The 57,671-nt window shown below is 51.6% G+C and carries 49 protein-coding genes, 1 riboswitch and 1 other annotated feature (1 of these 51 only partly in view); of the genes, 29 read left to right on the forward strand and 20 right to left on the reverse strand.

All coding sequences use genetic code 11. From position 1 onward, the window contains the following. The first annotated feature begins 214 nt into the window (after nt 1-214). Nucleotides 215-895 carry a hypothetical protein gene (locus tag NST23_RS05600; protein WP_340963298.1) on the forward strand — a complete coding sequence of 227 codons (681 nt, stop codon included), beginning with the start codon at nt 215-217 and terminating at the stop codon, nt 893-895. A 165-nt stretch (nt 896-1,060) separates the two neighbouring features. Here NST23_RS05600 and nadD read toward each other — a convergent pair whose 3' ends face one another. The 5 genes from nadD to ppx form a co-directional block, all read right to left on the reverse strand. Then, nucleotides 1,061-1,699 carry a nicotinate-nucleotide adenylyltransferase gene (gene nadD, locus NST23_RS05605; RefSeq protein WP_063229672.1) on the reverse strand — a complete coding sequence of 213 codons (639 nt, stop codon included), beginning with the start codon at nt 1,697-1,699 and terminating at the stop codon, nt 1,061-1,063. Nucleotides 1,700-1,745: 46 nt separating this feature from the next. After that, nucleotides 1,746-2,291 (reverse strand): cysteine hydrolase family protein, encoded by a 546-nt coding sequence (locus tag NST23_RS05610; RefSeq protein WP_122962709.1) that lies wholly within the window; start codon nt 2,289-2,291, stop codon nt 1,746-1,748. Between the two features lie 36 nt (nt 2,292-2,327). Continuing rightward, entirely contained in the window at nt 2,328-3,110 is a 783-nt protein-coding gene (locus NST23_RS05615; RefSeq protein WP_122962710.1) for an NUDIX hydrolase, read from the reverse strand. 166 nt (nt 3,111-3,276) lie between these two features. Further along, complete coding sequence (locus NST23_RS05620; protein WP_445662487.1) at nt 3,277-5,427, reverse strand: RNA degradosome polyphosphate kinase; 2,151 nt, start codon at nt 5,425-5,427, stop codon at nt 3,277-3,279. 94 nt (nt 5,428-5,521) lie between these two features. Then, nucleotides 5,522-7,042 (reverse strand): exopolyphosphatase, encoded by a 1,521-nt coding sequence (ppx, locus tag NST23_RS05625; protein ID WP_340963302.1) that lies wholly within the window; start codon nt 7,040-7,042, stop codon nt 5,522-5,524. A gap of 165 nt (nt 7,043-7,207) precedes the next feature. After that, nucleotides 7,208-7,451 (forward strand) — a binding site (T-box leader). A gap of 76 nt (nt 7,452-7,527) precedes the next feature. Here ppx and NST23_RS05630 point away from each other — a divergent pair. Both NST23_RS05630 and NST23_RS05635 read left to right on the forward strand, forming a co-directional pair. Then, complete coding sequence (locus NST23_RS05630; RefSeq protein WP_122962713.1) at nt 7,528-8,028, forward strand: Lrp/AsnC family transcriptional regulator; 501 nt, start codon at nt 7,528-7,530, stop codon at nt 8,026-8,028. Beyond that, nucleotides 8,025-9,206, forward strand: coding sequence for an aminotransferase (locus tag NST23_RS05635; RefSeq protein WP_122962714.1), 1,182 nt, complete (start codon nt 8,025-8,027; stop codon nt 9,204-9,206). The genes NST23_RS05630 and NST23_RS05635 overlap by 4 nt, the downstream gene beginning before the upstream one ends. Nucleotides 9,207-9,318: 112 nt before the next feature. On the opposite strand, the gene NST23_RS05640 is transcribed toward NST23_RS05635, so the two are convergent. Both NST23_RS05640 and NST23_RS05645 read right to left on the reverse strand, forming a co-directional pair. Further along, on the reverse strand, nt 9,319-9,993 hold the full coding sequence (locus NST23_RS05640) for an LrgB family protein (protein ID WP_340963305.1): 675 nt from the start codon (nt 9,991-9,993) through the stop codon (nt 9,319-9,321). Then, nucleotides 9,990-10,361, reverse strand: a complete 372-nt coding sequence (locus NST23_RS05645; RefSeq protein ID WP_122962716.1) for a CidA/LrgA family protein — start codon at nt 10,359-10,361, stop codon at nt 9,990-9,992. The genes NST23_RS05640 and NST23_RS05645 overlap by 4 nt, the downstream gene beginning before the upstream one ends. 112 nt (nt 10,362-10,473) lie before the next feature. Here NST23_RS05645 and cidR point away from each other — a divergent pair, with 112 nt between their 5' ends. Further along, nucleotides 10,474-11,385, forward strand: coding sequence for a cidABC operon transcriptional activator CidR (cidR, locus tag NST23_RS05650; RefSeq protein ID WP_122962717.1), 912 nt, complete (start codon nt 10,474-10,476; stop codon nt 11,383-11,385). A 157-nt stretch (nt 11,386-11,542) separates the two neighbouring features. On the opposite strand, the gene NST23_RS05655 is transcribed toward cidR, so the two are convergent. From NST23_RS05655 to NST23_RS05670, 4 genes are all read right to left on the reverse strand, one after another. Continuing rightward, nucleotides 11,543-12,595 (reverse strand): TolC family protein, encoded by a 1,053-nt coding sequence (locus NST23_RS05655; RefSeq protein ID WP_122962718.1) that lies wholly within the window; start codon nt 12,593-12,595, stop codon nt 11,543-11,545. 348 nt (nt 12,596-12,943) lie between these two features. Beyond that, complete coding sequence (locus NST23_RS05660) at nt 12,944-13,996, reverse strand: TolC family protein (protein WP_242772485.1); 1,053 nt, start codon at nt 13,994-13,996, stop codon at nt 12,944-12,946. 197 nt (nt 13,997-14,193) lie between these two features. Next, nucleotides 14,194-15,636 carry an amino acid permease gene (locus NST23_RS05665; protein ID WP_122963244.1) on the reverse strand — a complete coding sequence of 481 codons (1,443 nt, stop codon included), beginning with the start codon at nt 15,634-15,636 and terminating at the stop codon, nt 14,194-14,196. Nucleotides 15,637-15,748: 112 nt separating this feature from the next. Further along, nucleotides 15,749-15,935: riboswitch (Lysine riboswitch) on the reverse strand. 117 nt (nt 15,936-16,052) lie between these two features. Beyond that, complete coding sequence (locus NST23_RS05670) at nt 16,053-16,547, reverse strand: DinB family protein (protein WP_340963308.1); 495 nt, start codon at nt 16,545-16,547, stop codon at nt 16,053-16,055. A gap of 157 nt (nt 16,548-16,704) precedes the next feature. Between NST23_RS05670 and NST23_RS05675 the strand changes: the two genes are divergently transcribed. After that, on the forward strand, nt 16,705-17,262 hold the full coding sequence (locus NST23_RS05675) for a CGNR zinc finger domain-containing protein (protein WP_340963312.1): 558 nt from the start codon (nt 16,705-16,707) through the stop codon (nt 17,260-17,262). 240 nt (nt 17,263-17,502) lie between these two features. Further along, the gene (locus tag NST23_RS05680) at nt 17,503-18,297 is read left to right on the forward strand and encodes an alpha/beta fold hydrolase (protein WP_217021847.1); all 795 of its coding nucleotides are present in this window, start codon (nt 17,503-17,505) and stop codon (nt 18,295-18,297) included. Here the strand turns inward: NST23_RS05680 and NST23_RS05685 are convergent. The 3 genes from NST23_RS05685 to NST23_RS05695 all read right to left on the reverse strand — a co-directional run bounded on the left by NST23_RS05685 (nt 18,226) and on the right by NST23_RS05695 (nt 19,719). After that, a complete protein-coding gene (locus NST23_RS05685) occupies nt 18,226-18,630 on the reverse strand; it encodes a hypothetical protein (RefSeq protein WP_122962723.1) in 405 nt (134 codons plus the stop codon). The two genes, NST23_RS05680 and NST23_RS05685, sit on opposite strands and share 72 nt — an antisense overlap. Before the next feature lie 50 nt (nt 18,631-18,680). Next, a complete protein-coding gene (locus tag NST23_RS05690) occupies nt 18,681-19,205 on the reverse strand; it encodes an ImmA/IrrE family metallo-endopeptidase (protein WP_063231495.1) in 525 nt (174 codons plus the stop codon). Nucleotides 19,206-19,272: 67 nt separating this feature from the next. Next, nucleotides 19,273-19,719, reverse strand: coding sequence for a helix-turn-helix domain-containing protein (locus NST23_RS05695; RefSeq protein ID WP_063231496.1), 447 nt, complete (start codon nt 19,717-19,719; stop codon nt 19,273-19,275). A 286-nt stretch (nt 19,720-20,005) separates the two neighbouring features. Between NST23_RS05695 and NST23_RS05700 the strand changes: the two genes are divergently transcribed. The 9 genes from NST23_RS05700 to NST23_RS05740 all read left to right on the forward strand — a co-directional run bounded on the left by NST23_RS05700 (nt 20,006) and on the right by NST23_RS05740 (nt 37,218). Beyond that, nucleotides 20,006-21,952, forward strand: a complete 1,947-nt coding sequence (locus NST23_RS05700) for a hypothetical protein (RefSeq protein ID WP_340963317.1) — start codon at nt 20,006-20,008, stop codon at nt 21,950-21,952. A gap of 13 nt (nt 21,953-21,965) precedes the next feature. Next, nucleotides 21,966-27,539, forward strand: a complete 5,574-nt coding sequence (locus tag NST23_RS05705; protein ID WP_340963320.1) for an RHS repeat domain-containing protein — start codon at nt 21,966-21,968, stop codon at nt 27,537-27,539. A gap of 27 nt (nt 27,540-27,566) precedes the next feature. Continuing rightward, nucleotides 27,567-27,974, forward strand: a complete 408-nt coding sequence (locus NST23_RS05710; RefSeq protein WP_122962726.1) for a hypothetical protein — start codon at nt 27,567-27,569, stop codon at nt 27,972-27,974. A gap of 360 nt (nt 27,975-28,334) precedes the next feature. Next, nucleotides 28,335-28,874, forward strand: a complete 540-nt coding sequence (locus NST23_RS05715; RefSeq protein WP_122962727.1) for an RNA 2'-phosphotransferase — start codon at nt 28,335-28,337, stop codon at nt 28,872-28,874. A 460-nt stretch (nt 28,875-29,334) separates the two neighbouring features. Beyond that, on the forward strand, nt 29,335-29,790 hold the full coding sequence (locus tag NST23_RS05720) for a GNAT family N-acetyltransferase (protein ID WP_242772454.1): 456 nt from the start codon (nt 29,335-29,337) through the stop codon (nt 29,788-29,790). A gap of 294 nt (nt 29,791-30,084) precedes the next feature. After that, a complete protein-coding gene (locus tag NST23_RS05725) occupies nt 30,085-30,504 on the forward strand; it encodes a hypothetical protein (protein WP_122962729.1) in 420 nt (139 codons plus the stop codon). Nucleotides 30,505-30,518: 14 nt separating this feature from the next. Next, nucleotides 30,519-35,489, forward strand: coding sequence for a DUF4132 domain-containing protein (locus NST23_RS05730; protein ID WP_340963323.1), 4,971 nt, complete (start codon nt 30,519-30,521; stop codon nt 35,487-35,489). Between the two features lie 542 nt (nt 35,490-36,031). Further along, complete coding sequence (locus NST23_RS05735) at nt 36,032-36,616, forward strand: matrixin family metalloprotease (protein WP_229049937.1); 585 nt, start codon at nt 36,032-36,034, stop codon at nt 36,614-36,616. Nucleotides 36,617-36,633: 17 nt separating this feature from the next. Continuing rightward, on the forward strand, nt 36,634-37,218 hold the full coding sequence (locus NST23_RS05740; protein WP_122962732.1) for a hypothetical protein: 585 nt from the start codon (nt 36,634-36,636) through the stop codon (nt 37,216-37,218). Between the two features lie 67 nt (nt 37,219-37,285). Here the strand turns inward: NST23_RS05740 and NST23_RS05745 are convergent, their stop codons facing one another. Next, nucleotides 37,286-38,053 (reverse strand): sulfite exporter TauE/SafE family protein, encoded by a 768-nt coding sequence (locus NST23_RS05745; protein ID WP_122962733.1) that lies wholly within the window; start codon nt 38,051-38,053, stop codon nt 37,286-37,288. Nucleotides 38,054-38,225: 172 nt separating this feature from the next. Here NST23_RS05745 and NST23_RS05750 point away from each other — a divergent pair, with 172 nt between their 5' ends. Next, nucleotides 38,226-38,690: a hypothetical protein gene (locus NST23_RS05750; protein ID WP_122962734.1), complete on the forward strand. Its 465-nt coding sequence runs from the start codon at nt 38,226-38,228 to the stop codon at nt 38,688-38,690. 103 nt (nt 38,691-38,793) lie between these two features. Here the strand turns inward: NST23_RS05750 and NST23_RS05755 are convergent, their stop codons facing one another. Then, nucleotides 38,794-39,231, reverse strand: a complete 438-nt coding sequence (locus NST23_RS05755) for a Dps family protein (protein ID WP_122962735.1) — start codon at nt 39,229-39,231, stop codon at nt 38,794-38,796. Between the two features lie 115 nt (nt 39,232-39,346). Here NST23_RS05755 and mobA point away from each other — a divergent pair, with 115 nt between their 5' ends. Then, complete coding sequence (gene mobA, locus NST23_RS05760; protein WP_217364953.1) at nt 39,347-39,970, forward strand: molybdenum cofactor guanylyltransferase; 624 nt, start codon at nt 39,347-39,349, stop codon at nt 39,968-39,970. A 37-nt stretch (nt 39,971-40,007) separates the two neighbouring features. Here the strand turns inward: mobA and fdhD are convergent, their stop codons facing one another. After that, entirely contained in the window at nt 40,008-40,805 is a 798-nt protein-coding gene (gene fdhD, locus NST23_RS05765) for a formate dehydrogenase accessory sulfurtransferase FdhD (protein WP_173596010.1), read from the reverse strand. A gap of 397 nt (nt 40,806-41,202) precedes the next feature. Here fdhD and NST23_RS05770 point away from each other — a divergent pair, with 397 nt between their 5' ends. The 5 genes from NST23_RS05770 to mobB all read left to right on the forward strand — a co-directional run bounded on the left by NST23_RS05770 (nt 41,203) and on the right by mobB (nt 47,266). Next, nucleotides 41,203-42,477, forward strand: coding sequence for an L-lactate MFS transporter (locus NST23_RS05770; protein WP_122962738.1), 1,275 nt, complete (start codon nt 41,203-41,205; stop codon nt 42,475-42,477). A gap of 52 nt (nt 42,478-42,529) precedes the next feature. Then, complete coding sequence (locus NST23_RS05775) at nt 42,530-42,895, forward strand: DUF2294 domain-containing protein (protein WP_122962739.1); 366 nt, start codon at nt 42,530-42,532, stop codon at nt 42,893-42,895. Nucleotides 42,896-43,087: 192 nt separating this feature from the next. Beyond that, a complete protein-coding gene (locus NST23_RS05780; RefSeq protein WP_122962740.1) occupies nt 43,088-45,436 on the forward strand; it encodes an FdhF/YdeP family oxidoreductase in 2,349 nt (782 codons plus the stop codon). Nucleotides 45,437-45,479: 43 nt separating this feature from the next. After that, nucleotides 45,480-46,739, forward strand: a complete 1,260-nt coding sequence (locus NST23_RS05785) for a molybdopterin molybdotransferase MoeA (protein WP_340963326.1) — start codon at nt 45,480-45,482, stop codon at nt 46,737-46,739. 2 nt (nt 46,740-46,741) lie between these two features. After that, nucleotides 46,742-47,266, forward strand: a complete 525-nt coding sequence (gene mobB, locus NST23_RS05790) for a molybdopterin-guanine dinucleotide biosynthesis protein B (RefSeq protein ID WP_122962742.1) — start codon at nt 46,742-46,744, stop codon at nt 47,264-47,266. A 33-nt stretch (nt 47,267-47,299) separates the two neighbouring features. Here mobB and NST23_RS05795 read toward each other — a convergent pair whose 3' ends face one another. Together NST23_RS05795 and NST23_RS05800 are read right to left on the reverse strand one after the other, a co-directional pair. Continuing rightward, nucleotides 47,300-47,842, reverse strand: a complete 543-nt coding sequence (locus NST23_RS05795; protein ID WP_122962743.1) for a histidine phosphatase family protein — start codon at nt 47,840-47,842, stop codon at nt 47,300-47,302. Between the two features lie 61 nt (nt 47,843-47,903). Further along, nucleotides 47,904-48,563, reverse strand: coding sequence for a suppressor of fused domain protein (locus NST23_RS05800; RefSeq protein ID WP_122962744.1), 660 nt, complete (start codon nt 48,561-48,563; stop codon nt 47,904-47,906). A 186-nt stretch (nt 48,564-48,749) separates the two neighbouring features. Between NST23_RS05800 and hmpA the strand changes: the two genes are divergently transcribed. Next, nucleotides 48,750-49,967, forward strand: a complete 1,218-nt coding sequence (gene hmpA, locus NST23_RS05805) for an NO-inducible flavohemoprotein (RefSeq protein WP_122962745.1) — start codon at nt 48,750-48,752, stop codon at nt 49,965-49,967. Between the two features lie 21 nt (nt 49,968-49,988). Here the strand turns inward: hmpA and NST23_RS05810 are convergent, their stop codons facing one another. After that, entirely contained in the window at nt 49,989-50,498 is a 510-nt protein-coding gene (locus NST23_RS05810; RefSeq protein ID WP_122962746.1) for a Crp/Fnr family transcriptional regulator, read from the reverse strand. A gap of 268 nt (nt 50,499-50,766) precedes the next feature. On the opposite strand from NST23_RS05810, the gene NST23_RS05815 reads away from it, so the two are divergent. The 6 genes from NST23_RS05815 to NST23_RS05840 all read left to right on the forward strand — a co-directional run. After that, nucleotides 50,767-51,708 (forward strand): MBL fold metallo-hydrolase, encoded by a 942-nt coding sequence (locus tag NST23_RS05815; protein WP_173596015.1) that lies wholly within the window; start codon nt 50,767-50,769, stop codon nt 51,706-51,708. A 139-nt stretch (nt 51,709-51,847) separates the two neighbouring features. Next, nucleotides 51,848-53,629: a M3 family oligoendopeptidase gene (locus NST23_RS05820; RefSeq protein ID WP_122962748.1), complete on the forward strand. Its 1,782-nt coding sequence runs from the start codon at nt 51,848-51,850 to the stop codon at nt 53,627-53,629. A gap of 221 nt (nt 53,630-53,850) precedes the next feature. Further along, the gene (locus NST23_RS05825) at nt 53,851-54,813 is read left to right on the forward strand and encodes a metal-dependent hydrolase (RefSeq protein ID WP_217021855.1); all 963 of its coding nucleotides are present in this window, start codon (nt 53,851-53,853) and stop codon (nt 54,811-54,813) included. Nucleotides 54,814-55,026: 213 nt separating this feature from the next. Further along, the gene (locus tag NST23_RS05830) at nt 55,027-55,959 is read left to right on the forward strand and encodes an ArsR/SmtB family transcription factor (RefSeq protein ID WP_229049838.1); all 933 of its coding nucleotides are present in this window, start codon (nt 55,027-55,029) and stop codon (nt 55,957-55,959) included. Beyond that, nucleotides 55,952-57,193 (forward strand): MDR family MFS transporter, encoded by a 1,242-nt coding sequence (locus NST23_RS05835; protein WP_173596018.1) that lies wholly within the window; start codon nt 55,952-55,954, stop codon nt 57,191-57,193. The genes NST23_RS05830 and NST23_RS05835 overlap by 8 nt, the downstream gene beginning before the upstream one ends. Nucleotides 57,194-57,647: 454 nt before the next feature. After that, nucleotides 57,648-57,671, forward strand: the beginning of a protein-coding gene (locus NST23_RS05840; protein ID WP_340965163.1) for a bis-aminopropyl spermidine synthase family protein. 1,164 nt of this gene lie beyond the right edge of the window; only the first 24 of its 1,188 coding nucleotides appear in the window; its start codon is at nt 57,648-57,650; its stop codon lies beyond the right edge, outside the window.

A 57,671-nucleotide genomic window follows, 5' to 3' on the forward strand; every position in this document is an offset into this window, starting at 1 on the left:
ACGAATCGGGCTTCTCTTTTTTCTTTTTGCCAAAGGGCTGTTCAACCTGCTTCGGGAGTGCTTTATGCAAGAGAGTAATGGTGATAAGTAAAGTAAGAATGTTCATATTGAGTCTCGAAAATGGTAATATTTTACTTGTAAAAGAGGAAGAGTGTTTCTCGGGTTAGGTAAGTTTTTTCTAAAGACTTTTACTTTAAGAAATAGGAGAGATTGAATGAACAGAGTAAATATCGCTTCCAAAAGCTTGCTTGTTATTGCTTGCCTTGTTTTGGGTGTAACAGGTTGTGCTTCTAATAACACAATTGCCGATAATCAAGGCGTGGAAAAAAAGGAGTTTACTGCTAGTGCCAATGTCAACACGACTACACAAGAAAGCACGAAAGATATATTGACACAAGCAAACGCTGAGTTGCTTGTTTCTCTCCTGGAAGACTACGCTCCTTCTGAGTTGGATGACAGTGTATTAGCCTCAAAAGAACCAGTTTATATTTGGGACTGGTTTAGGAAACTGCAAGTCTGGACAGACGATTTGACTCGTCTAGCAAATGGAAAGCCGAAAGCAGAGGGCGCTGTAAAAGATGTTATTACTTCAAGACTAAATAAATATTTTACACCAGAAGCATCTGAAAAAATATTTGACTCCTTCTTTAGAGCGGCTACTGATGGTTCGTATGAGACCTTTGAAAGAGAGCGATTTGAAAAAGGCCTGGAAGCGATTGACGAAAATTTAAAAGTGGACATTCAGAAAACCGATCAGAGCGTAATCGTCAAGTTTACCGGAATCGAGTATGACTATTTTCAGGCAGATGTTAAACAAAAGTATGACGTGAATGTACAATTCAAATTAGTGCAAAATGGAAACAAGTATTTGATTGATGATATTAAACATGACTAGGCTTTTAGAGGGCTGACAGGTGCTTTTGTTGTAATGGCTGTGACAGTATTCGCAGACGACAAAAAACGGAAATAGCTGACGTCAGGTGGATACTGACGTCAGCTTGTCGTTTGGCGTTTTCACTGTCCACAAAATGAAAGATTTACCTTTCTTGCTCGCCCTGTCTTACACCCGCTGCTCACGGTAAATGCCTTGCTCGTAAATGTACGCGAGGCACGCATCTGGCAGCAGGAAGCTCGGGTCGCCGCCTTTGCGGATTTCATCGCGGATGTAAGTCGAGCTGATGCCCATGTTGATGCCTTTGCTCATGATCAGAAAATGCTCGTCGTGGTTGCGCAGAAGCGCGTCTTCGGCAATCAGGTCGGCGGTCGGGTACCCTTCCCGCGACATGACGATGAACTGAAACTGCGAGACCAGCTTTTCGGCATTGCCCCAGTTCGACAGCCCTACCAGCAGGTCCGAGCCCATGATGAAAAACAGTTCGTCGTTCGGATATTTCTTTTGCAGATGGACCATCGTGTCGTACGTGTATGTTTCGCCAGGCAGGGCATCCATCTCCACCGTGGAAATTTCAAACAGCGGCTGCCCGAATTGGTTCGTCTTATGCTCGCAGGTGGCCAGCGCCAACTTCAACATGTGCAGGCGATGGACATCCTCCGTCTGCATTTTTTTGTCATGGCGTTTGGAGGAGCAAGGGACAAAAATGACTTTGTCCAGACGTCTTCTGTGCGCGACAGTAGCTGCCGTAAACAGATGGCTGTAAGTAATCGGATCAAAGCTGCTTCCGTATATGCCGATTCGCATGATCGTAACCTCCCGTGTGCATCTGGGTGTCCATGCCTGCCAGATGTTATTTTTTCACAACGGCCATGCCCAGTTGATGTTGAAAATGTCCCAAAGCCCACTCGTGTCCTACCGGATTGAAGCTGGCGACGGCGTCCTCGTGAATGACGACGCGAAAACCGTGGTAGAAACCTTCGATTGCCGTGTGCAAGACACAAATGTCGGTGCAGACGCCAACCAGATGAATTTCGCTAATGCCCCGCGCCCGCAGCTGCAAGGCCAGATCAGTGCCCTGGAAGGCGCTGTAGCGCGTTTTGTCCATCCAGTAGATGGTGTCCTCAAATTCCTCGTAGATGCCTTGGATGCTCCCGTACAAGTTCCTGCCGGACGTGCCGATGATGTTGTGCGGCGGATACAGCCCGGTTTCCGGATGGTACGGGTCCTGCTCCTTGTGAGCGTCCACCGCCATCACGACAAAATCACCTTCTGCGAGAAAATCGCGGATCAATTCGCCGATGCGTCCTTCAATAGCTTGCCCTGGTTCTTTGCAGGTCAGGGCACCGTCTGGCGCGACAAAGTCGTTGGTATAGTCGATCACAATCAAGGATTTCATGGCAAAAACCTCCTGAAGTGAATGTGGGTAAGCCTGTCAGTAAATCATGGCAGTCGGGATGAAGTCGGAAAAGCGGTACAGCTTGGCGGGAGAGTTGGAATACTCGGTCGAGTAAACAGGCTGGCCCGAATCATCTACTGCTGCTTCCAGAATGCCTTGCCTTCTCGTAGTGGCGAGCAGGCGGCGTTCAAAATTGCCCCGATCGTTCACTTTGAAGCTGGGCACGACTGTTTCGATGACCTGCAACAGCTCGCTCAGCGTAAACCGCTCAGGCAGGAACGCTTTGGCGATGTTCGTTTGCAGCATTTTTTCCCGCACGCGCTGCAAAGCGTCCGTCAAAATCTCGCGGTGATCGAATGCCAGGTTGAGAGCGAAAGCTTCTTCGATGGGAAATAATTGCGCATCGGAAGCGTCGTCGGCAGCCTGCGCATGTTTGAGCAAATCTTCGTGAACGAGGGAAACGTACGCGACGCTCGGAATCCAGCCGCGCGGGTCGCGACCTGGCTTGTAGTATGTTTTCAGCTGCTCAATGTGGACGTCGCGGTCGATGTTCGTCTCTTCCTTCAACTCGCGGTAGGCGCATTCATCCAGCGTCTCGCTTTCCTTGGAAAAGCCGCCGGGCAAAGCCCACTGCTCCCCGTAGGTGTCGCTTTTGCGCTTGATCAAAAGAACAGCCAGCTGCTTGTGCGGCAACGATTTGGTTTTGGTTGCACGCGGAACGGACAGGATGGTAAAGAGACAAATATCGGTCGGAAGCCCGTCTGGCGAGCGATGCTTCTTGGTGCGAAAAAAGAGGCGTTTGGCTGACAGGCGATGCATGCTCACGATCGCATCCTTTCTGTAATGTGCTGGTTGATCCTGTTATGTTTATATTATGATGTTGTTTTAACAATGTCAATATGACAATATGATATTTTTCCAATAACTGACGCTGGAACGAACGAACGCAAAAAACGCCTGAGCTGCTCATGCTCAGGCGCTTCGTTTATGAAAAAGGCGAGACGGTTTCCAACGGGGCGGTAATCGGTTTGAGTCGCTGTTGAAGCGACGGAGCGGACTGGCACGGCTGGCTGGACTGAACAGCTTCTTCCCAGAAAAACAGCTGGCTGTTCAGCGGCGAGAGGTTTTTGGGCTGCACGCGCACATACGTGCCGTCTGGCATGAGCACGTTGGCCTTGGCGTCATCCTGCAACATCGTAGCCAGGACGTGCATGATCCGCTCCTTCAGATCACGCTGCACCACGGGAAACAAAATCTCGACGCGGGCGATCATATTGCGAGTCATCCAGTCCGCGCTGGACAGGTACACTTTTGGATCGCCGCCATTGCAAAAGGCGTAAATGCGACTATGCTCCAAATATCTGCCGACGATGCTCGTGACCCGGATGTTTTCGCTGACGCCGGGAATGCCTGGACGCAGGCAGCAAATGCCGCGGACGATCAGATTGATTTTCACCCCGGCGCATGAGGCGCGGTACAGTGCTTCGATGATTTCTTTGTCGGTCAAAGCATTCATTTTGGCGGTAATATAAGCAGGCTTGTTCGCCAGGCAGTTTTGAATTTCGCCTTCGATCAGCGCCAGGAACGCTTCACGCAAGCCGACGGGAGCGGTGGCGATTTCCTCCCATTTTGGCGGGTGGGAATAGCCGGACAGATGGTTGAAAAAGTGGGTGGCATCTGCCCCGACCTGTTCACGGGAAGTAAACATGCCCATATCCGTGTACACGCCTGCGGTTTTGTCGTTGTAATTGCCCGTGCCAAGATGCACATACCGTCGCAGGCCATCGCCCTCGGAGCGGACGACCAGTGTGATTTTGCTATGAGTCTTTAGCCCTGCCAATCCGTAGATGACGTGGCATCCGGCGTTCTCCAGTTTTTTGGCCCAGACGATGTTGTTTTCCTCGTCGAAACGCGCTTTCAGCTCCAGCAGGACAGTGACTTGCTTGCCGTTGTCCGCAGCCTGGAGGAGAGCATTGACGATCGGGGAATCGCCGCTGACCCGGTACAGCGTCTGCTTGATTGCGAGCACCTTGGGGTCGTTCGCTGCCTGTTGGACGAACCGGATGACCGGCTCAAAAGATTCGTAAGGATGGTGCAGCAGCACGTCCCTTTTTTGGATGACCGCAAACAAATCCTCGTCCTGCTTCGCCAAATCAAGCGGCTGCTGCGGATCGAGCGGTTCAAAGCGCAAATGGTCGTAGCCTGCCAGCGCATGGAAGCGGAAGAAAAACGCAGGATCGAGCGGACCATCGAGGCAGTACACTTCTTTGTCAGTGAGATCGAGCCAGTCTTGCAGAGTGGCTTGCAAGTATGCGCTCATGGACGAAGAGACGGCCAGGCAGGAAGGCTCGCCCATCTTGCGTTTTTTCAGCGTTTGCTCGATCGCTTCCAGCAAGTCATCGGCTTCGTCCTCGTCAAAAGTCAAGTCGGCGTTGCGTGTAATGCGAAACGGACTGACCTCAACGATGTTGTAGCCGTGGAACAGGCTGTCCATATGCTCCGCGATGACGTCTTCTAACAAGATAAAATGATCCTCGCCATCGAGGGAAGGCAGCTCCAGAAAACGCGGCAAGACAGACGGCACCTGCACAACAGCAAACAGCGGGCCTTCGCTTTCTTCCTCCGTGTCTTCCAGCAAGACAGCCAGGTTCAAACTTTTGTTCAACAGCATGGGAAACGGATGGCTGGCATCTACGGCCATCGGAGTCAGCACCGGATACAGGTGATGATGGAAAAAGGCGCGCACGAATACGGCTTGCTCTTCGCTCAGCTGATTTGCCTGCAAAAAGCGGATTCCCGCCTTGTTCAGCTCCGGCGTAATCTGGTGTTTGAGGATCGAGTACATCCGTTCCATCACCAGATGAGTGCGATCCCACACAGCGAACAGCTGCTCGTTTGCCGTCATCCCGGATTTGTTGTCCGGCTTGGTGAAGCCGGCTTTGACCTGGTCCTTTAGACCTGCCACCCTGACCATGAAAAATTCGTCAAAATTGCTGCTGGCAATCGCGATGAACTTGAGCCGCTCCAAAAGCGGATTGTCTGGATTGGAAGCTTCAAAAAGCACGCGCTCGTTGAAAGCGATCCAGCTTAATTCCCGGTTGATATAATAATCTGGAATACTAAAATCCTTCATCATGAACCAACCTTTTTCGCATAGTAAAAGATAGATCATAACTGGCAAGGAATAGTATAGCAGTCTACTGTTAAGCGATTGTTAAGTTTTGTCGGGGCTACGCGTCCACGACGACTTTCAGCGGGATTTTCCAAGCTTTCGAGAGCTTGGACAGCGGCTCATCGAGCAAGGAATACTCGAGCAAATCCGGCTGTTTTCCCGTGCAGGACAAAACGAACTCGCCGCCTGTTGAAGCAAGGCGAACGGCGCTGATCGCCTGGGTCATCGAGCGATCCAGCACTCTGGAAAAAAGCAGCAAATGGCCCAGCTTCTCTACGAGACTTTTGTCCTGCTTGCCGAGCAAATCCGGATGACGGGCAATCTGGTTCTGCGCCAGCTTGTTTGTTTTATAGGACGCAATCATGGCGAGCAGCAGCCGTTCCCGATGGGTATAGCCTGCCATCAGCACGTTGGACAGCAGGTAGAAAGTATGCTCGGAAGCTTCGTAGACGTTGATCGTGCGTCCGGTGTCATGCAGGAGGGCGGCGTTTTCCAAAAGCTGTCGCTCGAACCCGCTGAACGAATGGAGCGCATGCTGTTGCAACTGGTCAAACAGCGACAAAGCCAGGTCGCGCACATGGCGCGAATGCGGCTGGTCAACCTGGTAGCGGTTCATGAACTGCAAGGCGCTGCGCTCCCGGACGATGGCGGTCGAGGCAGGCGGCTGTTCACCCCAGACGGTTTCGTACAACACCCCGTCACGCAGCCCTTTGTTGCTTACGAGCAGGCAATCACTTTGCGCGTAGTGAAGCAAGCTTTCAAAAGCCGCCATGCCCGCGAGAATGACATCGGCGCGGTCTTTGGATACGCCAGGGATTTGTCGGCGTTCTTCCAGCGGCAGCCTGCGCAGGGCGTTCAAAATGTTCGTTACCGCATCTGCCTGGATAGGGTAATGGTGCAGGCTGTCCATGCTGTAGTGAACCTGGCGCTGGTGAATTTTGCCCAGATTGCGCGCTGTGCCGCCGATAGCGATGACGGGACATTGGCGGTTGGCAAGCCAGGGACAAGTGGCAAGCGAATCGGCCAAAAAGGTGCGAAGCTGCGCAAATTCTTCCTCACTCGGAACCTCTTCGCGGAAAAATTGACTGGTCAATGTCACGATGCCGAATGGAAAGCTGTGGCTTTCGATCAGCTGGCGGTCGCGGAAGTAAGTAACCTCTGTGCTGCCGCCGCCGATGTCGATGGTGATTCCTTCGTCCACAGGCATGCTGTTCAAGACGGCGAGATAGCCGTATCGCGCCTCTTCCTTGCCGCTTAATACACGCATGGAAATGCCGCTTTCCCGCTCGATCGCCGCTGTCAGCTCCCGGCCGTTTTCCGCCTGGCGAACTGCTGCGGTGGCAACTCCGATGGCTTGGGTGACTTTTCGCGCGTCCAGCAGTTTCTTGAACTGGCGCATCGCTGTCAAAGTTTTGGCAACGCCTTCCTCGTCCAGTCTGCCCGCACGCAGGTGGTTGCTCAATCGCAAGCTGTATTTGATATTGTCTATCTCTGCTACCATTCCCGAATCGTCTTGCTCGTAAATGACCAATCTGGCTGTATTGGAGCCGAGATCGATGACGCCGATGCTTTTTTTCATGTGATTCCCCACTTACAATAGGCTTGGATTCTCGCCAAAATTTTCATGTTTGTTCTCATTATGCCATAGAAATCGGACTTTCCACCCATGAAGTTGTCAGTTGACAATAACGAAAAACCTTTTTATAATCTGAGACATTCAAGCAAACAACAATACGCACACAAATACATGGCTGTGAAAAGGAAAGTAAAAAAGGGATTTGACGACCAGAGAGCTGCCTGATTGCTGGGAGGGCGGCCGCGAACTCTTTTTGAAAGCCACCTTGGAGCCCTGCTTTTGAACGGTTCAGTAGAAAGCAGCGTTTTCCCCGCGTTACGGGGCGCATGTCTTTTTGACAAGACTGCACGAGTTTGCCTTTTGCGAGAGAGGCAAAAAAGCTGAGTGGTACCGCGATACCTTCGCCTCAGCAACCCGATTCATGAAAGCATGGATCAGGTTGCTGGGGCTTTTTGATTTTGGCCAAAAAGAGATAGGAGTGGTGGGGAATGGATCGCTTGAAGCAAAGGGAGCTGTTGCACCTTTTGGAAGAAGATAGCCGCATGAGCGCCGAGCAAATCGGCAAAATGCTGGCAGAGCCTACGGAGGTAATCGAACAGGCGATTGCCGAGCTGGAGGCAGAAAAGGTGATCGTGAAATATCCGGCGCTGGTCAACTGGGAGCGCGTGGAGGATCATCCTTACGTCAACGCCATGATCGACGTCAAAGTGACGCCCAAGCGCGATGTCGGATTTGACGAGGTAGCCGAACGCATTTGCCGCTTCCCTGAAGTGAAGGCCGTCTACTTGATGTCTGGCGCCAGCTACGATTTGTCGATCATTTTGGAAGGCAAGACGATGAAAGAGGTCGCTACCTTCGTATCGCAAAAGCTGTCAACGCTCGATTCTGTCGTATCGACAGCGACGCACTTTATTTTGAAACGCTACAAGCACGATGGCATTGAGCTGGAAGATCGTGACGAAGATCGCAGGATGGTGGTTACGCCGTGAGTACACAATTGACAGTCAAAAAAAATCGCTTGTCGTCTACAGTCGCATCTTTGAAGCCATCGGGCATCCGCCGCTTTTTCGATCTGGCGGCATCGATGGAAGGGGTCATCTCGCTCGGGGTTGGGGAGCCGGATTTCGTCACACCTTGGCGCATGCGCGAAGCTTCTATCTCCTCGCTGGAGCGCGGACACACTGCCTATACTTCCAATGCGGGCATGCTCCCGCTGCGCGTCGAGATTCAAAAGTATTTGGAGGAGCGCTTCTCGGTCAGCTATCATCCGGAGACGGAGATTCTCGTAACCGTAGGAGCGAGCGAAGCGATTGATATCGCCTTGCGTGCCATTCTCGATCCGGGTGATGAAGTTCTGGTAGTAGAACCGTGCTACGTCTCCTACGAGCCTGTCATCCGGCTGGCTGGCGGCGTGCCGAAGTTTTTGAAAACGACGATGGAAAACCAATTCAAGCTGACGCCGCAAGAGCTGGAAGCGAATATTTCGGAGCGCACGAAAGCGATCATCTTCTGCTACCCGAACAACCCGACAGGGGGCACGATGACAGCAGAGGAGTGGAAGACGCTTCTGCCGATTATTGAAAAGCACGACCTGCTGGTGATTTCCGACGAGATTTATGCAGAGCTGACGTACGGACGGATGCATGACAGCATCGCGGCTCTGCCGGGAATGAAAGAGCGGACGATCCTGATTTCCGGCTTTTCCAAAGCGTTTGCCATGACAGGCTGGCGGCTCGGCTACGTGTGTGCCACACCTGATCTGCTCGCGGGCATGCTGAAAATTCACCAGTACACGATGCTGTGTGCGCCGACGATGGCCCAGATGGCTGCGCTCGAAGCGTTGCGCCATGGCCGCGCCGATATGGAGCGAATGATCGAGAGCTACCGTCAGCGCCGCAATTACGTAGTCGATGGCTTCCGCCAGATCGGACTTACGTGCCATGAACCGGATGGAGCGTTTTACGCCTTCCCATCTGTGACGGCAACAGGACTTAGCTCCGCCGAGTTTGCCGAAAAGCTGCTCATGGAGGAGAAAGTGGCAGTCGTGCCGGGAGACGTGTTTGGCGAGAGCGGACAAGGCCACATTCGCTGCTCGTATGCGACGTCCATGGAGCAGTTGAAAAAGGCGCTGGATCGGATGGAGCGCCTGATGGGACGATTGCAGTAGGGCTGGCGAGGAAAACAGCAAAGAGGACAGTGCCAGTAGCGCTGTCCTCTTTTTTTATGTTCGGCAGGAGCTTGCTGCTTGTGAGGCAGCAGCATTGCTTTTTCGGATAAATTTATGACGACATGACGATCGTGGCGACGAGCTGTGTGACAAGCGCAGCTACGATCATGGAAATACTGGAGACAGTGCCTGAGATCGGACTGATCTCAAACGCCTTGGACGTCCCTGCGCCGTGCGCACTTGTGCCCAGCAGGACACCGCGCGCGATATCATCGGAAATCCGCAAGTAAGCAATGATGTACGGCCCGATGATGGAACCGAGCACTCCGGTCATCAAGACGAGCACGGCGGTAATCGAAGGAACGCCCCCGATCATTTGCGATACGTTCATGGCGATTGGCGTCGTGATGGAACGCGGCAAAAGGCTGTAGAGCACTTGCTGATCGGTATGCAAAAGCAAAGCGAGCACAGCGGAGGAGATGACGGCCACCGCCGAGCCGGACACGACACTGATCATGATTTGTGCCGCGTGTTTCTTCAATAAAGGATAGTGCTTGTAGAGTGGCACAGCAAAGGCGATAGTCGCAGGCTGGAGCATGTACGCCAGCCATTTTCCCCCTTCGTTGTAATCAGCGTAAGGGATTTGGGCGCACAGCAGCAGGACAACCAGCAGAAGCGGTGTGAACAAGATAGGCGAAAAGAGCATAATCGGTCTATAGCGATAAAGCCGTTTGGCCGTCAAATAAATGACGATAGTCAGCCAAAAGCCAATCAGTCCGGTCATCATGAGCGTGTATGCCCCTTCCGCTTCGAGATGCTTTGGGCGATCAAGCCGCTACAGACCATGACGAACGCAGTGCCGATCACGATAATCAGAACAATTTGCAGCCCTTCATGCAGCATCAGGCTTTGGTACGAGACAATGCCGACAGACGGCGGAATAAAAAACAACAACAGCTCTGCCAAAAGCCATGCGGCTCCGGTTTCAATCCATTCCAGCCGCAAAATTTTGGCCTGGAGCAAGAAAAACACAACAAACATCCCCAGGATGCTGCCGGGGATTTTCCAGCCGAGCGCAGAAACAAGCAGGTTCATCAAAACAGACATGAGAATGAAAAATGCTACTTGCCCCGCGATGATAATCAGTCTTTTCATGATGGTCCTCTCCCTTTGGGAAAAGTGTACATCAGCTTTTTTCATAGGTAAAATGCATATATAGAATGAGTAACATTCATCTTATCTATAGAAGAAACGGAGCGAAGAGCGGATGGACATTCGCCATTTGCAATACTTTTTGGAGGTAGCGCGGCATAGCAGCTTCACCAAGGCGGCAGAGTCGCTGTATATTACCCAGCCGACGATCAGCAAGATGGTGCGCAATCTGGAGGAGGAAATTGGCGTAGAGCTGTTTGAGCGGGTCGGAAAGCGCATCACGTTGACCGATGCGGGATGGGTTTTGTTCTCCCAGGCGGAAGTCATGGTGAAATCGTTCGAGAACATGAAAATCAGGTTGGCAGATTTGATGGAGCTAAAGCGCGGAAAAATTCGCATCGGGCTGCCGCCGATGGTAGGAGCGAGCTTTTTTCCAAAAGTCATCGGGAAGTTTTGCGAGCAGTATCCGGGGATCGAGTTGGAGCTGCTGGAAGTCGGTTCGAAAAAAGTGGAGGCTGATGTCGCATCGGGGATGCTGGACAGCGGTGTCGTTTTGCTGCCGACAGATGAAGCGCTTTTTGAGTCGTACTCGTTCGTCAACGAGCAGATTCGCGTCGTGGTTCACCCGACTCATCCATTGGCCGAGCAGCAGGAGGTATCGCTGATCGAGCTTGCGCAGGAGCGCTTTTTGCTGTTTCACGAAGACTTTTCCTTGCACAACCGGATTATTGACGAGTGCGTGCGAGTCGGCTTTCACCCTGCGGTCATGTACAAAAGCTCCCAGTGGGACTTTCTCTCGGAAATGGTGGCAGCCAATGTCGGGATTACTTTGCTGCCCCAAACGATCTGCCGGGAGCTGGACCCGCGCCGTTTTCACAGTCTTGCGCTGGTCAATCCGACGATCCGATGGCACCTCGGGATGATTTGGCGCAAAAACGCCTATCTCTCGTATGCGACGCGCGAATGGATTCGCTTCACGAAAGAAAGCTTGCCCCATATGAAAAGCAAGGCTTCATCTTCTGAATGAAGCCTTGCTCGTATGGGAGTGGCCGCAGCTGGCTGCGACCGAAAATGGTATGCATGTATATGGTAGAAAAGGCGGCTGGTTGATAGGAGCAGCCTGTTACAACAATGGGAATGGTCGTATAGGAAAAAATGAAATTATTATTTCGTATTGCGAAGTTTTAGAAACCAACAGATTGATTCAAGGCGCTTACAGCCAGATTGTATTGATAAAGAGCGTCGGCAGCTTTGGTTTCGGATTCGAATAATTCTGCTTCTTTGTCGATCAGGTCATTCAAAGAGCCTTTTTTATTGTTGGCGTAATCGTAAAGAGTTTGTTCGTATTGTTTGGCAGCTTCTTCTTTGGCAGCGTTGCTTGCTGTCAGTGCAGCTTTGGCAGCTGCCGCTTTTTCGTAGGAATCGCTGACTTCCAGACTCACTTTTTGTTTGAGGCTTTGCAGCAGCAGCTCTTCTTTGCGCAGGTCGTTGCGCGCGATTCTTCCTTTATATGTGCTTCCCGCGGAGTATTCTGCCGTAAAATCGGCTTTGATTTGGGCGTACTCTCTTTTCGCTTCGGCTTCGATCATGTCAGGGCGTTTTTGGTAGGCCAGAGCAAGAGCTTCTTCCACTGTATTCAGCGGGGCAGAGGTCAGTGCGCTCGTTTGCAGCAACCACTCTTTGTCCTGTTTTTCATTCAGCAAGCTGTTGAGCTTGGCCAATGCTTCCTTGTAGCTGCTTTCCAGAGCGGACAGCTTGTCTTTGGCGTCATTGTCATCGGCCCAGTATTGGCGCTGGATGCTTTTCTTTTGCACCTTGATTTTTTCTTCCAGGGCGCGAACTTCAAAATATGCTTTTTGGACATCGAGGCGCAGAGCGTTTTGCTTGGTGGCAAAGGAAGCTTCACCGACGAGCAAATCTTTTTTCGCTTCAGCTTCATCTCCGTACTTGTCAGAAGCTTCACTCAGCGAATTGACGTCATCCTTTTTGATTGCCGCTGTGTCTCGAAGGGTCAGGAGAGACTCATAGCGAGTGGTTTCGTAATCGAGTCTCGCCAGTTCCAGGTCAACACTGTTTTTCAATGCTTGCTCAACAGCGTGATCGAGAGAGAGGGGAGCTACTGCTGTTTGTTCCACCGCCGCTGCGAGAGGGGCTGCCAGAGCCAGGTGCGAGCTGCCGACAAAAAGAGCAGTGACCAGTGTGGTGCTGTAAAGATGTTTGGACAACCGGGACTTCATTTACAAAGCCTCCTTCATTTCATGAGTAATGAAAACGATAATCATTATCAATTTTCATGAACAGTATATATTTCCAACCTGATGTTCGTCAATACGAAATCGAGAGTTGGAATGATAGAAAACATCATTTATCAATCAAAGAGTTTAAATAATTTACAAATTTTGTGTAAAGGCAGCGTGCAGCAAGAAAGGCATCCAGATAGCGGACGCCTTTCTTGCTATGAGCTTGGTCAAAAGTAAAGAGGAGAGAGCCGCTGATCTATATAAAAGGCAGTCTGGAGCTTGCTGCCTAATTCATCAGATAAAAAGGAGGGAAAATGACGAAAAAATATTACGTGAAGCGAAATATTAGAAACCGATCGATTGATCCAATGTGCTGACAGCAAGGTTGTATTGATAGAGCGATTCAGATGCTTTGGTTTCTGCTGCAAACAGGCTTGCTTCTTTTTCGATCAAGTCTTTCAAGGCTGCTTTTTGACTGGTGTAATCCGACAAAGCTTGCTGGTATTGCTTGGCTGCTTCGTTTTTGGCAAGGACGCTCTCAGCCAATGCTTTTTTCGCCGCGGCGACCTTTTCGAAAGAGTCGGCTACTTCCTGATCGACTTTTTGCTTCAGTCGTTCCAGCACCAGGTCGGACTTGCGCAATTGCTTGACGGCTACTTTGCCTTTATAGGTGCTGATGGGCGTGTAATCTTTCGTGTAGTTAACTTTGACTTCGGCAAAATCTTTCTCGGCGACAGCTTTCATCATGTCAGGCCGCTTTTTATAGGCTTGCGCTTTGGCTTCTTCCAGAGTGGCAACAAGCGGTGCGGACAGCTCGCGGGTTTCCAAGCGCCAGGACTTGTCCTTTTTTTCGTTCAGCAGATCGTTGAGTTTGGCCAATGCCTGCTTGTAGCTGGTTTCCAGAGCGGACAGCTTTTCTTTCGCTTCGTCGTTCTCTGACCAGTATTGGCGTTGGATGCTTTGCTTTTGCAGCTTGATCTTTTCTTCCAGAGAAGAGACTTCAAAATACGCTTTTTGCACTTGCAACTGCAAATTGTTTTTTGAGGTTTTCAAAGTGACTTCGCTAAGCGCCAGGTCTTTTCTCGCTTTGGCAGCGTCTTCGTATTTTTTCTTGGCATCATCGAGCGTATTGACGTTTTCGAGCTGGATGGCCGCTTTTTCTCGCAGCGTATAGAGCGTTTCATATTCCGTAACATCGTAATCTATTTGCAGCAGCTCAAGATCGATGCTGGTTTTCAATGCCTGTTCGATCGCACCGTGAAGAGACAGAGGAGCGGTCTGGGTTTGTTCTGCGGCTGCAACGACTGCAGGAGCGGCCATAGCCAAATGAGTATTGCCTGCAAGAAGCGCGGCAACCAGTGTAGTGCTGTAGAGATGCTTCGATAACCTGGACTTCATTATGGGGCCTCCTTGGGAATAGGAAAAGAGTTTGTCGATAACGATTCTCATTATCAAATTTTCATGAACAGTATATATTTCCAGTCTACATTCGTCAATATGTAAGCATAAGAAAGTTGATCGGAAAAATAAAATGAAACAAAGAAAAAGCTCCCTCGACGTGAGGGAGCCTGCAATGACTTGTTTGGCAAAGCTATTTATTTTTCGTCCATGCTGAAATCTACTTTATGGAGCGGAACAAGCTTGCTCTTTTTCGTATACTTGTAGACAAGCCAGACGATCAAAAACAGCGGCAAGCCAACATAGGAGACGAACACGCCGTTCCAGTCAATCTCGCCGCCGATAAACGCCGAGTAGTTTTGGCCGACAATGACGACGCAGCAAATGATAAAGGCGAAAATCGGGCCAAACGGGAACAGCTTCGCCCGGTATGGCAGCTCACGCAGGTCGCGGCCTTGTGCCAGGTACGCTTTGCGGAAGCGGTAATGGCTGATGGCAATGCCGAGCCAAGCGATAAACCCGGACATGCCGGATGCGTTCAGAAGCCATACGTACACCTCGCCATCTCCAAACAGGGAAGACAGAAACGCCAGCGCACCGATGGCAGCCGTCATGATCAAGGAATTGATCGGGACGCCGTTGCGAGTGACTTTGGCAAACCATTTTGGCGCTTTTCCTTCCTTCGCCAGCACCCACAGCATGCGGGTGGATGCGTACATGCCGGAGTTGCCGGCAGACAGCACGGAGGTGAGGATGACCGCATTCATCACAGAGGCGGCGAAGGCAAAGCCGGCTTTTTCAAAGACGATCGTGAACGGGCTGATGGCAATATCGGTAATATCACCGCTGATCAGATTCGGATTGTCGTAAGGAACGAGCAACCCGATAATCAGGATTGCGAAAATGTAGAAGAGCAAGATGCGCCAAAAAATCTGGCGGATCGCTTTCGGGATATTGCGCGCAGGGTCTTCGCTCTCACCAGCGGCCACCCCTACAAGCTCGGTTCCCTGGAACGAGAACCCGGCAATCATGAAGACGCCGAGAAGCGCCATGAAGCCGCCATTGAACGGTGCATCGCCTTTGGTGAAGTTTTGGAAACCGACTGCTTCGCCACCCATAATGCCGAAGATCATCAAAATACCAATGATGATAAAGACGACGACGGTGACTACTTTAATCAAGGCAAACCAGTATTCGGATTCGCCGTAGCCTTTGACAGACAACAGATTAAGAGCAAACATAAGGACGAGGAACAAGGCACTCCACAAAATGGCGGGAGTATCCGGGAACCAGTATTTCATAATGAGAGCTGCGGCTGACAGTTCGACCGCAATCGTAATTGCCCAGTTGTACCAGTAATTCCAGCCAAGCGCGAAGCCGAGTGACGGGTCGACGAATCTGGTGGCGTAGGTGGAAAAGGAGCCGGATACAGGCATGAAGGCGGCCATTTCCCCAAGACTGGTCATCAAAAAGTAAACCATGATACTGATAGCGATGTAGGCGACCAAAGCGCCCCCTGGTCCGGCTTCGTGAATCGAGCCTCCACTCGCCAGGAACAAGCCCGTACCGATGGAGCCGCCGATGGCGATCATCGTCAGGTGGCGGGCTTTCAAACCACGTTGCAGTTGATTCTGTGACATAAGATGCTTGCACGACCTTTCGAAGATTTTGAGAAGGTCGGTCGGAAACGAAAAAACCGCCAATAGCCAAAAACGGCATAGGGCGGTATCATCCAATCCCCACCAAGCCTTCACTGAAGATAGCACACCACGCTTGCCCGGCAAGCAAACGTGACAGTTCTGTCCCTTTCGGGTACAGCCCCAGCCCACGCGCACAGAGATGCGATATGAGCTTCGGCGGCTTTTCCCTTTCCTGGAGTCATAGATTTCTTCTGAATCTCGTACAGGATGACATAAAAGCCGCGACCTCTACCCTCACCGTGAAAGATGAGGATAACATGTATGAAGTTGATTTATTTATCAACTATATAAGATTGATCGTTATTAATCAATGAAAAAAGTTATGCTGCAAAATATTGCTAGAGTGGGAGCAAGGGCTACAAAAATGACCTGCGCGCAGGCCAAGAGCCTTGCAGCTTGCGGATTTGCACGATTTGTCCCGTATGAAAAGCGTCGTGCAAAATGATGCTCATCACGCTTTGCCCGATGGAGATGGTGGGCAGCGGCTGATCGAATGCATCGTCGGAAAGGGAGCGGAGCTTTTCATGAATGCCGCGATGTACTTCTTCCATGCGCTGCACCGCCGCTTGCCAAGCTGCTTCGTCGTCTGGCGCTCCGGATGGTTGGAAGGTGTCATCGTTCGTCTCAGCCGTACCAGGAAAATCCGTACCGGATAGACGGTGCAGCAAACGCTCTTTGAAATAGAGCAGATGACTGAGATTTTCCCAGATCGTGTTCGCTGCCTCTCCTTCGGGACGCCAGCTGGCTTGGGCCACGGTCACGCCATCCAGGGCGTGCTTGAGCGGTGGATACCAATCTTCTTTGTCATACGTGCACTCCCATTCATGAACAAGCAATTCCATCCGATTCATGTGTTTCCTCCTCGTCTGTCAAACAGATTGGTGAAGCGCTATAATGGTAATAAGAAGAAGTTTGTAACGTTCAAAATGAATTTTGGTGGTTACAAGATGATCTTACCATATGTTGGTGTTACCTACAAGAAGCGAAAATAGATGGGGGAAGAGAAGTGTGCAATGGCTATGCATCGATTTTTTAAACAGCGATTGGCGTGACTGGCGCGGGACAGGCCGCAAGGAAAATCGCCTGGCAAAGCGGGAATGGCAGGAATGGTTTTTGCAAGAGCACCAATTGCAGGCACCGCTGCCGCTTGACGAGGAAACCGTCGCTGTTCTTGTGCAATTTCGCGAGTATATGCGAATGCTTTTGGAAAAGGTGGTCAGCGGGGAGGCATTGCTGCAAGAGGAGTTGGAGCAGCTGAACGAGACGCTGGCAAAAGCTCCGTTTTACGTTCGCGTCGTGCCTGGTGAAGAGGAAGCAACTTATGCGCAGGAATGGCATAGCGCGATTGAAGGATGGCCACTGGTCATGGCGCGGATCGCCGGGTCTTTTGCCACGCTGTTGCTTCCGTCCCATCTGGAGCGGATCAAGATTTGCGACAACGAGGACTGCTGCTGGGTGTTCTACGATGAAAGCCGGAACCGGGTGCGGCGCTGGTGCGACGATAAAATGTGCGGCAATCTGATGAAGGTACGCCGTTTTCGGGAGCGGCAAAAGGAGAAAAAATGAGCGAAGGAAAAGGGGCAGAGAAACAGACTGCGCCTTTTTTCATGTCTGGGCAAAAGAGCAGGGAGAAGCCCACGATCTGCTGTCGCTGCCATCGTTGTAGCAAACGTTTTACGGCATGGGAAGCGTCATGCTTTCAGTATGTGTAGCCCGCGAATCCGCAAATGCAAATGACGTACATGGAAAGGAAAATGGAGGCATAATAAGAAGCAGGTAACAAGGGACCGGAAGCGAGGTGGCGGGATGAGTCGCAAACGGAAAATATGGCGCAGGGCACTGGTTTTGCTTTTGCTTGTAGGAGCGTGTACGGCGATCTGGTATTTGCGTCCTTACCAGCACGATCAGGCTGCCAAAGATGCGATGCAGGGCGGCGAAGGCATCACCGTTATCGATACGGGGGACTGGATTGCTTTTGAAGGCGGGGAAGCCCGGGAGCCAGGGCTGATCTTGTATCCAGGCGCTTTGGTCAAATCGGAGAGCTATGCACCGCTGGCACGAGCTTTGGCTGGTTCCGGATATCGGGTATTCGTAGCGAGAATGCCGCTGAATTTGGCTATCAGCGATGTCGAGCGAGCCAATCAAGTGTTGAAAGCATATCCCAAGCAATCGTTTGTGATCGGCGGGCACTCTTTGGGCGGAGCCATGGCAGCCCGGTTTGCGGTCCAACACCTCGATCGGATCGATGGCGTCTTCTTTTTGGGAGCTTATCCGGACAAACGGGGAGATTTGCAAAAAGCGGAAATACCCGTCTTGTCCTTGCTCGGATCGCGGGATGGCGTGGTGAATCGGGAAAAGTTTGCGGCCAGCAAGGCATTTTTGCCGGAGAATGCGGTATTCATGACAATCGAGGGCGGCAATCACGCGCAGTTCGGCAGCTATGGCGCGCAGGAAGGCGACCAGCCTGCTGCCATCACTCCGCAGGAGCAGTGGCAGCAAACAGTAGCGGCGATCAAGGATTGGCTCCTGTCAGACGTCATTCCCCGAAAGAGAGATAATGCCGGAAACGACTCCGGTAATCCGGATGTTTTCGGAAGGTAACAGGAGCGGTTCGTCTGTCGGACGCGTGGTCGTAAACAAGCATTCTACCGGATTGACATCTGTTGCGATGCGGACGAGAAACTGGCCTTCCTGCCTGATCAGGACGGGCCTGTCTTTGATCGGTTCCATGGAGAAGTCGGAAATAAGCAAAGCGTCTCCGGGAAAAATGCCGAGGCCGGAAAGACCGTCATCTTGCATGATCAAAGCGAATCGCGCCACGTGATAGCTCGCCACTTCAATGGACGGACGCAGCGACAATTCCTCATCCTGGTCGAGTGGCAGCTCGAAAAAACGGCTGCTGTAAGCGTCTCCCGCTATAAAGATTCGTTTCACGAAAAATCGCCTCCGAAAAGATGGTCAAAAATGCCTGGACGGTCTATCAATCAATCGTAGACGGGAAAGCCTTTGGCGTACAGGCGGCTGAGAATCCGGTCAAAGCGGGTGCGCGCGAGAGCAAGCGGGACCTGAAAGCGGCTGGCCAACAGCACAGGTGCCTGGTAGCGGGAGCAATCCGCCAGTACAGAGCCCATCATGAAGAGCGGAAGCAAAAGGTGCTCGGCAAAATGATTCGCCTGCGATTCCTGCCAATCGATCATCCATTCGCTGGACTGCGGCTGTACTCCTTCATGCAGGAGCAGGTGCCCAAGCTCATGCGCGATTTTTACCCGCTGGGTCGCAGGGTCGAGACGTTCATCTACCGCGATGATGTAGCGATTCGGCAAGCTGGGATGGGCGTGGGCGCGGCTGCGGCCGTTGATGAAATGGATTTCGATGCCATATGTTTCGCACAGTTGCGCGAGATTGATTTGTTCGGGCAGCTCCATGCCATGGTGGCGCAGCAAAAGATAGACGCGGCTTTCCAGCCAGGTTTGCGGTTTGCCGATTTCTTGTAAAAGGGAAAAGTGCATCAGGAACCTCCTGAAAAATTGGAACGTACGTTCTGTTTTGTCTCGAAAAGAAAACCCCTCTGTGGGGTTATTTTTTTTTCAGCTCTTCCGTGATGTCAAACAGGGAAGGCGGGCGTGATTCGCGTACCTGGCGAGCTTTCCACTGCTTTTTCAGGTCGTACCAGTAGCGGCGGATTTCTTTCTTTTCTTCTTCAGAAGCTTCCAGATACCCATCGAGAAAATAGTAGTCGTCCGGGTCGTCGATTCTCTCCTGCAACAGCTCGTCCAGTGAACGCTGGCCTGTCTGCGCAGACGAAGAAGCCACATAAACAGCGCCGTCTTCGGTTCGTCCCAGAAGCCAGTCGGTCGTAACCTCCAAAATATCTGCCAGCTGCATCAGCATGTCATTGGGAGGGGTGCTGTGGTTATTTTCGTAGTTGCTGATCGTGCCCTTGGTCGTGCTGACACGTTCGGCCAGCTCTTCCTGAGTCAGACCTTTCGCTTTGCGAGCTGTGCGTAAGCGCTGAGATAGCATGAGCGCCAGTCCTTCCGTTACAGATGTACAACTATATTGTACTAAAAGACAAGAAAGAAAAAAAGTATGTATGAAAATATTGTATTTTTCATTTGACATACAAGTATTTTGTACATTAAGATGCTTATACAAACGAAAATAAGAACGAACGTTCTGATTATGAAAGGAGGTGGACACGTTGAACGAAAAAGTGTCTGCGCCAGCGTACGAACGCAGAGACGCAGCGCAGTGGGGGCAGAGAAACCACGAAAGCAAAACGAAAGCCAAAAGGAAGAGGTGAGGACACATGAAACAAAAATCGTTTGTGCTGCTGTTACTGCTGGCTGTAATCACAGTCGTTTGCCTTCCGGGAAGGGCGGTTACGGCAGCAGCAGATCCACTGGCTGACATCTACCAGCTGGATCAGGAGTTGTTGAAGCTTTCGCAGACGCTCGACTTTTTTCAGGAGGTCGCTACCAAGAAGAACAACGAGCCGCTTGCCAAGCAAATTGGCGAGGAAGCGTCCAGGCTGTTCGAGCAGGCCAAAGCGCTTCATCAAATTAAGGAAGCGCCTGGTCAAATGGAACGGGCTGCAAAGCAAGCGGCTGTAGAAAATCAGCTGTCGGTTCAAAAAACACCGCTTGCCGAATTGGTTGAGACGTACAACGAAAAGGCAGATGCCTACTGGGAGCAGCTCATGCCAGAGTTATCCGCTGCCAGGATGGGAAAAAACAGTGCGAAGCAGGCGAAATTGCATGCTGCTGCTGTCAATGCTACTGCTACTGCCGCCGCCGTCTTGGACCCGTTTGAGCCGAACGACGATGTTGGCAGTGCTTACCCGATTACGCGAGGAAATATGTACAATTCCAAGCTGTCGTGGAAGCAAGACACCGATATTTATCGCTACGATTCGGGAGCGCAAAGCGGACAGGCAACGGTTACCTTGTATGTTCCTGACGACGTGAACTACGACCTGGTTGTGATTGAAGCGCCAAACAAGGCGATCGGCACCAGCATGAAGCCGACACTGGGGCAAGACGAGATCATTACGTTCCAGATCGAGCCGAACAAGACGTATTATTTTTCCGTGTTCAGCATGGACCGTCACTTTAGCGAAACTGCGGAATACACGCTTTTGCTCAGCGATGTGAAGGCGGTGCTTGCGCTCAATCAGCCTGTCGATATCAGTTTGCCCGCCGGAGAAGTGCCGGCTTACCGCTTCACGGCTCCTGTAACAGGCAACTATCGGCTGTACACAAGTCCGTACGGCGGATTTGGGCCGCTGTTCGATACCGTTCTGCTCGTGTCTCGCGACGAAAAGCTGCAGCAAGTGGTGAGAATCAATGACGAAGCGACTCCGGGCGCGCTTTTTTCGGAAATCAACACACCGCTGGAAGCGGGAGTGACGTATTTTGTGTGGGTTTCTTCTTACGACAAGCAAAAAGGCGTTCACGCCCGATTGACAGCGGCGCTGGATACGAAGGCAACGGTGGCTTCGCCTGTGCTGCATGAAGCGGCTGCAAACGACGGCAGCCTCGCGGAACAACAGGTCGTCACGATCAGCAACGGAATTTTGACTTCGGACGCAGCGAGTGCCGTGTCTGTCAGCAACGTTCCGGCTGGACTTACGCCAGTTGTCACAAGGAACAGCAACTCGATGCTGACGATTCAGTTTGCGGGGAAAGCAGCCACGCACGAGAGCAAGCACAGCGTCCAGAACTTGTTCGTCACCATCCCGAAAGCCAAGGTAGCGGGGATGGATGCGGACGTGGTAGTAGGCCCGTTTGCCATTGAGTTTTCCGACACGGAACCGTTTTTCATGAATGCTCCCAAAGATGTCAATCTTGGGGCAGGCGCGAAAAAAATCGTGAAGTTTACACCGCCGTCCTCAGGCAGCTTCGAGCTGTATACGAGCTTTTACGGCGACAATCCGGCGGAAGGGACAAGCAATACGCAGCTCGCCGTCTATGAGGATTACGCGGGCACGCGCCTGATTGCCGCCAATGACGACGGGGATCAGCCGCCATTTTCCAAGGTGCGACTGTCCATGCAAAAGGGACAAGACTATTATGTCGTCCTGTCAGCGGCAGGAAACGGCGCGGTGCATGCGCGACTCGCAGCCCGTTATTTGGGAGTGGAATACATCTACAACGCCAAAGGGCAGCTTGTACAAATCAAGCAAAACGGCAAGGTTTTGGCCGAGTATACGTATGACGGAAACGGAAATCTCACACGCAAACTCATTCATCAATAAGAGGAGGGATACGATGCGACACAATCGTTGGATCAAAAAGATAGCAAGCGTCGTGCTGACCAGTTCGCTGCTCATGCCGAACATCGCTGTTGCCGAGGCGAATCTTTTGCCGAAGCAGGCAGCTTCCCGCGCTGCGGATGAAAGCGCCACGACGAAGAAATGGCTTTCCGCTTATCAGGCTGCTTTGCAGGCCGGAGCGGGAGCAAAGGAAAAGCAGCCGGATGAGCAGCCGACCTACACAAAGGCAGAGGTCATGAAGCTGGAGTGGGGGCCGCTTTCAGCCGAAAGTGTCTGGCAGTTGTACCAGACTGATGACAGAAAATTGTTGCAACTTGCGGCGTATGTGTACCCGCAGCTCGACCAGTTTTTGTCGCATAACGAACAGGTCGACAAGTATCAATGGCTGGACGAGGCGTTCCAGAAGAAGATGGACGGCCTAACCGCAGCCGAGAAAAAGCAGTTGGCTGCGTATGCGCCACAGGTTGTCGCTTTGCACGAAAAAGGCAAGGAGGTGGCTGCGGCGAAAAAAGCGCTCTCGCCAGCAGGTAAGGCGAAAGCGACAGAAAGCGCAGCGCCTGCCACACAAACCGCGTCTGCACTGGCAAGCATCCCCGATGCCATGTTTGAAACGGAAGGCTTGACCTACAAATACCAGCGCACCAATACGGACAATCCGGTGGACGAGCTGTACCGGGCGGCAAACGTGCAGGAAGTGGATGTGCAGCTGGAAGGCAAGCATGGCATGGACTTGACGGTCGAACGCCGCTACTCGTCGCTGGATGCGATGACGGAAAGGATTTACTTTTCCACATCAGGCAAAAACAAAACAGCTCCGCTGCAAGGAAACAACGATGGTTTGCCGGAAGGGTGGAGCTTTAATTTTCCGCAGTTTCAGGAAGTGTCCAAAGAAAACGCGAAGTGCACGTTCCGGTCGGATGATTCCAAATATACATGCGGTGCGGTAAGTGAGGGAAAGCGCTACATTTTTACGTTGGAAGACGGGACGATTCTTGAGTCTTCTTCTATCAAAGGGGAATGGGTGAATACGCCGTACAAGCCAAATGCCGGCATGTTATCCTACCGCCAGCCTTCCGGGGAGTTTGGCGAGAAACATATTGTGACGCTGTCCGTAGATGGCAACACGTATGAATTTGGCGAGGATCATAAATATCGCAATGATGAGCTGTATCGGATTTTCCTGGTCAAAAAGACGAATGCCTACGGAGATACCATCCGCTACCGCATTCCTGAGGACTACCGATTGCCGATTGAAATAACAGACAGTGTCGGCCGCCTGATCGTCATGGAACGAGGCGGGGGTGTCAATCTCAAGGTTTATCAGGATGCCAGCGAGACAAAGCTGCTGAAACATCTCGAATACGACTCAGATTACGCTACCAACACAGATCGGGTTGTCGAGCATAGCGTCACGGGGGGAGAGAGCAAGGTCGTCGCCGAGTATAGCTATCTCGATCCGAAAACATACGGGAACGCCGAGTTCGATCTGCATGCCGGATATGGCTTCCCTGCGCCGAATGGCGTGATCGACTTCAACGACGGCGGCCTGGAATCTACCGCGTATACGAATCTCGACAAGGAGAGAAGAAACACCGTCGAATACAAGCTGCTCAAGCAAGTCAACTATCCGGTCGAAGGTTTGTCCATGACCTATACGTACAGCTTGTACCAGCCGGATGCTCCAGGGTTCCTCGACCGGGGCGTGACCCGGATTTATCACGACAAGGAAGCGCTGACGTACACCAGCTATTTGCCTGTCACAGCGGTCAATTTCCGTTTTGCGAAAACGCCGCATCCCGATCAGCCTGGCACAGAATGGTATTCGTATACGAAGTATTATCCGCACATTACAAAAGAAATCTGGAAGTCGCCCAAAGCGCAATCGGTTCGGTTTGCCAAGCAGTCGCTTGCCAGAGACGGGGCATTGGTCGTGTCCAGAACGTTGCAGGACGGGCTGCCAAGTGAAGATAAAAGCTACACCCCTAACCTGGATCGCAATTTCGTGCTGCAATCGGTCAAAAATTACGTGGGCAGCGGAGCAGATAACGAGACGATTCAAGGAGAGCTTTCCTTCACAGAAGACGGCAAAACGTACCGCTACGCGCCGGCGAGCTACACCAGCTATTTGTACAGGGGACGGGATACAAAACCGGCTTATGTGTACAGCTTCATGGGCCGCCCTGCTTCCATGACTGCGGATGCGGACATCTACGCGTTCCTGCTCGCTCCCAATCCCGATCGGCTGGACAAAGTCCAGGCAAGGCTTGGCCGCTACGCGTTAGTTAGCGAATACAGCTACAACTCGCACGGGGAAGTGACCAAAGAGGTCGATCCGAAAGGCAACGTGACGTTGCGGGAGTACGTCCAGCCGATTTGGCAATCCGGGCTGCGGATGCCAGCGAGCATAAAGAAAACGGCTGCGGACAACCCGAGTCATTTTCACGAGGAAACGTATACGTATACCGATAAAGGACTTTTGGCAACGGAAAAAATCGTCGACTCTTACCCGGACGGGGCGGGAGCCAAGGTGGTGCAAACAGACCGCACCTACACATACAACGACAAAAAACAGCTCACCTCTGTCACGGAAGCGAGCACAGGACCAGATGCGAAAACCGTGACGCAAAAAATCACTGCCTACGAGCCGATGGGCCTGTACCCTGCGGATATGAGCCTGGAGGTGGAAGTGGCGACGGGGCAGAAGCAAAGCCTGTACCACGTCTTTGTTTATGACGGACTCGGCCGCCTGACCGCTCGTGCTTATCCGGATAACACTGTTGTTCAGTACGAGTACGACTTGCTCGGCCGCCGAACAAAAGAAAGCGTGACCAGCAAGCAACAGACGAGGACGACGACGTATGCCTACGACGACTCTGCGCGCAAGGTGACGATGACGTTGCCAGACAGCACGAAGCTGGTGACGCAGTTCACGCCTTACGGGGAAGTGGAGTACAAGGCGCAACTGGGCACGGACGGCACTGTGCGCCCGCTGCTTTACAACACCTATTCGCTGGACGGCAACCATCTTTTGTCCAGCGCTCCGTACGCTGACAACAATCGGGCGACTACGTACGTCTATAATGCTGACGGCAGCGTCTGGCAGAAAAAAGACCCGGTCGGCACCACCGTGTACTTGACCGCCAACACGGTCAACGACGGAACCAGCTATGCGCCGGCGCTCACCCGCCTGACCTTGGCGCCAAACGGCTTGCAAGCTGTGCAGTACCACGACCGCTACGGGCAACTGGAAAAAGAAGTCCAGCGGGCTGGGGATGGCGTGCAAAGCATGACGACCAAGCTCGTCCGCAACGCTTTTGACCAGGTAACGAAAAAGACGGAAACAGACCAGACAGGCAAAAGCCGCACATGGGAGTATCGCTACACCAATGACGGCAACATCACCAACCTGCTCGATCCCGAACAAAACCGCTACCAGTACGAGTACGATGCCCTCGGCAATCTGGTGACTGTGACGGAAAATCAGGTACTGACGACAAGAAATCATTACAATGCCCTGTCGTGGAAGCTGAGCGAGCAGGACGTGCCATCTGGTGCGACCGAATCTTATTATTTTAATCAGAATGGTACGCTGAACACATTTACCGACAAGACAGGAAATCGCCACTCTTATCGATATACGCCGTTTAACGAGTTGGCAAGCCTGATGACCCGCAACGCTTCCGGTACCGTGACCAATTTGGAAACCAAAGACTACGTTCCGAATACGTCACTGGTCCAGAAAGAAACAAACAGCAATGGGGCGGACATCACCCCGACGGCCAGCAACTACCGCGAGATCACGTACAGCTACGATGCCTTCCAGCGCTTGAAAAGCCAGACCGTTTTTGGACGCACCTACCAAATGGGCTACACGGATCGCGACGATCTCATGGATTCGTTGACGTACCCGGATGGCACAGCAATCGCTTATCGATATGATCATGCCGGTCGTCTCATCGAGGTCAACAGCGGACTGACGGGAAAAATCGAGTACGCTTATGTCGTGGACAATACCGGAGAGCAAATCAAGGCGGCATATCCGAACGGTCGCAGCAACAAGCGCAAAATCGATTCTTTCGGGCAAGTTCAAACTGTTGTGCACGAGAAAAATCAAGCAGCGGTCTGGAATGAAGCGAACCAGTATTCTTTTGGCAACGTGGTGTCCATCCAGCGCAACGGCACCACTCTTCAGTACGAATACGACAAAATCGACCGCTTGACCAAGGAAGTTGCTCCCGGCACGACGAATCAATACTCATACGACGGCCGCGGCAACCGCTCCGCTTTTGCAGGCACTTTGCCAACCGAATCCGGCAGCTTCACTTACACCTTCGATGAGCGCAACCGCCTGCGCGGCGTCTTGAACGAAACGACAGGCGAGACGTCTGCCTACACGTATTACAGCGACGGCCTGCGCGCCACGAAAACGGAGAACGGTGCGCAAACCAAGTACGTCTACCTGAGCGGCAAAGTCATCGAAGAACTGGACGCAACCAACGCGCTCAAGGCGCGCAACGTCTGGGGCAACGAACTGCTATTCCGCCAGGACGCTGCGGCTGGCAAAAAGGGCTACTACCACTACAACAGCCACGGAGATGTCGTGGTAATCTCGGACGCAACTGGCCAGGAGCTGAACACGTACACATACGACACGTGGGGAAATCTCACCGCCAAAACGGAGGCGATGTCCAATCCGTATCAGTACAGCGGCGAGATGTACGAGGAGAAGACCGGGTTCTACTATTTGCGGGCGCGGTATTACGATCCGAAGGTAGGACGGTTTGTTTCGGAGGATACGTATAAGGGGCAAGTGGATAATCCGTTGTCGCTGAATCGGTATGTGTATGTGAGTAATAATCCGCTGAGGTTTGTGGATCCAAGTGGGCATAAGCAACTGGAGTTTACAACTGGTGGACAAGAAAGAGTTAATTCTACTGGTTTAACATTTGAAGACGCATCGATTTATTGGGCGAAAAAGACGGTAGAATGGGCAGATGCTACAGGAAAGGTTCCTTATGATTGTGTAGCAGAAGTTGTACCAGCGGAATACGTTGAGGAAGTTAAAACGATTGTAGGATTCGTTGGTGGCAAGAAGTGGGCGGAAGAAGCAGGGGACATTTCCACACTAGGAGTGTCTGCGGCTGGAGCGGGTGCAGCTGCTGGTACTTTGAAAAATTTGGGGAATATCGCTGCAAAAATTGAATCTAATGCCATGGCGCAGCTAACGAAAATAGAGCAGACTGCTGGAGGGCATTTCTTCTCGAGACATGGCGCGCAAACAACGCTTGCCCAACAATTGCAAAGAGCAACTACTGGAGTAACTCCAGATGGAGTTATTGGTCGTGCAGTTGACTCATCTCGTTTTCTTACACATCAGAAACAACTAAATGCTGTTCAACGAGCAGATACTATTTTTAAGCAAACTGGAAAAAACTCTTTCTATTTCGATATGGGTGAGATAATTGGGGAAGGGTATTTATCAGGTGGGGGGAGCATAATCAATACGACTAAAGTTCAAGCTGTGTATAGAGAGGGGAAATTGATTACGTTGTACCCTAAGTTAAGATAATCAATTATCAATTTTTGGAGGTATAACATGAAGGTAGTGAACCCACACTTTTTGTCTGTTTTTTTAGTTCCAATAACGGGGCTAGCTGATGCTGACGAGGCCATAGAACATTATAAAAATATTGAATTACTAACAGAAGAACAGTATAAAGAAGTCATCAGAGAAACGCTTGTAGAATATTTTCAAAATCTTGAGGAAGATGTAAAGAGAAAATCAAAATTAGCCCTTAGTTATTGTTTAACGAAACCAACAGTTGATTTTGAAAGTGTATTTGAATCACTGCTTCCACCATTTGACCTTCCGCCTAATGCACGAGATTTCTTTTTATGGCTTTGGGAAGAATTGTTTATTGGTGAAAGTTATGAGTTAGCTGATGCAGAATCATACAAGGTTGTCGCAGATATGTATGAGCCACTCCGCTCTACAAAAAACTAATCTATACTAAAAATTTTGGATGTTAGGAATAGTTGGCGACCATCTAGTGCCTGGCCCTAAACGAGTAATGAATAGCTCGGATGGGGCTTTTTTTACACTGATTCTATGAAATGAAGTGGCAATATGTTAGGGCTACCTTCGCTTCGGCATTGAGCGACCATGTCAGCTAAGCGAATTGAATACTGTGACTTGCAGCATGCAAAATTTGATAACCGAATGATTTGATCAAAAGGATTTTAGCTGACTCCAAAAGTATCTTACTCATGAAGAAGTACGTACTGTCCGATACGAATAAATAATGAATGATGGCTATTGGACTGTTTGATCACCAAAATTACTCCCCAAAAAAGGAGGCCCCACATGGACCTGGACAAACTCAGCAAAGAACTCTCATACGCCCTCAGGCACGCCCCGCACGAATATGAGCTGGAGCTGGATGAGAACGGCTGGGTAGACGTGCAGCAGCTATTGGAAGCATTGAGGGAAGCAAAGCGGTGGAGGGAGGTTAAGGAAGAGCATTTGTTTCAAATGATCGAAGCCTCCGCGAAAAAACGTCATGAAATATCGGGCGGAAAAATCCGGGCCTTGTATGGTCACTCCGTACCGCAGAAAATCTCGAAGGAGAAAAAACAACCGCCGGAAGTGCTGTACCACGGGACGGCGACACGGTTTGTAAGTTCCATCATGGAAAGCGGCCTCTTGCCAAAAGGCAGGCAATACGTACATTTGTCAGAGGATACAGAAACCGCGCTGCAAGTCGGGAAAAGAAGAGATGAAAAGCCTGTCTTGCTGAAAATTCACGCGAAAAAGGCATGGGAAGAGGGAACGGCCTTTTATTTTGGCAATGAAAAAGTATGGCTGGCGGACGAGATTAGCGCAAAATACATCACGATTTGCTAGGATGCTCCTGCTGATGCGCGAAAAATCCATCCAGAAGTTCCGACACGAAAAGCTTATTCCCACTCAAGCAACGAAGGGAATAAGCTTTTTGCATGCTCATAATCAATAGCGAAAAGGGACAATCCACCATACCTGCAAGCCCTCAAGCAAGGCGAAAAAGAACGGAGCTTCATTACCAGCAAGCAGTCTAAAAGGCAGAGGATAACTGCCGAGACATGTTCCTGCTGCCAAACCAATGTAATGTGTGGCATTTTTTCTATTCATACGTCTTCTAGAATAGTTCGATTTAGCTTCCGGAACACCAGCCAGCAAGGCCCTTTTCAGCAAACAAGGAGCTATCATGCCAAAAAAATCCGAGGTTGATTAGCAGCACGAACGGGACGGGATAATGAATGGAACTTCCATTTCGCAAGTGAAAGTAAATAAAAATAGAAGACACAGCAAGGAGAGAAACAAACTCATGCATATCCAGCAACTGCAAGCAGATCAGCCATACCTGTCCCAAATCGTGCGTTTATGGAATGACAACGCCCAAGAAACAGCAGATTGCTCGCTGAGCGAAGAAGAGATGGAGGCAATCGGGCAGCAGTTGGCTGATTACGTACAGTCTCCGTATGGAATGGTACACATCGCTGTTGACGACGAGCAAAAACTGATTGGCTACGGCCTTGCTTCCCTCAAAAAAGACATGCTCACAGAGGAGTACATAGGCCAAGTAGATGAGCTTTACGTAGTTCCTGCTTACCGAAAGCAAAAAGCGGGGCAAGCCATTTTTCATAGCCTGAAAAGTTGGTTGGAAAACCAAAACGTTGTGGCGATCCAGGTGTTTGTCGACGTGGATAACGCATCGGCGCAAGCGTTTTGGGAATGCACAGGATTCAGCAAGGAATTTTATGTGATGTCGGAAGAGGAGTAAAAATGAAGGAACGAAACTCGCATAGCAGCATCGTAAAAAGGGACTTCTCCAGCAGGATTTGCAAAGACTGGGGAAGTCCTTTTTTTGACAGCAAGCTTTCCCCAAAGTGCCTAATGTGAGGTGCTTTCTGTTCCCTCTAGGTCGATCGTTCCAATCCCGCCATTTCCCTATAGTTCGAACTAACGATTCTTGCTGGAAAGCACTCTATCAATTTGGAAAATCAAACCACAATTTAGTAGAATAGCTGTATAGAACATATGTATCCATAATTGGACCGAAAGGAGAACACCGCGTATGCGTCTGGCTGTCACAGTCAAAAGCATTGGCAAGCGCAAAAATGCCCTTAGCCGCATCCCGGTCGAGCTGCTGCCATCTCCCCGGACATTGCGGGAGCTGATTGCCGGATTGGTAGAGTGGAATATTCGGGGGCTGCTCGAAAAACAGCAGCAGGTAGCGCTTGTTCCTTACTTGACCGCCGAAGAAGTACAGGAGCAGGCGGAGATTGGCAAAGTGGGCTTTGGCGCTGTCTACAATGACGGGGTTCCAGATGTGCAGCAAGCTGTCGACACAGCGATTCTCGCTTTTGAAGACGGCTTGTATCGCGTGTTTGTTTGCGAGCGGGAAATCGAGGCATTGGATGAGCCGCTTGCTTTAAAAGAGGACGATGAGATCGTGCTGATCCGGTTCACGATGTTGGCTGGGAGATTATGGTGAGAGGGGAGCACCCAATGAGTCATGAAGAAAAAGAGCAAGCATACGAAGAATTGATCCAGGCTCGAATCCAGGCAATTGCGAAAGAAGATCGGGATTTCGCCCATTTGCTTGTCGAGCTGAGCAAACAGAGATACATCGATGAAGACAACATGAACGAGTGCAGAAGTTTTCTGCTGGAGCGGGCAGCGGGGGAGGAGAGCCGTCTGTTCGAGCCGCTCGTCCAAATCGTGGGACAGTTGCTGGAAAGCGAGCAGGCTGAGGTGTTGCGCCATATTGTAGTGCATGCCTCGGAATATCCGTTCGCCCAAGGCTATGCGCGTCGGCCGTTCCGTACAGCTGAGGCAGCGCCGAAAATGGGACTCATCGTTCAAAAGGCAATCGCGCTGATGGTCATGGACAGGGAGCAGTTCAAAATGTCGGATTATTTGACCACGACAGACTACTCTCCGGCGAGAAACTACCAGATTCGCCATGTTATTGGCGACGTGATCGGCTTCGAGCTGGACCGGGGCAACCAGCAAGTGCGCGAGGCACTCAAAGAGATCATTTACGGGGAAAACCAGACAGCGCTGCTCACTCACGAAATGATCAAAGGGATTGTCATGAGTCACCAGGAAGACATGTACCAAATGCTCGGGGAGCTGTTAAAAGCGGCTCGTCTGCAAGAAGGGCTGCGGCAGAGCATCGTCGAACGGATGGACGAGGGTACGCTTGCGGCAAATTTGTACATGCTCAAGCTGATCATCGACGAAGGCTACATACGCTACAGTTCCGTAGTCCGGGCACTGGGCGTCTGGACGGGCATGTCTCTGGAAGCGGCCAATCAACGGGTGGCCGGACAGCTGATCGAGCAGGCGTACCGCGCTTTGACAGAAGCAGATGTGCGCGAGCAGTGGCTGGCGAGCAGCCATGCCAACGAGGTTTACATTGCGCTCTGGGCGACAGCCGTCCATGAGGAAAAAGACTTGTACGAGCAGATTGAGCGGTTGATGCGCGAGGGACAGCGTCACCAGAAGATCGTTGCGCTGTACGTGCTGGCGAACAGCCAAAACCGCGAACTGCGTCTGCGATTGGCTCGCGAGCAGCTTCATGAGACTGATCCCGAGCTGCAATACTGGGTACTGATGAATTACTGCTACCAATACTACCCGCTCTGGCGCAAGCCTGGAACAGAAGCGGACGGCCCGACGATTACGTTTGAGCAGGTAGAGGCGCTGAAGGACAAAAACGAGCGGCAGCGTGATTTTTCACTCTTGCTCGCGATGTTTGACGTAATGGAAAAAGAATACTCGGCTCCGTCCAAAGCTCTCGATTTTGTCCATATCCAGTACACGTCCGATTTGCCTGTGCAGAAAATGCTGTACATAGCGGCATACGATATGGACAGCGACTGGATTGCCCAGCTCATCTCGCGCAAAGACAAGATGAGTCCTGACCAGCGCGGCGCCATGCTGTCCCATTTTATGAGCGACAAGGAGCGCCCGGCGCTGCGATCATTTATTTTTGAGAGCCTGACGGACAAAAGCATGAAAAACCGCGAGCACGCGCTGGAACAAGCCAAAGAAATGAGCCTCGCGGACGAGGAACTGCTTCCGATGGAGGAACTGTTGAAGCTCAAGACGGGTTCGCTTCGTCAAAGCACGATTGGGCTGTTGCTCAGCCAGCCGGAAGAGATTTTGAAGTCTTCCCTGACCAGACTGCTTTCGGCCAAAAATGAGTTGCAGCGACTGGGCGGACTGGAAGTTTTGACAGAAGTGAAAAGCGATGCTTCGCGCCAGGAGCAGTTTGAACGATTGCAACCGTTGGCAGAGCTGATCGCTGAGCCGACGGCAAAAGAAAAAGCCGTTCTGGACAAGCTGGTGCAAACAAGCAGTGCAGGACGAGCGGAGGGCTTCGGGTTGTATGATCCTGAGCAGACAGAGCCGTGGTTGCTGGAAGAAAAGGACACGAGCACGTTTTCTTTTGAAAAAGACGCCTTCACGTTGTCCCTGAATGAAATCAAAGCTTTTCTGCAAGGGCTGGACGAACTCGTGCACAAGCATCGCGATGTGGAGTACGTGTCCGAATACTATTCCGGCTACAAAGACACGCTTTTGATCGGCACGAATTTGCGCGAGCTGTATCCGCATCGTTGGCACCAAACCGGGGAAGAACAAAGCTCGCGTCTGGAGTGCTACCCGCTCGCCGAAGAGTGGCGGGCCTATCTGCTGGAGAGCAAGCTGTCGGCTCATGAGCTGATGCAGCTTCACTACTATACGATACTGGAGCCGTTGGATCGGACGCTGGACGGCTTGTACAGCTATTTTTCCGACGAGATGGAGTACAGCGAATTGCAGAAGCACAAGCTCCTGGAAGGTTGGCGCAAGGAGTTTGTCGAGGAAGCTTATCCGCTTGCGAAAATGCTGGAGATTCAGGAAGCGTTCAAGGCGTTGACTTACAACAACCAGGTCAGGCAGTTGATTCAGGCTTTTTATCATGACAGCGACAAGCAGGAAACGTTCCGTTTGACCGATTCGGCTGTCCACAAGCTGATTGCAAACATGCGTCCATACGAGTCCAAAAACTCCACGGGAGTATTTGAGTTGCTGGCGCAGCCATGGCTGAACATGACCCGGACTCGCGTGTACGATGATGCGTCGTTCAAAGAGTTTTACCATACCGTATTCGCCTATGATCGGGTGGTTCGCGACAAAAATGGCATGTCCTCTTACAATCTGGAAGAACGGCTGCGCGCTTTTGAAGCAGGGATGATTGGCGAAGCCGAGCTGTACAAGGCGCTGCTCGGCAGTGGCGACAGCAGCAGCTACCTGTGGACGATGACTTCCGGCAGGATCGATTCGCTGCAGGAGCGGCCGAAGGTGAAAGCTGTCCTCGATACAGTCGTGGATCGGATCGTCAGCATCGAGCTTGGTCGAGGAGACTTGGCTACAGAGGTGAGCTCTTTTGTGACAAGGCTGCAGCGATTCGAGGGCATGGACTACTGGGTGCGGCTTTTGGCCGGGCTTGACCAGGATGCTTTTGTCCGCGGTTACGTCTACAGCTACAATGGCAATTTGACGAAAAAGGAAGCGTTTAGCCATCTGCTGAAAAACTGCCACCCGCGCACAGGCGAAGATGCTGCCCTGCTCGGCAAGCTATTGAAAGAGCACAAAGGCATTACGGAAAAGCGCCTGCTCGAAGCCGCCATGTATGCGCCGCAGTGGATTGATATCGTAGCCGCGCACTTGGGCTGGGAAGGGTTGCGCAGCGCGGCCTGGTACTTCCACGCCCACATCAATGAAAGCTTTTCGGCGGAAAAGGAGACGGTGGTTGCCCACTACTCCCCGATTACGCCGCAGGAGTTCAACGATGGCGCTTTTGATATCAACTGGTTCCGTGAGGCGTATGACACGCTCGGGGAAAAATGTTTCAAACTGCTGTATGAGTGTGCCAAATACATTTCCGCAGGGGCCAATCACAGACGCTCGCAGTTGTTTGCCGATGCTACTTTGGGCAAGCTGGAGCTTGCAAAAATGCGGGATTCAGCGGCAGACAAGCGCAACAAAGATCATCTGCTCAGCTACAGCCTGATCCCGTTGCGTGATGAGCGCGAGCAAGATTTGCGTCAGCGTTATGATTTCATTCAACAATTTTTGTTGCAAAGCAAAAAGTTCGGTGCGCAAAGACGGGCGAGCGAAGGAGTGGCAGGGCAAATCGCGTTGGACAACCTGGCGCGCAATGCCGGATACAGGGACGTTATTCGTCTGAAATGGGACATGGAGGCACGCAAGCTCGACGAAATGCAGGCGTATTTCGAGCCATATGCACTCGATGAAGAAACGACTGTCCAGCTCGTAGTGGATGAGGAAGGGCAAGCAGAGATCAAATCCATTCGCAAAGGCAAAGAGCTGAAATCGGTTCCTGCCAAGTTCAACAAAACCGAGCATGTGCTTCTGCTGAAAGAAATGAAGTCCGAGCTGACGGAACAGTATCGCAGGGCGCGCCAGGAGCTGGAGCGTTCCATGGTGTCGGGCAACACCTTTACCGGCAAAGAATTGGCGAAGCTCTACGGCAATCCGGTTATTCGTCCGCTGCTGAGCACATTGGTGTTCAAGTGCGGGGATCATCTCGGCTACTACGAAGGGGAAATCGAGTCGCTCCGCGATCCGTCCGGCAAGCTTGTCGGCCTGACAGACGAAGAGGAACTGCTGATCGCCCATCCGGTGCATCTTTTTGAAAGCGGGCTATGGAGCTTGTTCCAGCGCGATTTGTTCGAGCGCCAGCTTCGCCAGCCGTTCAAGCAAGTATTCCGGGAGCTGTATGTACCGAATGCGGACGAGCTTGCTCATGTGACGCATTCCCGCCGCTATGCGGGCTATCAGGTGCAGCCCAAGAAGACGGTTGCGTTGCTTAAGAGCAGACAGTGGACGGTCAGCTATGAGGAAGGGCTGCAAAAAGTGTTTTACGCGGAAAATCTGATTGCCAGCCTCCAGGCGCTGGCGGACTGGTTCTCGCCAGCGGATACGGAAGCGCCTACGCTGGAACATATTCAATTCCTCGACCGGAAAACGTACAAAAATGTCGGGCTGGATCAAATTCCGCCTGTTCTGTTCTCGGAAGTGATGCGTGACGTCGATCTGGTTGTCAGCGTTGCTCATGTCGGCGGCGTCGATCCAGAGGCCAGCCTGACGACGATCGAGCTTCGCCGTGTCATCGTAGCCGAATCGCTGCGCCTGTTGAAGCTCGGCAACGTGCGGCTGGAAGGCAACTACGCCCGCATAGACGGAAGCCTTGGCGAATTTGCTGTCCACTTGGGCAGCGGCATGGCGTACAAGCAGGCGGCAGGAGCGCTGCACATCGTTCCGGTTCATTCCCAGCACAGAGGACGCCTCTTCCTGCCATTCCTGGACGAAGATCCAAAGACAGCGGAGATTTTGTCCAAAGTCGTCATGCTTGCGGAAGACAGCAAGATCAAAGACCCGCAAATTTTGATGCAGTTGCGTTAGTTAACAATCTTTATAGCAATTCAGCGCATGCAGAGAGCCCCAAGAGCAGCATACTTGGGGCTCTTTTGTTGTAAAAGGATTGAAAGTGCGTGAGCTTATTACAAATTAAGAGAATATTTCTCGAAAAAATTACCTAGTTAGTAAGTCTTAGATAATTAGTGTTGAACGAGGGTTTCGTAAAAGGCCGCTTGTTTTGTATTTAATATATATAAAATAGTAATCTGAAGCTTTTAATACAAGGATATCTAATCGAATGACCACTGCTTGGGTGAAGATAACAGTTATGTATTACTCGATTGTTTAGTTCACAAAAACGTAACAAATGTTACCGTTTTGTGAAGAAATAAACATTTTTCATCCTTTAATGTAAAAATAAGGTATTTTGTTGGTTTCTGATTTATATGCTTATTCATTTAGTGATAGAGAGGAGTGAAAAGGTTACATGCTTGAACACTGGAAGGCAGTGTAGTGCATTTTTTAACTAGGGAAATATCATTTCAAACTTTGTGGGTAGTTATGGAGGTAGAAAATCAGTGAAGAAAATGAAACTGTTATCATTATTACTTCTAGCAACTATATCTTTGTTATCAACAAGTGCTGCAGCCCATGATGATCGTTGCAACGATTCTAGTTGCCACGTGTGGCGAGGTGGATTTAATACTGGGGATAAGGTCAGCGATTTGAAGTATTGGTTGGACTCCTCGGTTTCTAGTAACAACTATACTTCTATTTTAGATTTTGGAGCCTCGTCATGGAATGATATATCAGCAAATGTTTCACTTTCCAAAGTATCAAAAAAAGATGATTCACAGGTCAGGGCATATGTTTCTTATTATTCTCAATTTTGGGATGGACAGTGGGAGCCTTATTATACTGATTCAAAAGGAAAATTAAGTTTTGATAGCAATAACTTCGAAGATTGGAGCGTAGGAAACATTAGACTTAATTTGCAACAAATAGGAACAAGTTCTTCTAGTTTTAAAAAGAAAGTTGCTGTGCATGAATTTGGTCATTCTTTAAGTTTGGCACATAACAATGATGATGTATCAGTCATGAAACCAGGAGACCTTTCTTTTAATGTGCCTCAAAAAGCAGATAAAACCCATTTGAAAAATAGGTGGAAGTAATTTGGAGGGAAATAAACATGTTTGGAAAAATTGTAATGGCTTTAACAGCTTCGCTTGTAGCTGGATATGTCTACCTAGACAATCAGGTAGAAGTAAGAAACTCCCATGCATCCGTTACAGTGTATGAGAGTGTGAAGGATTTGGAAGAAGATGCTGACCTGATTATCATTGGGGAAGCAACTAATAAGACAGAAAACTATATAAGGTATCACGAAGATGGGGAAATTGATGATTATTCGACGAAAAGAATGGTGAAAGTCGAAAAAATATTTAAGAACCAATTGGATGAGAAAATTGCTGTCGGTGATGAGGTCGAAGTTTGGGAACCTAGTATCATCGTGAAAGATGATGTCATTGGAAAACAGCAGCGGACGATTGAAGGCTATCGGCTTATGCAAAATAAAAAGAAATATGTTTTATTTCTAAAGAAAAATACTTACTTTAATAACTTGGCTCCCTTAGGGGTTATTCAAGGTAAGTTTCCTCTCGATGAAGCAAGAAAAAGTTTACACTCTGTATACAAAGACGAATTTCAACATTATAACTTCCCTGAGTTTGACAAGTTGCAGAAAGAAGTTTCAAGTAAGTACAACATTGAATAACACAAGAAAAAGCTGTTGAAGTTGTTCAACAGCTTTTTCCTATTTACTAAAAGTACAACTACAAATTTCACAAAATTTTAATCCCACTAATAATAATCACAATAGAAATAACCCATCGCAAAAACACAGTCGGCACCTTGCAGGAGAGCCTGCTGCCGATGATTACTCCGGGGATGGAGCCAAGCAACAGCTGCATTACAATGAACAGATCAACCGTACCAAAGCTCATGTGGGCTAGACCTGCTGCACTGGTCAGGAAAAAAGCGTGGGCGATATCCGTGCCGACGACTTCTTTTCCGGAAAAGGCGAAAAAATGCATCAGGGCGATGGCGAACAGCGATCCGCTGCCGATGGAGGTCAGGCCGACAAGAAAGCCGAGGAGTGCGCCGACGGCAATCAAGACGAGACGTTTTTGGGCGAGAGGTTTTTGCTGCCACGTATTGAGCTGCGGCTGGCGGCGGTTCAGCAAGCTTTTGAGCAGCATGGCGATCGGTATGAGAATCAAGGCAAAGCCCAGTATCTTTTTAAAAATCTGATCGGCGGAAGTGACGTACAAATGAATCCAGTTCATCACATGGACAGCTGCGATAGCGCTGGGGATGCTGCCCAACGCGAGGTACAGCACGATGGAAAAATGGACGGTTTTTTGTCGCCAATGCTGCCATGTGCCAAAGATTTTTGTGATGGCGTTGTACACCAGGTCTGTGCCTACGGCGACGGTCGGCTGGATGCCTAAAAAAATCAGGATAGGGGTCAAAAGGGCAGCTCCGCCAACTCCGGTGAGCCCGACAAGAAAGCCCACCAACAGACCGACAATCGTCAGATGAAAGTCCATCCCGTGCATCCTTTCCTTGTCGCTTCTTAAATTCAACATCTATCTCTAAGATAAGCAAAAGCCCAGTATTGGTGAGCCTAAATTCTCATTTTCAAGGGGAGCGAATTATATTATCATTGGTTATACATTCCACAAAATTCTACTTTTTACGAAAAGGGGAATACATAACGCAATGTTTAATGAACGGAAAGCGTTGCAGATGACACTACAGGCCATGCTGGAGCAAAGGATGGTTCTGCGCCGTCAATACGTAGATCAGGACAAGCAACTGGGAGCAGACATCAAACAGCTTCTCAACCGGATTCGGGAAATGGACATGGAAGCCGGGATTGAAGCGGTTGAAGCATCTGAAGAAGTAGCGGTGGCTGCAGAGGAACTTCCAGCTGACATGGTGAAGCGCATCAAAGTAAGGAAGACGCACATTCGTCACAATTATCAGGAAGTGGCGGACTATATTGAGAACATTTTGCGGGAAAACATGTCTCCGATGTCACTTGTTGACCTTTGTTTGATTCTGAAGGAAAGACACGATGTTGAATTTGCCAGCCCTTACATCGGTGTACAGAAGTCATTGAAGTACCTGCCCCAGGTAAAGGTGGAAAAGGACGGAAGAAAGCTGATTTTTTCATTGGCCTAATACATTTTTGCGTACACAGCAAAAAGGCGACGTGCTAGCACGATCGCCTTTTTCTGTGAAAAACGTCTCAACGTTTTTCATGGAGTGAGAGTATTTGTATCGTTTACTGGAGGAATGCTTTGAGCATCCAGATATGTTTTTCCAGGCCGCTGCGGATGGACAACAGCATGTCTTCTGTTGCTTCGTCGCCTGCTTGCTCGGCAGCTTCCATCGCCAGTTTCAGTTCGTCTGTGAGAACCGAGAAGTCACGGGTGATGATTTCCACCATTTGCTCGGCGGTTTCATTGCCTTCCGCTTCCGCGATGCTCGCTGTGTTCAAACATGCAGCAAGGGTGCCTACAGGTTTGCCGCCAATCGAGAGAACGCGCTCTGCCAAAGCATCAATATGTCCGGCAGCTTCGGTGTACAGCTCTTCAAATTTCGCATGCAAGGTGAAGAAGTGAGGCCCTTTTACATTCCAGTGGAAGTTGTGCAGTTTTGTATACAGGACAGTCCAGTTCGCAACTTGTTTATTCAAAACGTTGAACAGTGTGTTTTCCATAGTGATGATCTCTCCTCTTTTTTAAATTAATTCCTTGTTTATAATTATTATAAACTAATACTCGTTATTGTCAAGCTTTTCATCCTGAAATCTTCGAGAAAGCAGGGAAAAAATCATGCAGCCAAGCATACACGCCGTCATTTTGGCGGGGGGAAAAAGCAGCAGGATGGGCGTGCCCAAAGAACAACTGCCATGGCGAGAGGGAACATTTCTGACCGAGCTGGTCAAAGAAGTAGCAGCGGCAGGCATGCCTTGCCTGATTGTTTCCAATGAACCGGAGCGTATCCCGGCAGAGGTGGCGGGACGTCCTGGCGTGCGGGTCACCCCTGATCTGGTGCCGTCCGCAGGGCCAGTGAGCGGGTTGGTGACGGCGCTGCGGCTGTGTACGGAAGAGGTACTGCTTGTACTGTCCTGCGACCTGCCGTTTATGGATCGTGAGCAGATTGCGCGACTGGTTGCTTGCGCAGACGATCAGGAAGCGGGCTGGGAAGCCGTCATTCCGTATGCGCAAGACAGGCTGCATCCGCTCTGCGCCTTGTATCGAAAAAGCACGCAGCCTGTCTGGGAACAAGCGCTTGAGCAAGGAGAGCTGCGGCTGATGAAGACGATTCAGAAGCTGGCGGTTTTACAGGTGCCGGATGGTTGGCTCGATCCGTGGGCGCTGTTCAATGCGAACACGCCGGAAGAGTACGACATCGCCTGCCGCGAGGAAAAGCGCAGAACAACAGGGCAGCAGTAGGCGCAGCTTTGCTTTGTGCGGGGGCGGACGAAAATGTTCAGGGTAAAATAATCCGCTGCGGCTGCGTATACACGTTCATTTTGTTGTGGCGAATGAAGCCGACAGCGGTTATTTGCAGCTCATCTGCCAGTTGCAGCGCCAGATCGGTCGGAGCCGATTTGGACAAGATGATGCCCGCGCCGATTTTGGCTGCTTTCAACAAAACTTCAGACGACAGGCGGCCGCTGAACACGAGAATTTTGTCGGTCGTGGAGATGTTTTCCCGCAGGCATTTTCCGTATATTTTGTCCAAGGCGTTGTGGCGGCCGATATCTGAATACTGCAGCAAGATTTGTTCAGGCGAGCAGAGGGCCGCATTGTGCACGCCTCCCGTTTGCCGATGGATGTCAGAGGAGGCTTGCAAGTCCTCCATGAGCCTGATGCACTGATCTGGAGTGACGGAAGTGGTGCCGCTGGCAGGCTTTGCCGTGCGGGCATCGCTGAAAAAGTAAAAAGATTGCCGGCTTTTTCCGCAGCAGGAAGTAATTCTGCGCTTCGAGTAAAAGCTCTGCGACAAAATCGTCGCTTTGTGCAAGTCTACGTAAGCTATGCCTTTTGCTTCATCAATTGTGATTTGTTTGATCTCTGCAAAGCTTTGGATCGCGCCTTCCGCAGCCAGAAAACCGACGACCATCTCTTCCAGATCGGCAGGCGTACAGACGATGGTAGCAAACTCTTCCTCGTTCAAAAAGATCGTGAGCGGGTATTCCGTGACGATTTCGTCGTCTTCCCAGACGTGGTGGTCAGCCGTAATTTTTAGGACGCTTCGGCTCGTTGTTTTGCTAAGCTCCGACATGATAACCTCCTGTGTGCATATAGTCTTAATGGATAGAAAAGCGATAAATAGATTTATAGAGAGGAAAATATTGTATAGTGAGCGCTTACATGGTAGTATACTATGTAGAACTTTAAGTGTCATAATATTTCGTTCTTTCAGTAATCAGAACGATCCACAAAGCGAGATGGCACGGAACAGCGAACCTGTCACCGAACCTTTCGCAGCGATTTGCCAATCGAATACGAGGGCACGTGCTTGTTGATGCTGATGTAGCGTTCCTGCTGATGATTAACTGCTGTGTTTCATTGAACCGTTTGTTTCTGCATGCTTTGCATGTTGGGAACACAAGGGCTTCGATGAAATCAGCAGTTTTTCTTTTTGCTTTTCCAAAACCATTCTAAAGGAGATGAGTTCGATGGAGCAACAAGTGAAAAACCGCTGGCTGATTGCGCTGGCTGCGGTGGGAATCCATATCTCGATTGGATCGGTGTATGCATGGAGCGTATTTACCAAGCCGCTTACCCAGCAATTTGGCTGGGAACTGCCGGATGTGCAGTTTACTTTTAGCATCGCCATCCTGTTTCTCGGGCTGTCGGCTGCTTTTCTCGGCCATTACGTCGAAAAGCACGGACCGAGAAAAGCGGGAACGCTGGCCTCGATCTTTTTCGGAGTGGGCATCGTCGGCTCCGGGCTTGCGACCCAGTTAGCCAGTTTGCCGCTGCTGTACATATGCTACGGAGTGTTAGGCGGTATCGGGCTTGGAGTCGGTTATATCACTCCGGTGTCTACTTTGGTCAAATGGTTCCCGGATCGTCGCGGACTGGCGACGGGGTTGGCGATCATGGGCTTCGGTTTTGCTTCGATGATCGCAAGCCCGATCATGAATGCGCTGATTGAAAGTGCAGGAATTGCGAACACTTTTTACGTTTTGGGCATTGTTTATTTCATCGTCATGTTTGCTTCTGCACAATATTTGTCTCCGCCACCGAAAGACTGGGTTCCCGCGGGCTTTTCCACAAATGGCGAAGCGGGCGACAAGCCGATCAAAAAAGATTTGTGCCAGCTGACGGCCAACGAAGCGATCAAGACGCGGCGTTTTTACTGGCTCTGGCTGATGCTTTTTATCAATGTGACTTGTGGAATCGCTGTCATTTCGGTCGCTTCCCCGATGGCGCAGGAAATGGTCGGCATGTCTGTGCAGACCGCTGCCCTGATGGTGGGGCTGAACGGCTTGTTCAACGGGGGAGGACGGATTGGCTGGGCTTCGCTGTCTGATTACATCGGCCGTGCCAACACGTATACAGCTTTCTTCGCGATCCAGATGGTGCTGTTTTTCCTTTTGCCGAACATGAGCAATCCGTTGCTGTTCATGGTTGCGATGTTCATCATCATGACGTGTTACGGCGGCGGGTTTGCATCGATTCCGGCCTACATTGGCGACTTGTTCGGCACAAGGCAGCTGGGCGCGATTCACGGCTATATTTTGACGGCTTGGGCGGCAGCCGGGCTGGCAGGCCCGATCTTTGCCGCATGGGTTCGGGAGACGACGAAAAGCTACACCGGGACGATGAGCGTTTTTGCGGCGATGTTCATTGTCGCCCTGCTCATTTCCCTCTTAATCCGAGTGGATATTAAAAAATTGAAGGAAGAAGCCAAACAAAGAGAAAAGTCTGTTGAATTGGCTAGTTGATCAATGGTAAAGTCATAGTAGAGAATGATTGGAATAAAGGTGAGTAGCGTCGATGAATAAGTTCGAAGCAGAGTTCAGTAATCTGGTCAGAGCTTTCCGCAAGCGACATATGGGAAAGGGACCGAGCAAGATCAGCACCACGTTTTGCAAAAACTGGGCGATCTGCGAGATGGAAGGCAATCTTTCGCCAGTGGAAAAGTTCATTGCCACTTCGAAGGATGGAAAGCAGACATTACGAGCTGCCAGAACCGAAATGGTCAAGGAAATGTATCGAAAGCATCAGCCAGTTGATATGGAAGCGTTTCTAGGAGCCAAGCTCGTCGACCTGTTCGTTGACATCGACATTGAACGTGACTTTGGGATGTCCATCTTTGTATTTGATCAGGACATCGAGAAAAAATGGAAAAACGAACCGTAAGTCTAAACGAAGCAGCGTTCCTGTTCACCGGTTAGACAACGCGGACTTCGCCAGCAAACACGACGTTGAGACTAGGTAGCGAACCTGCCGTAGACAACCACCGTGAACACGCTCTTATCCTTCGGGACAGGGACGGTTTCATGGTGGTTTTTTAGTCTCGCGGGTGATAGACAAGAGGGGAGCGGAAAAGCTATGGGCAAGACGAAGCATAATGGACCGGTCAAATTGGATACTTCTTTGAAGCCTTCCCTGTGGGCTTCCATGATGCCTATGGGCCTTGGCAAAATCAAGCCGCATCACATTCTCGACACGATGAAGGTCGTGTACGACAACCGGGACAATCTCGGCTACGCGTACCGGATTTTGACCCAGGGCGTGTGTGACGGCTGCGCGCTCGGCGTATCTGGCTTGTACGATCAGACATTGACAGGCCCGCATTTGTGCACGACTCGCCTGAACGTTCTGCGGCTTAATACAATGCCTGCGATGGAGCCAAAGTGGCTGGAAAATGTAAGCGCTCTAAGAGAGCTGTCCAGCGTCGAGCTGCGCAAGCTGGGCAGAATCCCGTATCCGCTGTCGCGCAAGCCGGGGGAGAACAAGTTCACGCGAATCAGCTGGAACGATGCCCTGGACAGAATCGCCAAAAAGATCAAAGGAATCAGCCCGAAGCAGCTGGCCTTTTTCCTGACCGCACGCGGAATTACGAACGAGGTGTACTACACAGCGGCGAAAATGGCCCGTTTTCTCGGAACGAACAACATCGACAACGCCTCGCGGATTTGCCATTCGCCGAGCAAGACAGCATTGAAGCGCTCTATGGGGATCGGGGCGTCCAGCTGCAACTATCAGGATTGGATCGGCACGGATGTGCTCGTCTTTTTCGGTTCAGTCCCGGCCAACAACCAGCCTGTTTCGACCAAGTACATGTACGCAGCGAAAAAGGCGGGAACGAAAATCATCCTGATCAACCCGTACAAGGAACCGGCCATGGAACAATACTGGATTCCTTCCGTGCCGGAGAGCGCCGTGTTTGGCACGAAGCTCGCGGACGACTTTTATCAGGTCAACATCGGCGGCGATATCGCCTTCATGAATGGCGTCATGAAGCACTGGTTTGAGATGGAGCAAGCCAATCCAGGATCGGCTATCAATCACGAGTTTGTCCGCGAGCATGCGAACGGCATCGAGGAGCTGCGCGCGCATCTGCAAAATCAATCGTGGGAAGCATTGGAGAAATCATCGGGTGTCAGCAAGGAGCGCTTGAAAGAATTTGCGCTGTTGCTCGCCAACTCCAAATCCGGCGTGTTTGTGTGGAGCATGGGATTGACACAGCATCGCTTCGGGACGGACAATATTTCTTCCGTAGCCAATCTGGCGATCTTGCGCGGCTTTTTCGGACGCAAGCATTGCGGCGTCATGCCGATTCGCGGTCACTCTGGCGTGCAAGGCTCCGGGGAGATGGGAGCGGACCCGTTCAGCTTGCCGGGCGGAGATTTCGATGAAAAAAGCTGGACGCGAATCGAGAAGCTGTGGAATTTTCCGATTCCGAAATGGCAAGGCGATATCGTCGGCGTCTCGCTGGAAAACGCCTTGCTGCCGGATGGACACGAGCGCAAGACCAGACTGTTTTACACGAGCGGGGGCAATTTTCTGGAGACGATGCCCGACCCTGATTTCATGCGGACGTGTCTGGAAAGTGTGGAGCTGCGCGTCCATCAGGACATTATTTTCAACACGTCTACGCTTGTGGATGCCAAGGAAGAGGTCATTGTGCTTCCGGCGATGACGCGTTATGAGCAGCCGGGCGGCGGCACCTCGACCAGCACGGAGCGGATGGTGTACTTCAGCGCGGAGATCGAAGGGCCGCGAATCGAGGAAGCCCGGCCCGAGTGGGAGATTTACGTGGATTTGGCAGCCCGCGTCCATCCGAACAAAAAGCACCTCATGCACTTCGCGAGCGCCGCGGAAATTCGCGCGGAGATCGCCAAGGCGAATCCGAACTACGAAGGCATCCAGCACTTGAAAAACCGCGGGGATGTGTTTCAGTGGGGGGGAGCCTGGCTGTGTGAGGACGGTGTGTGTCCGACACCGGATGGCAAAGCGAATCTGCTGCCGATCGACATTCCTGAACTGCACAAGCCGGACGGGCACTTCTACGTGACGACTCGCCGGGGCAAACAGTTCAACTCGATGATTTACAGCAACAAGGACCCGTTCAACAACGCGGACCGCTACGATATTTTGATCAATCCGCAAGACGCTCGGGAGCTGCGCATTGCGGAAGGCGAGAGCATTGTTGTGTATAATAGTTATGGAACCTTCCAGGGACGTGCCAAGTTTGAAGAGACGAAAAGAGGAAATATTCAGGTGTACTGGCCGGAAGGAAACGTGCTGATTCCAAAAGGGGTATACGAAGCCTATGCGGGCATCCCGGAATACAATACAGCGGTCAAGATCGAAAAAGCGGATACTTTTACCGCAAACAAAGATTTAAAATACAAGGAAAGACCAGTAGAGGATTTGGATGTAAACGTCGGCTGATTATAAGCCGCGTGCTGGGCGGTCATGACTAGGAGGACGGACGATGCGTTTTGCGCGACAAACCATTTCGGTACAGGAAGCGGTCGACAAATGGCTGGCGGTGTTGCCGACGCTGGCGACAGAGCAGGTGAACATCGGAGAAGCGTACGGGCGGATATTGGCTTGCGATCTGCACGCGACGCACGACCTGCCGCACTTTGATCGCTCGCCGCTCGACGGCTATGCAGTCAAGGCAGCGGATACGGTGACTGCTTCCGTGGGAAGTCCGGTGGCTTTGCGCGTGATCGAGACGGTAGCCGCAGGCCAGGTGCCTGCCCGGGAAGTGATGGCAGGCTGTGCCACGCGGATTATGACCGGAGCGATGATGCCGGAAGGTGCCGATGCTGTGATCATGTTTGAGCAGACGCAAAATCCGGGGGAACAGTCTGAGCAGGTCTGGATCAAGCGAGCGCTTCAGCCAGGAGATAACGTTTCCCGCCGCGGCGAGGAAATGGCGAAGGGAACGGTAATCGCGCAGGCAGGTGAACGGATCAATGCTGGCACGATCGCGATTTTGGCTACGTTCGGGTTTTCCCGGGTAGACGTTTTTCGCAGGCCGCGAGTGGGCCTTTTGTCCACGGGCAGCGAGCTTTTGGGCGTTGACGAGCCGCTTGTTCCAGGCAAAATCCGCAACAGCAACATGGCGATGCTGTCTGCTTTGGTAGCGGAGGCAGGAGGCGTCCCTGTCTGCTTTTCCGGCATGAAGGACGAACTTGCGCCAGCAAAGAACAAGATTAGCGAGTACATGCAGCAAGTAGATGTGCTCATCTCCAGCGGAGGCGTGTCGGTCGGCGATTACGACGTGATTGCACATCTGGCTGATGACCCTGATGTAGAGCTGTTGTTCAACCGGGTAGCGATGCGTCCGGCAAGCCCTACGACCAGCATGCTCGTGGCAGGCAAGCCGCTTCTGGCGCTGTCGGGGAACCCGGGCGCCTGCTTTCTTGGCTTCGAGCTGTTCGGGCGGACGGCGATCCGTCAGCTTGCCGGGGAAAAAGGGGTAAAGCCGCCGATAATCCAGGCAAGGCTCGCCGTTCCGTACGAAAAGCCTTGCCCATACCCGCGCTATTTGCGGGGGAAATTAATGGAACAGGACAGCGTGTTGCTGGCCGTGCCCGATTTCAACGACAAGGCAGGCAACCTGGGGACGCTGAAAGACAGTGAATGCTTCATTGTCATTCCGGCAGGCGGCAGTGGCAAAGCGGCGGGAGAGCTGGTAGATGTGCTGGCCCATGCCGCCCCTGCGTGGAGAAAGGACGGATAGGAATGGACGAGCGGAGACGGGTATTGCAAATTGTCGGCTATTCCAACAGCGGCAAGACGACGTTGTTAACGAGACTGATTCCACTTTTGGAGGGTACAGGCTTGCGGGTCGGGGTGGTCAAGCACGATGGCGGACACGATTTCGAGTGGGATCAGCCGGGAAAAGACACATGGCGCTACCGCGAGGCCGGAGCTTCGCTCGTCGCGATTACCTCGAAAACAAAGACGGCGATGATCGAGCAGCGCCCCTTGGAGCTGCCTGTGCTCGTCCAGCGACTGACAGAGGCGGGAGCTGATCTCGTTTTGATCGAGGGCTTCAAGCGCGAGCACTTTCCCAAGCTGGTGCTGCTGCGGCGGCCAGAAGACGAAGAGTTGCTCCAGTCCGTCTCCCACCTGGTTGGGGTCGTGAGCTGGTCAGCCGATCGCAAGGAAAATGTACCGTGTTTTCACGTCGATGACGTAGAGAGCATCGCCAAGTTTGTGAGAGAGCGAATACAAAAAGATCATCCCGACGAATATAAGGGATGATCTTTTTTCATGGGCAGATGGGCAATTCGTTTGTCAACAAGGAGGCTTTTCAAAAACGTACAGCTCCCCGTTTTTGGCAATCTTGAATTTCGGCCCTGCAAAGCCGCGGCGAATCAGTTCTTCTCGCATGAACACCATGAGGGCAGCGTGGCTGACGATGAGGACGTTTTCCGTGTGGTTTCCAAAGGCGTGATCAAATACTTCGCTGATCCGGAAGCGAGCACGCTTGATTTCCTCGCGCGTCTTGCGGTCGAAGTACATCGACAGCCTGATCCATACCGCCCACATGAGAACAGGAAGCCGCAGACGCTCGGAAAAGGCTGGCGGGGGAATTTCGATTAGCTCGACCATTGGCGTAATCGGCCCGGGAAAAATCGTTTCCGCCGTTTTGACTGCTCTCGGGAGCGTACTGACATAGCACTTGTTCCATTCGATTCCGCTAAGGTCGGTGCTGCCAGATTCAATGTCTGCCTGATCGTACGTTCGGAACCACTCATTCACTACGCGGCCGGGAATGAATGCCCCTTTTGGGTAAGCTTGTTTGACTTTGAAGTGTCTCACTAAACCGACTTTCACGTGTGCCGACTTCCTTTCTTTCTATCAACCAGCAGGCTAGAGGAAACAGAACGGTCATGAATTACAAGTAGGACTTGCTCCGCGCCATATCCGTCACCAAATACGGATTGTCGTCCTTCATCCGCTCGATCAAAACCTCAGCTTGGGAAGGGTCTTCCTTCAACACTTCCAGCTCTCTTTGCGTGATGCCGACAAGCTGGACAAAATCCACCCGACCGTGCACAGTGTCGATTCCATCTACTTCTGTATCGGCGGCAATCAGAAGGGCGGTGATGGCAGAGTCTGTGCCGATCCGCAAAGATTGTCCGTTTCCGGCGATGTATTGGCCGGGTTCGAAATAGCGCTTCTGGGTATATGTATAGCGGGCCAGATTGGACAGCATGTCAATCGCCCACATGCATTCTTCATTGGATTCTGCTTTGAGCTTGATCGTCATTTCGTAGCCCCACTGGCTCCACTCGCTTCCATACGCCTGTTCGTTTGTGTACAGCTCCGTCATGCCGTAGGTCAGCAAATGCTTGAAGCCGTGCGACGATTCATAAATGCTGTAGCCATCCAGGTACTCGTCACCGCCAAACATGGCGCGGCTCACCATATTTGTGCCGTAATGGGCAGGCTCCTGACCAGGGTACAGCTTCTGAAAAGCCTCATCAAGGGCATCCCAGCCTGGTGCCCAGTCATCTTGCTCCGAGGCGCGTTTTTGATATTCTTCCAGCGTCATATCGGTCCACTCCCTTAATTTTCCTAGATTTACTATATCGCAGGAGTTGCGCGAGAGGTACCCTTTTCCCAAATTCCTTGTCACAAATCGTTGCTTTTTCCTGTGATTATAATCACACGAGCGAAAACAGCTGCTCCGTTACACTACATACATAAGCAAGACGTTGAACTTCAAGGAGGGTTTTGTATGTTGAACCAAAAAACCATCGACATTATCAAATCGACCGTGCCTGTACTGGAAGTGCACGGCACTACGATAACCAAACATTTTTACAAACGGATGTTTGCCAGCCATCCAGAGCTGTTGAACATTTTCAATCACGCCAACCAAAAACAGGGCAGACAGCAAACGGCACTGGCAAATGCGGTGTACGCGGCTGCTTTGTACATCGACAAACTGGAAACGATTTTGCCGGTAGTGAAACAAATCGCACACAAACACCGCAGTCTGGGAATCAAGCCTGAGCATTATCCGATTGTCGGGGAAAACTTGCTTGCGGCAATCAAAGAAGTGTTGGGGGATGCCGCCACGGATGAGATCATCCAGGCATGGGCAGAAGCGTACGGGGTCATCGCGGATGTGTTCATCAGCGTGGAAGCGGAAATGTATGACCAGGCAGAAGGGCAGACTGGCGGTTGGGCAGACTTCCGGGAGTTCATCGTCCAGCGCAAAGTAAAAGAAAGCGACGTCATCACATCCTTTTACCTGGTGCCAGCGGATGGAAAAGCGATCGCAAGCTACGAGCCTGGCCAGTACATCAGCGTCAAGCTGGATATACCCGGAGAAGAAAATACCCACATTCGCCAATACAGTCTCTCCGATGCGCCGGGCAATCCGTATTACCGCATCTCGGTGAAACGCGAGGACGCGATTGGCGATAAACCTGCCGGAAAAGTATCCGTCTATTTGTCGGAGGATATCAAAGAAGGCGATACGCTTCGTATATCCGCTCCGGCTGGCGATTTTACGCTGGATCAGCAAGACGACAGACCTGTTGTACTGATCAGCGGCGGCGTGGGCTTGACTCCGATGATGAGCATGCTGAAAACGCTGGTGAAAACGTCCCCGACTCGTCCGGTTACTTTTATTCACGCAGCGCAAAACGGCAACGTACACGCGATGCGAAAGGCCGTGGAGGAGCTGGCTGCCGAGCATTCGCAAGTAAAAGCGTTCTGGTGCTATGAAAAGCCGACAGAACAGGATCGCGCTGCACACGCTTTCCATAAAGAAGGCTACATCGACTTGCCATGGCTGCAAAGCATCGTAGCTGACAAAAACGCCAACTTTTATTTCTGTGGTCCCGTTCCTTTCATGACAGCAATCAACCGCGCTTTGAAGGAGTGGGGCGTGGACGCGGCAGACATCCATTTCGAATTTTTCGGCCCTGCCGGTACACTGGACTAAAGCAGAGGCGCTGGCGCGGTTTTACTTCTTATGACCTGATTGGGCACGCAATAAACGATTGACTGTCTCCCGGCGCAATCCGATGAACTGGCCGATCTCGTCCTGGGTCAAGACTTCAGACAACGAAGCGACGGGAACAAACGACTGGAACCACAGCTGGAGCTTGCGCAGTCTTTCTGCCGGGGAGACTTCCGACAACTGGTCGATGCGCTGCTGCATCATGCGCAGCTTGCCCTGGAGTTGCAAAGCGATCTCCCTGCATTTCTGGTGATCCGCCTCCAGCTCCCGGTACCAGTCTGTTGCGGACAGCACCTCGACCTCACAGGAGACAAGCGCGACGGCTGTTCCGTAGTAAGGGTTCGGGCTAAGCAGCGAATGATGCGGGATTGTCTCGCCTGGAACAATGATGTTTACCAGAGTGAGCGTCCCGTCTGCGTGCACCCGGTTGATTTTGAGCAACCCGCTTTTCAGATGGAAGAGCGGTCCAGTTTCTCCCTGGCGGAACAGCGTCTCGCCTTTATGTAAAATCATGGGCTTTTCCTCCTTCGGAAACGATCAATAAGGCAGTAGCAGTATACCACAATCAGCCCCGCAGGCACCTGCTTTCCTCGACTGGACGGCAGGTGCTTTTTGGTATGTCGCGGCGTGTTTCTTTCTGATCTGGGGCAAAAGCAAGCGGAATGGACATGCGCGGCTTTTTGCAAAACCGGCAGTTTCCGGCACGTTTTACCCTTGCGTCCCTGACGGACCCCTTTGCTATAATGAGACCACAATCACGTTATGACAAAGGGGTTCTTTGATGCATATGACGATCCTCATCTGGTTCGGCTCCTTTTTGGGAGTGCTCGTTTTAGGCTTGATTGGCTATATGGCGTACCGCTACTGGTATCACATGGGGCAGCTTCCCAAGCCAGCGTTTCAGGAGCTTGACGCAAAGCCTGAGCCTGCGAACTGGTCAGAAGATGAGGTGACGATTACATGGGTAGGCCATTCGACGATCCTGCTGAATGTGTACGGAACCAAAATCTTGACTGACCCGGTATTAGGCGAAAAATTGGGACTTCGCGTCGCAGGGCTGCTTCATTTTGGCCCGAAACGCTTCACTCCGCCTGCTCTTGACTTCGACGAGATTGGCACCGTCGATTTGATTTTATTGTCTCATGCGCATATGGACCATGTCGACCTGCCAACACTGCGACGATTGGCGCATCCTGCTACGCACGTCATTACTGCGGCGAACACGGGCAAACTGCTCAGCGGCATGCCGTTCGCTTCCTGCAAGGAGCTTTCCGCGCAGCAAAAAGCGACGACCAAAGACGGCGTGACTATCACGGCGATTCCCGTCAGACATTGGGGAAACCGTTTCCCGTGGAACCACGACTACGGCTACAACGGCTACATCATCGAGAAAAACGGCGTGCGCATTTTGTACCCGGGCGACACGGCGTACATGTCGATGGAGGATTTGCCTGAAAAGTTTGGACCAATTGACATCGTGTTTATGCCGATTGGAGCCTACAAGCCGGATTCCTACCAGGCCGCACACTGCACACCGGAACAGGCGTGGCAAATGTTTCAGGAGAGTCGCGGCAAATGGCTGGTGCCTATCCACTGGAATACATTCGTACTCTCGCGCGAGCCTGTGGAAGAGCCAATGCAGCGCTTGCTTGCGGCAGCAGGCGAGGAAAAACAGCGAATTGTTGTAGAAAAGCAAGGGGAGACGTTTACCTTGCCTGTGTGATCAAGCGGAGCGACTGCTTTTTACGGCAGTCGCTCTTTCCGCTAAATTCATAGATATACGGGCGAACTGCATAAAATAGAAGGAATCATCCCGTTGTTATAGAAATTATTTTATCAAGAGTTTTTGAGGAGGGATACATATGTCACAAGCATTGCCACAACGTTGGGATTTGGATGTGTTGTTTTCCGGTGGAAGTGAGTCCGCTTCGTTCCATGCATTTTTGGAGCAACTGGAAAAAGATATCGCAACTTTGAAAGGCCGGGTTGAGGATGCGGCCCTGAACTTGCAGGAAAAAGCTGCGTTTGTCGATGTCGTTGCCGAAGTGCAAAGCATTGCCGTGCGGGTGAGACAAGCAGGCGCTTTCATTTCTTGCCTGACAGCGCAAAACGTGAAGGACGAGGGCGCCAAGCTGCTCGGCGGACGCGTGAAAACGATCTCTGCGGCATTCGGCGCTGTTTTGACGCGCTGGGATGAGCAATTGCTGCGCATTGACGAAGCGGCATGGAACGCGCTGCTTGCAGACGAAGAATTGCAACCGCTTGCTTTTGTGCTGAACGAACGCCGCCGCCGCGCCCAGGAAAAGCTCACTCCTGAACAGGAAGTGCTGGCGAGCGATCTGGCTGTAGACGGCTATCACGCTTGGCAAGATTTGTACAACGCGGTAGTAGGGCGCATGACGATTGAAGTGGAGCTGGACGGGGAGACGAAGCAGCTTTCCGTAGGCCAAGCCTCCAACCTGATGAGCCATCCGGACCGCGCTGTGCGCGACCAAGTGTTTGCCAAATGGAAAGAAGCGTGGGGCAAGGAAACGGAGCTGTGCGCACAAGCCCTCAACCATCTCGGCGGCTTCCGCCTGGCTCTGTACCGTCACCGTGGCTGGGAGTCCGTACTGCGCGAGCCGCTCGATATCGGGCGCATGCAGGAAAAGACGCTCGATGCGATGTGGCAAGCGATCGACAATCGCAAAGACCGTCTGGTGGCCTATCTGGAGCGCAAAGCCAAGCTGCTTGGCGTTGAAAAGCTGAGCTGGTCCGACGTCTCCGCGCCAGTTGGCAACGTGCACAAAAAAGTGTCCTATGACGAGGCAGCAGCCTTGATCGTCGAGCACTTCAACCGCTTTAATCCGAGCATGGCGCAATTCGCCGAGAAAGCTTTCAAAGAAGGCTGGATCGAGGCGGAAGATCGCCCTGGAAAACGTCCGGGCGGATTTTGCACCAGCTTCCCTGTGAGCAAGCAGTCCCGCGTGTTCATGACGTATGCCGGAAGCGCAAGCAACGTGTCTACGCTGGCCCACGAGCTGGGGCATGCGTATCATCAGCAAGTGATGTGGGATTTGCCAGCGCTCGCGCAAAACTACGCGATGAACGTAGCCGAGACAGCTTCGACGTTTGCGGAAATGATTTTGGCTGACGCTGCCGTGAAAAATGCTGCGAACGACGAAGAGCGTCTCGTCCTGCTCGAAGACAAGCTGCAATCAGTCGTCGCGTTCTTCATGAACATCCACGCCCGCTTCCTGTTCGAGAAAAACTTCTACGAGCAGCGCAAAAAAGGTCTGGTCAGCGCAGCCGAGCTGGATCGGATCATGGAAGAAGCGCAAAAGCAGGCGTTCAAAGGCGCACTGGCGGAATACGAGCCGCACTTCTGGGCTTCCAAGCTGCACTTTTACATCACTTCGTACCCGTTTTACAACTTCCCGTACACCTTCGGCTATTTGTTCAGCCTGAGCGTGTATGCGCGTGCTCTGGAGGAAGGCGAAAGCTTCGCGGCGAAGTACGATGCGCTTCTCCAGGATACGGGCCGTCTGATGGTCGAAGATTTGGCGAAAAAGCATCTGGGCGAAGACATGACGACCGTCGAGTTTTGGCAAAAAGCGGTCGATCTGGCTGTAGCCGATATCGACGAATTTCTGCGCCTGACCTAAACAGCGGGCAAGCTGCCTGTCCGATTATGAACAGCACCGCGATTGTTGGATGTACACGACAATCGCGGTGCTGTTTTTTTATGCCTGCCGCCGATTCGTAGAGATCTTGTAAAGATGCGCCGGCAAAACTTCGGATAACTTTTACCTGGGATTTATGGAATCGTCGCGTTCATTTTGTACAGTGAGAGGGAAGGGATAGCCATGCAAAGGGAGGTATCATCATGGACACTGCCAGTCATCTTTTGCTTGGGGTCACGCTTGCGGGCCTCGCCCAGCTCACTCCTGCCGTTGCGCACGATCCTGGATTGGCGCAAGCGGTGATGGTCGCGACGGTAGTCGGGTCACACGCGCCCGATTTTGACACAGTGGCCAGGCTTCGCGGGATCTCTTTTTACATCCGTTTTCATCGGGGGATCACTCATTCCATCCCCGCCCTGTTCATCTGGCCGCTGCTCATTTCGCTCCCTGTGGCCTGGGGCTTTGGGCAAATGCAGCACGTCGGAATATTGTACGGCTGCACGCTTGCGGCTGTCGTGCTGCACGTCTTTTTGGATATGCTGAACGCGTACGGTGTGCAGTGTGTCCGACCGTTCAGCCGCAAATGGGTTCACCTGGATGTGCTGGCGATTTTTGAACCGTTTCTGTTCGCCATTCATTTGGCGGCTGCCATCTGGTGGCTCGGCTTCCAGGGAGACGCGACGGTGTTGTTCCCGGTTGCGTACGGCTTGACTTTTGCTTACATTGCTTTGCGGTGCTGGCAGCATCAGCGGCAAGTCAAGCGTGTGAAAAGCGCCTTGAATACAGCGGGCGTATGCCACGTATTGCCGAGTCTGCATCCGTTTCACTGGCGGTTTGTCATCGAAGCCGAGCAGCGGTTTTATACGGGGAGAATCGAGTATGACCATGTGCTGCTCGAAGACGTATACTCCAAGCAGTGCCGCGACGAGATCATTCAGGCTACGGTCGGTGTGGACGGCGTGCGCGCTTTTCTCGGATTTGCCCAGCGCATCCACGTCACCTGGAAAGAATCGCAGGACGGATATGAAGTCACCTGGAGCGACGTCCGCTTCTGGTACAACCGGAAACTGCCGTTTGGAGTAGATGTCGTGCTGGATCGCGAGCTGAATGTGGTCGATCATCGCCTGGGCTGGCGCAAAAAAGCGTGGGACCCGCCGTTTGTCTAAGCCGTCTAACTTGTTTAACGTAACCAGGCTAAAGTCAGGTTTGTCATCTACTCCGCCGGAGATTCTGGCGGGGTTTTTTGTTGGGGAAAATAGCGGGTGTCAGGTTTAATCTGTATTTCGGAAAAAGCTCGCGGGAGACGGGCCTTTTCAAAAACGAGCGGAGATGCTACACTAATAAAAAATCTGATGTTCGATGGTGATCGAATGAATAACATGTATTCTATTAGAATCGAATGGTCTGCTGCCTATGAATGCATCATCAGCTTGTATGCGTACATTTACGAAAAGGAACGGAAGCATTTGCAGCTTGGCGTCTCCTGGAAGGAAGAAACGAAGCAACAGCTTCCCACAGCGTTCGCCCAAGAGCTGGAGGATGAGCGCTGGGAGGTGCTGCACAGACTGGTGCTATTGGTCGCGCAAGCCCTGGAGAAAAAGTCGGTGGCGGACTTTCTCGGCTGGCTGGAAAAGCTGCCTCCTGGAGAAATTTACGAGCTGCTCGCTCCATGGGTGGAGACGATCCCGCTCAATCTCGGTGAAATCCGCGATCATAGCGTGTCGCTTTTGGCGCGATGGAATGAGCATTATTTTTCCCGGATCTCGCCAGCCATTGTCACGAGTCTGGAGCGAAGCGCGGCGGAAATGACGGAGTTGGCGGGAAAAATGACCGCGATCGAGCTGATCGACCATGCGTCCAACGGCATCTGGATCGAGCCTATGCCCGATTTGCAAGAGGTCGTGCTCATCCCGCAATATCACTGTGCGCCTACGTCCGTTCTCGATTTTTACCGCGGACTTGCCACGTGCTTGTATCCGGTCAGAGATGCCGGACAAACCGAGCCGCAGCCATTGCTTGAGCTTCTGCCGCTTGCCCAGTGTCTGGCGGATGAAAAAAGGCTGCACATTTTGCGGTGCCTCGCTGAAAAAAAGAGTACGCTGGGAGAGCTGCAAGAGCAGGTGTCGCTCGCCAAAAGCACGGTCCACCACCACGTGACAGCGCTTCGCCGGGCTGGACTGATTCGCGCGCACTATAACGGCAGCACAACGATTGCAGCCTACAGCTTGCGCGAGTCATTCGTCGATCGTCTGCCTGTGCTGTTGCGTTCCTTTTTGCACAGGGAGGAAGCAAGGAGAATGACCGATGAATAAGTGGAAAAAAGTTTGGGAGGCGTATCACCCGATTGTGCATCTGCTGATGGCGGGCACGGTGTTCGTCAGCCTGACGCAATCGATGAGCATGCCGTTTCTGGCGATTTACTTGAGCGAGACGACGACGCTGACGCCTGCCTACATCGGGTTGATTATCGGCGCGGGGCCTTTGGCGGGCACAGTTGGCGGCTTCCTCGGCGGGATTTTGTCGGACTTGTTCGGCAGGCAAAAGCTGATGATTTTTTCCATGGTATTGATGGCAGCAGCTTTCGTCGGTTTCGTCTTTTTCGGCAATCCGCTGGTGCTTTTGCTGATCAGTTTGTTGATGGGTTTGTCGGCGTCTTTTTACGGAACGGTGTCGAAAGCGATGATGGGCGATTTGACGGAGGAAGGGAAACGGTTTCGGGTGTTTTCCAACCGCTATTTGGCGATAAACCTCGGAGTGGCTATCGGGCCGATGCTGGGAGCGTTTTTAGGCATTGCGGGCAGCGGGATTGCTTTTATGCTTACGGCGTTCTCCACGCTTTGTTTTGCGGCTGTGCTTTGGATCGTGTGCCAAAAGTATCGCGTCTCAGATGGCGCTGCTGGCGGGCAGGCGACAACAGAGAAAGCGAGCTTGCAGCAAATCTGGAGCATCTTGAAAAAAGACGTGGCTCTGCTGTCTTTTGTCGTGGGCGGAATTTTGCTGGTGACGGTTCATGGGCAGATGTCTGTTACGTTGTCCCAGTATTTGCGTGAAAACATAACGGAAGGCGTCGCCTTGTTTGGCGTGTTGATGAGTGCCAACGGCTTTACCGTGCTGCTGTTGCAAGTGCCTCTGACGCGACTGGTTGAGCGTTATTCCTTGTTTTCGCGGATTGCAGCGGGAGCGGCGCTAATGGCGGTCGGAGAGCTGGGCTTCGCCTTTTCGGCTACGTGGAGCTGGTTCGTAGCTGCGATGATCGTCTTTACGTTGGGAGAAATTTTGATCGTGCCAGCCGAGTACGCGCAGATCGACCAAATCAGCCCGGCGAATATGCGCGGCACCTATTACGGAGCGCAGAGCGTCAGCATGCTCGGCAGCTTTCTCGGGCCGTGGGCGGGCGGAATCGTGCTGCACGCATACGGCGGGCCGACGATGTTTGTCATGATGGGCGCGATTGCCATGGTCAGCTTGGTCTTTTACTGGTTAGGCCGCCGCCTTCATGAGCAGCGAAGCATGCAAGAGAGTGTACAAGTGAAAACTGTCAGCTAGTCAAACAAAAAGAGTATTGCCTGTATTTGTAAAAAGCTATATACTGGAACTCAAATCTTTTCACTAGGGGAAATGTTGATGTCGGCGTTTGTGCTTAACTAATCCAATTGGATAAAGTTCTCCCATTTTTTCGCAAAAAGCCATCTAGCAAGTGGTTTGTTTGTGATGGGAACAGGGAGAGCTTCATTGGTTAAGAACAACGGTCATCGACCTGCCCAATCCGATCAGTCGCCGGAACCGTGCTCTTTTTGCACGGTTTTTTTGTATCAGCGGCTACGATTTTTTCTGCGCACCCAAGGCAGAGGGGAACCATGTGTTCTTCGCTGCCTTTTTTTCATGCAAGTGGGTGTGTCCGCTTGCGGTCATCACTTTGCTCCTCAGATAAAGGGGAAGCACTATGACCGCTTCGGCGCAGGGAGAGGGAGGCATATCCCTAATGAAAAGAGGCGTACACATGCGCAACTATATAGAAGAAACG

Origin of the sequence: Brevibacillus sp. FSL K6-0770 (assembly GCF_038000275.1) — a bacterium.
GTDB lineage: Bacteria > Bacillota > Bacilli > Brevibacillales > Brevibacillaceae > Brevibacillus > Brevibacillus parabrevis.

What these genes read in the sequence shown, in the direction of transcription:
- NST23_RS05775 (WP_122962739.1), top strand. Translation starts at nt 42,530, where the DNA reads ATGAATAAGTTCGAAGCAGAGTTCAGTAATCTGGTCAGAGCTTTCCGC.
- NST23_RS05700 (WP_340963317.1), top strand. Translation starts at nt 20,006, where the DNA reads ATGAAACAAAAATCGTTTGTGCTGCTGTTACTGCTGGCTGTAATCACA.
- ppx (WP_340963302.1), bottom strand. Translation starts at nt 7,042, where the DNA reads ATGAAAAAAAGCATCGGCGTCATCGATCTCGGCTCCAATACAGCCAGA.
- NST23_RS05710 (WP_122962726.1), top strand. Translation starts at nt 27,567, where the DNA reads ATGAAGGTAGTGAACCCACACTTTTTGTCTGTTTTTTTAGTTCCAATA.
- NST23_RS05825 (WP_217021855.1), top strand. Translation starts at nt 53,851, where the DNA reads ATGGACACTGCCAGTCATCTTTTGCTTGGGGTCACGCTTGCGGGCCTC.
- NST23_RS05600 (WP_340963298.1), top strand. Translation starts at nt 215, where the DNA reads ATGAACAGAGTAAATATCGCTTCCAAAAGCTTGCTTGTTATTGCTTGC.
- NST23_RS05730 (WP_340963323.1), top strand. Translation starts at nt 30,519, where the DNA reads ATGAGTCATGAAGAAAAAGAGCAAGCATACGAAGAATTGATCCAGGCT.
- NST23_RS05660 (WP_242772485.1), bottom strand. Translation starts at nt 13,996, where the DNA reads ATGAAGTCCAGGTTATCGAAGCATCTCTACAGCACTACACTGGTTGCC.
- NST23_RS05835 (WP_173596018.1), top strand. Translation starts at nt 55,952, where the DNA reads ATGAATAAGTGGAAAAAAGTTTGGGAGGCGTATCACCCGATTGTGCAT.
- NST23_RS05745 (WP_122962733.1), bottom strand. Translation starts at nt 38,053, where the DNA reads ATGGACTTTCATCTGACGATTGTCGGTCTGTTGGTGGGCTTTCTTGTC.
- NST23_RS05725 (WP_122962729.1), top strand. Translation starts at nt 30,085, where the DNA reads ATGCGTCTGGCTGTCACAGTCAAAAGCATTGGCAAGCGCAAAAATGCC.
- NST23_RS05615 (WP_122962710.1), bottom strand. Translation starts at nt 3,110, where the DNA reads ATGCATCGCCTGTCAGCCAAACGCCTCTTTTTTCGCACCAAGAAGCAT.
- hmpA (WP_122962745.1), top strand. Translation starts at nt 48,750, where the DNA reads ATGTTGAACCAAAAAACCATCGACATTATCAAATCGACCGTGCCTGTA.
- NST23_RS05720 (WP_242772454.1), top strand. Translation starts at nt 29,335, where the DNA reads ATGCATATCCAGCAACTGCAAGCAGATCAGCCATACCTGTCCCAAATC.
- NST23_RS05750 (WP_122962734.1), top strand. Translation starts at nt 38,226, where the DNA reads ATGTTTAATGAACGGAAAGCGTTGCAGATGACACTACAGGCCATGCTG.
- NST23_RS05755 (WP_122962735.1), bottom strand. Translation starts at nt 39,231, where the DNA reads ATGGAAAACACACTGTTCAACGTTTTGAATAAACAAGTTGCGAACTGG.
- mobA (WP_217364953.1), top strand. Translation starts at nt 39,347, where the DNA reads ATGCAGCCAAGCATACACGCCGTCATTTTGGCGGGGGGAAAAAGCAGC.
- NST23_RS05785 (WP_340963326.1), top strand. Translation starts at nt 45,480, where the DNA reads ATGCGTTTTGCGCGACAAACCATTTCGGTACAGGAAGCGGTCGACAAA.
- NST23_RS05655 (WP_122962718.1), bottom strand. Translation starts at nt 12,595, where the DNA reads ATGAAGTCCCGGTTGTCCAAACATCTTTACAGCACCACACTGGTCACT.
- NST23_RS05735 (WP_229049937.1), top strand. Translation starts at nt 36,032, where the DNA reads ATGAAACTGTTATCATTATTACTTCTAGCAACTATATCTTTGTTATCA.
- NST23_RS05830 (WP_229049838.1), top strand. Translation starts at nt 55,027, where the DNA reads ATGTATTCTATTAGAATCGAATGGTCTGCTGCCTATGAATGCATCATC.
- NST23_RS05715 (WP_122962727.1), top strand. Translation starts at nt 28,335, where the DNA reads ATGGACCTGGACAAACTCAGCAAAGAACTCTCATACGCCCTCAGGCAC.
- NST23_RS05690 (WP_063231495.1), bottom strand. Translation starts at nt 19,205, where the DNA reads ATGCACTTTTCCCTTTTACAAGAAATCGGCAAACCGCAAACCTGGCTG.
- nadD (WP_063229672.1), bottom strand. Translation starts at nt 1,699, where the DNA reads ATGCGAATCGGCATATACGGAAGCAGCTTTGATCCGATTACTTACAGC.
- NST23_RS05610 (WP_122962709.1), bottom strand. Translation starts at nt 2,291, where the DNA reads ATGAAATCCTTGATTGTGATCGACTATACCAACGACTTTGTCGCGCCA.
- NST23_RS05770 (WP_122962738.1), top strand. Translation starts at nt 41,203, where the DNA reads ATGGAGCAACAAGTGAAAAACCGCTGGCTGATTGCGCTGGCTGCGGTG.
- NST23_RS05680 (WP_217021847.1), top strand. Translation starts at nt 17,503, where the DNA reads ATGAGTCGCAAACGGAAAATATGGCGCAGGGCACTGGTTTTGCTTTTG.
- NST23_RS05665 (WP_122963244.1), bottom strand. Translation starts at nt 15,636, where the DNA reads ATGTCACAGAATCAACTGCAACGTGGTTTGAAAGCCCGCCACCTGACG.
- NST23_RS05780 (WP_122962740.1), top strand. Translation starts at nt 43,088, where the DNA reads ATGGGCAAGACGAAGCATAATGGACCGGTCAAATTGGATACTTCTTTG.
- NST23_RS05815 (WP_173596015.1), top strand. Translation starts at nt 50,767, where the DNA reads ATGCATATGACGATCCTCATCTGGTTCGGCTCCTTTTTGGGAGTGCTC.
- NST23_RS05670 (WP_340963308.1), bottom strand. Translation starts at nt 16,547, where the DNA reads ATGAATCGGATGGAATTGCTTGTTCATGAATGGGAGTGCACGTATGAC.
- NST23_RS05800 (WP_122962744.1), bottom strand. Translation starts at nt 48,563, where the DNA reads ATGACGCTGGAAGAATATCAAAAACGCGCCTCGGAGCAAGATGACTGG.
- fdhD (WP_173596010.1), bottom strand. Translation starts at nt 40,805, where the DNA reads ATGTCGGAGCTTAGCAAAACAACGAGCCGAAGCGTCCTAAAAATTACG.
- NST23_RS05620 (WP_445662487.1), bottom strand. Translation starts at nt 5,427, where the DNA reads ATGATGAAGGATTTTAGTATTCCAGATTATTATATCAACCGGGAATTA.
- NST23_RS05705 (WP_340963320.1), top strand. Translation starts at nt 21,966, where the DNA reads ATGCGACACAATCGTTGGATCAAAAAGATAGCAAGCGTCGTGCTGACC.
- NST23_RS05740 (WP_122962732.1), top strand. Translation starts at nt 36,634, where the DNA reads ATGTTTGGAAAAATTGTAATGGCTTTAACAGCTTCGCTTGTAGCTGGA.
- NST23_RS05810 (WP_122962746.1), bottom strand. Translation starts at nt 50,498, where the DNA reads ATGATTTTACATAAAGGCGAGACGCTGTTCCGCCAGGGAGAAACTGGA.
- NST23_RS05820 (WP_122962748.1), top strand. Translation starts at nt 51,848, where the DNA reads ATGTCACAAGCATTGCCACAACGTTGGGATTTGGATGTGTTGTTTTCC.
- mobB (WP_122962742.1), top strand. Translation starts at nt 46,742, where the DNA reads ATGGACGAGCGGAGACGGGTATTGCAAATTGTCGGCTATTCCAACAGC.
- NST23_RS05630 (WP_122962713.1), top strand. Translation starts at nt 7,528, where the DNA reads ATGGATCGCTTGAAGCAAAGGGAGCTGTTGCACCTTTTGGAAGAAGAT.
- NST23_RS05695 (WP_063231496.1), bottom strand. Translation starts at nt 19,719, where the DNA reads ATGCTATCTCAGCGCTTACGCACAGCTCGCAAAGCGAAAGGTCTGACT.
- NST23_RS05640 (WP_340963305.1), bottom strand. Translation starts at nt 9,993, where the DNA reads ATGATGACCGGACTGATTGGCTTTTGGCTGACTATCGTCATTTATTTG.
- NST23_RS05645 (WP_122962716.1), bottom strand. Translation starts at nt 10,361, where the DNA reads ATGAAAAGACTGATTATCATCGCGGGGCAAGTAGCATTTTTCATTCTC.
- cidR (WP_122962717.1), top strand. Translation starts at nt 10,474, where the DNA reads ATGGACATTCGCCATTTGCAATACTTTTTGGAGGTAGCGCGGCATAGC.